The sequence below is a fragment of the Halomonas sp. B23F22_10 genome (genome assembly GCF_043496975.1).
GTDB lineage: Bacteria > Pseudomonadota > Gammaproteobacteria > Pseudomonadales > Halomonadaceae > Halomonas > Halomonas smyrnensis.
This window is the reverse complement of record NZ_JBIEKF010000008.1, coordinates 54,495-110,846: the sequence shown is the minus strand read 5'-3', so window position 1 is coordinate 110,846 and position 56,352 is coordinate 54,495. Positions and strand designations below refer to the sequence as shown.

Below are 56,352 nucleotides of genomic sequence, written 5' to 3'. Positions count from 1 at the left end.
GGCGTCGTCGCCGATCAGGTGGCTCATCACCTGGCCGCACAGCACCACCATCGGGATCGAGTCCATGTAGGCGGTGGCGATGCCGGTGACGGCGTTGGTCGCCCCGGGCCCGGAGGTCACCAGCACCGTGCCGGGCTTGCCGGAGGCCCGGGCGTAGCCGTCGGCGGCGTGGGTGGCGGCCTGTTCGTGGCGCACCAGGATGTGCTTGACCTTGTCCTGGCGGAACAGGGCGTCATAGATGTGTAGCGCAGCGCCGCCGGGATAGCCGTAGATGTATTCGACGCCCTCGTCTTGCAGGAAGCGGGCGATCATGTCCGCGCCGGAAAGCAGTTCCACAGATGTTTCTCCCCTGGAGGTCTCGAGTGCGATCCGCGCCCTCGTCGGGCACGGGGTCGAGTGCGGCGGTATGCCGCTGCCGGTCTCGCCGGCACCTGATGCCAAACCCTGGCGTATTGAGGCCCGGTTAGGGCCAGCACTCTAATCACGGCGGATCACCGCGTCGGGGCGTTGGCCAGGCCGGGCGGTTAGCCCGGACCCGGAAGTCCTTCGGCGGGTAGAGGCCCTTCGGCCTACCCTTCGCACGGAAATCGGGGATCGCCCGCTGGAGTCCGCGCCCGATAATCAGGAAGGGTCAAGATTCCAATAGCGTCCGAAAAGTGTCAACCGCCGCCCGCACCGGCAGGCGCCGATCGGCACATTTCGGCATTTTCGCGCCTCGCCCTCGCCAGAGCTTAAGACTAAAGTCTAAAATCCCCGGCTCGCGACCGCCTGGCGTTGCTGCTTTAATGACGCCAGCTGACACGATTCACCTTTGTCGAGCGCCCTTCCATTTTCTCGTCATGCCGACGGGCGGCGCCCCTAGAGATGAATCGCTTCATCCGCATTCAGAACACCGCTTCACCGAGGAGACGCACATGTCACGCATCGTGCAGTGGTCCATCACCGTGGCGCTGGCCGGCTTCCTGTTCGGCTTCGACACCGCGGTCATCTCGGGCGCCGACCAGCCCATCCAGACGCTCTGGGGGCTCAGCGACCTCAAGCACGGCCTGCTGATCATGTCCATGGCCCTGTGGGGCACAGTGATCGGCGCCATCGGCGGCAACTGGCCGACCGACCGCCTGGGCCGCCGCGCCACCCTGCTACTGATCGGGATACTCTACCTGGTGTCCGCGGTCGGCTCGGCGCTGGCCACCGATCCCTACTGGTTCTCGCTGTTCCGCCTGCTGGGCGGCATCGGCGTCGGCATCTCCTCGGTGGCCGCCCCGACCTACATCTCCGAGATCGCCCCGGCCAAGCATCGCGGCACCCTGGTCGCGCTATACCAGTTCAACGTGGTGTTCGGCATCCTGATGGCCTTCATTTCCAACTATGTGGTGGGCGGGCTGTTCGAGACCAACGCTTGGCGCTGGATGCTCGGTATCGAGATCGTGCCGGCGCTGCTCTACACCGTGCTGATCAGCCGGGTACCGCGCAGTCCGCGCTGGCTGATCCTGCATCGCGGCGACACCCAGGGCGCCCGCGAGGTGCTGCTGCGCCTCGATCCCGCCGCCGACGTCGACGCCCAGATCGCCGAGATCCAGGCCGCCGAGGACAGCGAGGAGCGCGCCCACGCCGGCTTCTTCTCCGGCCGCTACCGGCTGCCGATCCTGCTAGCCTTCCTGATCGCCTTCTTCAACCAGCTCTCGGGCATCAACTTCATCATCTACTATGCCCCGCGGGTACTCGAGGCCGCCGAGCTCGGCGCCAACACCGCCCTGCTCTCCACCGCAGGCATCGGCCTGGTCAACCTGGTGTTCACCATGCTCGGCATGGCGCTGATCGATCGCCTGGGGCGCCGCACCCTGCTCTACATCGGCTCGGCCGGCTACCTAGTCTCGCTGGTGCTGATCTCGCGCGCCTTCTTCAGCGGCGAGCTCGGCGGGCTGGACGTGCCGCTGCTGCTGGGCCTGTTCATCGCCGCCCACGCCATGAGCCAGGGCGCGATCATCTGGGTGTTCATCTCCGAGGTGTTCCCCAACCATGTGCGCGCCCGCGGCCAGTCCTTCGGCAGCTCGGTGCACTGGGTATGCGCGGCGCTGATCGCGCTACTGATGCCCTGGGTGCTCGGCAGCTTCAGCGGTGGCCCGGTGTTCGCCTTCTTCGCCGTGATGATGGCGCTGCAGTTGGTGTTCGTGATGTTCCTGATGCCGGAGACCAAGGGCGTCTCCCTCGAGGAGCTGCAGAAGCGCCTGGTGCGCGAACCTCAGGGCAAGCGCGAGGCCTCGAGTGCCACCGCCCAGCGCGGCTGACACGCCGCCGCCGCCGCCGTCGAACCGACGGCCCGGAAACGAAAACCGCCCGCGCCTCTCGGCGCGGGCGGTCTCGTTTCAGGGCGAGGAACGCCTCAACTCTGGAACACCAGGCGATCGCCCTCGGCCTCGACGCGAATGACATCGCCCGGCGAGAACGCGCCGGCCAGCAGATCCTGGGCCAGCGGGTTCTCGAGCCGGTTCTGGATCGCCCGCTTGAGCGGCCGCGCGCCGAACACCGGATCGAAGCCGACCTCGGCCAGCTGGGCCATGGCCGCGTCGGAGACCTCGAGCGACAGGTCATGCTCGGCCAGCCGCCCGCGCAGGCGCTCGAGCTGGATGGCGGCGATGGCCTGAATCTGCTCCTGGCGCAGGGCGTGGAACACCACCACCTCGTCGATGCGGTTGATCAGCTCGGGGCGGAAATGGGTGCCGACCACGTCCATCACCGCCGACTTCATCTGCTCGTAGCCGCCGTCGTCACCGCCCATGCCCTGGATGATCTCGGAGCCCAGGTTGGAGGTCATCACGATCACGGTGTTGCGGAAGTCCACCGTGCGGCCCTGGCCGTCGGTCAGGCGCCCGTCCTCGAGCACCTGCAGCAGGATGTTGAAGACGTCGGCGTGGGCCTTCTCGACCTCGTCGAGCAGCAGCACCGAGTAGGGCTTGCGGCGCACCGCCTCGGTCAGATAGCCGCCCTCCTCGTAGCCGACATAGCCGGGAGGCGCGCCGATCAGCCGGGCCACGGAGTGCTTCTCCATGAACTCGGACATGTCGATGCGCACCATGGCCTCCTCGGTGTCGAACAGGAAGCCGGCCAGCGACTTGCACAGCTCGGTCTTGCCCACCCCGGTCGGGCCGAGGAACAGGAAGGAGCCGTTGGGGCGGTTCGGATCGGCGAGCCCGGCCCGGGAGCGGCGCACGGCGTTGGCCACCGCGGTGACCGCCTCGTCCTGGCCGATGACCCGCTCGTGCAGCGCCTCCTCCATGCGCAGCAGCTTGTCGCGCTCGCCCTCGAGCATCTTGGACACCGGGATGCCGGTCCAGCGCGACACCACCTCGGCGATCTCCTCCTCGGTGACGTTGGAGCGCAGCAGCTGGTGCCTGGCGGTGTCGGCCTCGGCGTCGCTGGACTCGGCGATCTTCTGCTCGAGCTCGGGGATCACCCCGTACTGCAGCTCGGACATCCGCCCCAGGTCGCCCTGACGGCGGGCCTGCTCGAGGTCGATGCGGGCGCGGTCGAGCTCGTCCTTGAACTGGGCCGCGCCCTGGATGCTGGCCTTCTCGGCCTTCCAGATCTCGTCGAGGTCGGCGTACTCGCGCTCGAGCTCCTCGATCTGCTCCTCGAGGCCGTCGAGGCGCTTCCTGGAGGCCTCGTCGGTCTCCTTCTTGAGGTGCTCGCGCTCCATCTTGAGCTGGATCAGCCGGCGGTCGAGGCGGTCCATCTGCTCGGGCTTGGAGTCGAGCTCCATGCGGATCCGCGAGCAGGCCTCGTCGATCAGGTCGATGGCCTTGTCGGGCAGCTGGCGATCGGTGATGTAGCGGGTCGACAGCTTGGCCGCGGCGATGATGGCGCCGTCGGTGATGTCGACGCCGTGGTGCACCTCGTAGCGCTCCTTGAGGCCGCGCAGGATGGCCACGGTGTCTTCCTCGCTCGGCTCGTCGACCAGCACCTTCTGGAAGCGGCGCTCCAGGGCGGCGTCCTTCTCGATGTGCTGGCGATACTCGTCGAGGGTGGTGGCGCCCACGCAGTGCAGCTCGCCGCGCGCCAGCGCCGGCTTGAGCATGTTGCCGGCGTCCATGGCGCCCTCGGCCTTGCCGGCGCCGACCATGGTGTGCAGCTCGTCGATGAACAGGATGATCCGGCCCTCCTCCTGGGCCAGCTCCTTGAGCACCGACTTGAGGCGTTCCTCGAACTCGCCGCGGAACTTGGCCCCGGCCAGCAGCGCGCCCATGTCCAGCGACAGCACGCGCTTGTCCTTGAGGCCCTCGGGCACCTCGCCGTCGACGATGCGCTGGGCCAGCCCCTCGACGATGGCGGTCTTGCCCACGCCGGGCTCGCCGATCAGCACCGGGTTGTTCTTGGTCCGGCGCTGCAGCACCTGCACGGTGCGGCGGATCTCGTCGTCGCGGCCGATCACCGGATCGAGCTTGCCGCTGGCCGCCCGCTCGGTGAGGTCCAGGGTGTACTTCTCCAGCGCCTCGCGGCTCTCCTCGGCGTTGGGATTGCTGACCTTCTCGCCGCCGCGCACGTCGTCGATGGCGGTCGCAAGCGCCTGGCGGCTCAGTCCGGCCTGGCCGAGCAGCTTGCTCACCGCGTGGCGCATCTCCAGCGCGGCCAGCAGCACCAGTTCGCTGGCGATGTACTGGTCGCCACGCTTCTGGGCCTCGCGGTCAGTGAGGTTGAACAGCTTCATCAGGTCGCGGGACGGCTGCACCTCGCCGTCGAAGTCGCCGACCCTGGGCAGGTCGTCGAGGTGGCCGACCAGGCCGTCGCGCAACCGCGCGGCGTCGGCGCCGGCCTTCTGCACCAGCGCCTTGACGCCGGTGTCGGTGGCATCGAGCAGCGCCAGCAGCAGGTGCCCGGGCTCGAGCTGGTTATGGCCGTGGCCCACGGCCAGCGACTGGGCGTCGGCCACGGCGTTCTGCAGCTTGGCGGTGAACTTGTCGATTCGCATGGAATGTCCTCCGTCGGGGTAGCGACGCGATTCGGACGCGCCGCCTGTCCCAATGTCATGGGTCTTGACATCTTAAGTGGCGTCAGGACGGCCGGCTTTCAAGTCGGCCGCCGGAGGAAACGTCGGAGGGTTGATATGGGTCAAGCTCTCGCCCGGCGAGGCCGAGCTAGCGCAGCCAGATCATGCTGGCCATGCGGCCGGTGACGCCGTCGTCGCGGCGGTAGGAATAGAAGCGGGATTCGCAGGAGGTGCAGAAGTGGCCGCCGCTGATGTGGGCGAGCCCCAGGCGCTCCAGGCGCAGGCGCGCCAGCTTGTAAAGGTCGGCCATGTAGTGGCCCAGCCGATAGGGGCTCGGCACGAAGGCCTCGGCGGCATCGGGCTGCACGGCGACGAAGGCCTCACGCACCTCGCGGCCGACCTCGAACTGGGCGTTGGAGATCGCCGGCCCCAGCCACGCCATCAGCGACTCGGGCGGCACGCCCATGGCGGCCACCGTGGCCTCGAGCACGCCGCCGGCCAGGCCGCGCCAGCCGGCGTGGGCCACGCCGACCCGCTGGCCGTCGCGGTCGCAGAAGAACACCGGCAGGCAGTCGGCGGTCAGCACCACGCAGGCGTGGCCGCGGTCGAGGGCCACCGAGGCGTCGGCCTCGGGCGGGGTCTCGAGATATTCCGACTGCACCCGGGCGCCGTGGACCTGATCGAGCCACAGCAGCGGCCGGTCGTCGCCGACCTCCTTCTGCAGCTGGCGGCGGCACAGCGCCACGTGGGCGGAGTTGTCGCCGACGTGCTGGGCCGGATTGAAGGCGGCGAAGCGCCCCTGGCTGGGCCCGGTCTCGCGCGTGGTGACGCAGGCCGCCACCGAGGGCGGCGCCGGCCAGTCGGGGCGGATCAGGGTCGGGCGCAGGTCGAGGGCATCGCTCATCGCGGTTTCCTTAGCGGCGGGTCTCGCGGTCTTCGCGCAGGAAGTCCAGCAGCATCAGCATGTCATCCGGCAGGGCCGCGCGAAAGGTCAGCGTCTCGCCGCTGGTCGGATGCACGAAGGCCAGCTTGCGGGCGTGCAGCGCCTGACGCGGGAACTCGCGCAGCACCTCCTTGAGCGTCTCGCCGGCGCCGGCCGGCAGCTTGAGGCGCCCGCCGTAGACCGGATCGCCGATCAGCGGATAGCGCAGGTGCGCCAGGTGCACGCGGATCTGGTGGGTGCGGCCGGTTTCCAGCTTGCAGCGCACGTGGGTATGGGCGCGGAAGCGCTCGACCACCCGGTAATGCGTCACCGCCGGCTTGCCGGAGGCGGTCACCGCCTGGCGCTTGCGGTCCTTGGGGTGGCGACCGATGGCCGCGTCCACCTTGCCGCCGGAGGTCATCACCCCGACCGACACGGCGTCGTACTCGCGGGACACGGTGCGCGCCTGGAGCTGCTCCACCAGCGCGGTCTGGGCGCCCAGGGTCTTGGCCACCACCATCAGCCCGCTGGTGTCCTTGTCCAGGCGATGCACGATGCCGGCCCGCGGCACCGCGGCCAGCTCGGGGCAGTGATGCAGCAGGCCGTTGAGCAGGGTGCCGTCGGGATTGCCGGCGGCCGGGTGCACCACCAAGCCGGGCGGCTTGTCGATCACCATCACCTCGTCGTCCTCGTACACCACGTCGAGCGGGATGTCCTCGGGCTCGAAGCGGGAATCGTCCTCGACGGTGGCGGTCAGCGCCACGGCCTCGCCGCCGTAGACCTTGTCACGGGGCTTGGCGGGGCGGCCGTCCAGGGTCAGCGCGCCCTGCTTGATCCAGGCCTTGAGGCGTTCCCGGGAGAAGTCGGAGAAGAGGTCTGCGGCGGCCTGGTCGAGGCGCAGGCCGGCCATGTGCTCGGGGACGCGGTGCTGGGCTTCGAAGGTCTGGGACATGGACTCGATGATCATCCGTCTGGGCGGTGGAGCGCTCCGCGGCAGCGCGCTCGGCGCGGTGACTGCGTTTTGCCACGAGGTGCTTTATAGTGGGCGAATTCGGGCCGATTCTAGCACGGCCACCCAGGGTTGTTTGACACGAGGATCACGATGCGCGTTATCACGACCGGACCCCGCCTGGCCGTCATGCTGCTGGCGAGTGCCCTGCTGGCCGGCTGTGCCAGCACCGCCGACGAGCAGGAAGCGCCTGACCTGCAGGAACGCCAGCTGTACGACGAGGGTCGCTCGGCCCTGGAGGGCGGACGCTACACCACCGCCATCAACCGGCTCGAAGCCATCGACACCCGCTTCCCGTTCGGCGACACCGCCGAGCAGGCGCAGCTGGAACTGATCTACGCCTACTACCAGACCGACGACTGGGAGCAGGCCCGGGCCGCGGCCAGCCGCTTCATCCGCCTGCACCCGGATCATCCCCAGGTCGACTACGCCTACTACCTGCGCGGCCTCTCCGCCTGGCAGGCCGGGCGCTTCAGCCTCGAGGGGCTGCGCCTGATCGACATCTCCAAGCGCGACCTGGGCGCCAGCCGCGACGCCTACTCCGACTTCCGCGAGCTGGTCCAGCGCTTCCCCGACAGCCAGTACGCGCCGGACGCCCAGCAGCGCATCGTCTACCTGCGCAACCTGCTGGCCCGCCACGAGCTGCAGGTGGCCGACTTCTACCTGCGCAAGGGCGCCTACCTGGCGGCCGTCGAGCGTGGCCGCTGGGTCATCGAGCGCTATCCCGAGGCGCAGGCCACCCGCGACGCCCTGGCGACCATGGTCGAGGGCTATCTGGGCCTCGACATGACCGAGCGGGCCCGCGAGACCCTGCGCGTGCTGATCGACAACGCCCCGGATCACGAGCGCCTCGACGGCCGCACCTTCGATCCGCAGTACGTCGAGGCGGACCCGATCACCGCCTGACACGCGGCAAATCGGCAGCATGAGAGCCCCCGAAGCGAAAGAAACCCCCGAAGGCTGAACACCTCCGGGGGTTTCTTGTCGCTCGGCGCTGGTCGCTCGGCCCTTATTCGCCCGGCTGCCAGCCGTTGACGATCGGGTAGCGACGGTCGCGACCGAAGCCGCGGCGGGTGACGCGCACGCCCACCGGCGCCTGGCGACGCTTGTACTCGCAGCGGTCGACCAGCTTCACCACCCTGTAGACGTCGTCGCGCTCGAAGCCGGCGTCGATGATCGCCTCGGCGCTCATGTCGCCCTCGATGTAGCGCACCAGGATGGCGTCCAGGACATCGTAGTCCGGCAGCGAATCGCTGTCCTGCTGGTCAGGCGCCAGCTCGGCGGAGGGCGGACGCTCGATGACCCGCTCGGGGATCGCCGGCGCCTGGGTGTTGCGCCAGCGCGCCAGACGGTAGACCCAGGTCTTGTAGACGTCCTTGATGGCGTTGTAGCCGCCGACCATGTCGCCGTAGAGCGTGGCGTAGCCGACCGCCATCTCGCTCTTGTTGCCGGTGGTCAGCACCATCAGGCCCTTCTTGTTGGAGATCGCCATCAACAGCACGCCGCGGCAGCGCGACTGCAGGTTCTCCTCGGTGGTGTCCCGCTCGGTGCCGGCGAAGCTCTCGGCCAGGGTCGACATGAAGGACTCGACCATCGGCTCGATCGGCATCACCTCATAGTCGACGCCCAGCAGCTCGGCCTGCTCGGCGGCGTCCTGCTTGGAGATGTCGGCGGTGTAGTGGTACGGCATCATCACCGCATGCACGCGCTGCGGGCCCAGCGCGTCCACCGCGATGGCCAGCGACAGCGCCGAGTCGATGCCGCCGGAAAGACCCAGCACCACGCCCTTGAAGCCGCTCTTGTTGACGTAGTCGCGCAGCCCGGTGACCAGCGCGCAGTACAGGTCCTCCTCGGGCTCGACCGACTCGTCGATCTCGCCGGCCTGGGGCACCCAGCGCTCCTGCTCGCGCACGAACTGCACCGGCATCAGGCCGACCGCCCAGTGCGGCGCCTGAACGCGCAGCTGGCCGTCGGCGTCGACGCAGGCCGAACCACCGTCGAACACCAGCTCGTCCTGGCCGCCGATCTGGTTGACGTAGACCACCGGCAGCGACACCTCGCGGGCGCGCTGCTCGAGCAGCGCCAGGCGCTCGGCGGGCTTGTCCTGATGGAAGGGCGAGGCGTTGAGGGTGACCAGGATCTCGGCGCCGGCGTCCCGCGCCTGCTGCACCGGCGCCTCGGCCCAGATGTCCTCGCAGATCAGGATGCCGAGCCTGGCGCCCTTGTGCTCGATCACCAGCGGCCGGGTGCCGACCGCGAAGTAGCGCTGCTCGTCGAACACCTGATAGTTGGGCAGCGCCTGCTTGGCGTATTCGTCGAGCCACTCGCCGTTGTAGAGCACGCCGGCCAGGTTCCAGGTCTGCCCCTCGCGGCGCCCGGGATAGCCGACGATCACCATCACGTCGCGGGACATCTTCTCGGCCATGCGGGCGCGGGCCTCGCGCAGCCGCGTCTCCATGGAGGGGCGCAGCAGCAGATCCTCCGGCGGGTAACCGGTCAGGAACAGCTCGGGCAGCACCACGATGTCGGCACCATGCTCGATGCGCGCCTCGCGAACCGTCTCGATGGCCCGGTCGGTGTTGCCGGGAATGTCCCCGACCAGGGGGTCCAGCTGAGCCATCACCAGCGTCAGGTCTTGCATGGGCGTAGAAATCTCTCGAGAATCCTTGGATACCTGCATTGTCCCGCAAGGGCGGTCGAGTGGCAAAGGCGGCCGATACGCTACAGGGAGCGCTTAAGGATGAATCTCTTGCTGATCCGCCTGATCATCTTCGCCGTGCTGTTCTTCGCCGGCCTCAAGCTCTATCGCATGTACCGCGAATGGAAACTCGACCGCGAGGACGCCGAGCAGGCGAGCCATCAGGGCGGCCAGATGGTCCGCTGCGCCTGGTGCCAGGTGCACCTGCCGGAAAACGATGCCCTGCGCGAGAAGGGCGAATGGTTCTGCTCCGCCGACCACCGCGACAAGTATCTGGAAGAACGCCGGCGCGAGGACTGAGGCCAAAAGCGCCAAGCGCCAAGCGCCAAGCGCCAAGCGCCAAGCGCCAAGCGCCAAGCAGGATGCTGCCAGGCGCTCCGACCTAGCGGGCGATGTCGGCCACCCGGCCGGCCAGGCGATACGGCACCGGATCGAGGATCGGCTCGCGCCCCAGCAGCTCGTCGACCAGCAGGTGCGTCGAGGCCGGCGCCAGGACCAGGCCATTGCGATAGTGGCCGGCGTTGACGTAGAGCCCCTCCCGCCCCGGCACCGCCCCGATGAACGGCACGCCGTCCGGCGAGCCCGGGCGCAGCCCTGCCCAGTGATGCTCCACCTCGCACTCGGCCAGCGCCGGCACGATGCCGATCGCCGACGCGCGCAACGAGGCCTTGGCCTCGGCGTCCGTGGTCTTGTCGAAGCCGGCCTCCTCGAGGGTCGAGCCGGCCAGCACCCGGCCGTCGGCCCGCGGAATCACGTAGCGACCGTCCATCAGCACCACGCGATTCACCAGCCCCGGCGGCGCCTTGAACAGGATCATCTGTCCCTTCACCGGACGCACCGGCAGCGCCACCCCGACCCGCTCGAGCAGTGCCGCCGCCCAGGCGCCGCCGCAGACGATCGTGCGATCGCCCTCGACGGTGCCGTCCGCGGTCTCGACGCCCGTGACGCGCCCCGCCGACTGCCGAAAGCCCGTGACCTCGCTGCCTTCGCGCAGCGTGACGCGAGGCATCGCCTCGAGCCGGCAGCGCAGCGCCTGACCCAGGCGAGGATTGCGGATGCTGCCCAGGGTCGGCATCCACAGCGCGTCTTCGACCCCCGGGGCGGCCTGCGGCTCCTTGGCATAGAGGAAATCGGCCGACACCCGCTCCAGCGGCTTGCCCACCTCCCGCGCCCAGCGCTCGGCCTGGGCCTCGTCATCGACCCGCAGGTAGAGCAGCCCCCTCTGGCGATATTCCGGGTCGACGCCGGTTTCCTCGTAGAGCCGCAGGGCCAGCTCCGGATAGAAGCCCTCCGACCAGGTGGCGAGGCGCGAGACGGGCGCCGAATGGCGCCAGGGGTAGAGCGGCGAGACGATGCCGCCGCCGGCCCAGGAGGCCTCGCGGCCGCAGCGGCCTCGCTCGAGAAGGGTCACCGAATGGCCGGCATCGGCCAGTTGCAGGGTCGTCATCATGCCGATGACGCCACCGCCCACGACGAGAAAATCGCTCACGAGGCGTGTCCGTGTTGACTGACGGAGAGAATTCGGCGCCCGGCCGATAGTAAAGGGAGTTTCCAGGAACCATGGGAATGTCCCCGGGAGAACGACATGCAACCCGGCGCCGCCGAAGAGCAACACCTTACCGAGAAGCCAAGCGGCTTGGCAAAGCCCGTCGGCAAGGGCTTCACCCTGATCGAACTGCTGGTGACCCTCGCCGTGATCGTGATCATGGCCACCGTGGCCGTGCCCGGCTTTCAGCGCTTTTCCGCGCGCAACGAGGTCGCCGCCGAGGTGATGAGGATCAAGTCCGCACTCGCCATGACACGCAGCGCCGCCATCACCCGACGCACCACCATGACGCTCTGCCCCACCAACGACATGGTCCAGTGCCAGATCCAGGACAATGCCGACGGCGAAGCCTGGCTGGCCACGCTGGCCATCTTCGAGGGGCGCGGCGAGCCCGGTGATGATCTGCTTCGCAGCTTCGACGAGAGCCGCCTGCCGTCACTGACCTACCGCAACGATAACCGCCCGGTGCGCTACAAGTCGCTCGGCCGCTCGACAGGCTACAACGGCACCTTCCGGCTGTGCGGGCGGCATGAAGAGGGGGCCAGGGTCATCGTCAATAATACGGGTCGAGTACGCGTGACGTCATCTCGCCCCGCAGAGTGCTAAGGTGCCGTCACTCGCCATCGACGCTCAACGGAGAAACTCCGGATGATCGGCACGCTTTACGAGAAAGCTCCCATCAGGGCGTGGCTCGTCAAGCAGATCGACGACGACATCTTGCACTTGTGTGGTCAGGGCGCGCCGGCCCCGCAAGGAAAGCCAGAAAGGCCCTCGAGCTCTGGGAGTGTCAGGGCGGCGTGCGTATGGGCGATATTGGCATCGTGCTCAATGCGCGGTGCCTCGCGGCGGTGGTGCCTCACGATCACCTTCGCCTGCTGGAAGGTGGCGGCACGGCAGAATGGCGAGGCCGCCGCTGGGCCGTTTCTCAGTCTCAGGTGCCCCAGCGCTGCTGGACGCATGAAGGTCGCCTGATCGCTCAGGAAAAACACGCTGGCAGCCGCCCCGATACTGATCAACACGGAGGAAGTATCGGACGTCCATCAGCAGATCGATCCGGATGAAGCACCGATGAGAGAAACGACCTTCCGCCCCGTCAATTCTCCGAAAGACCCACCGCAGGACAAACCGACGGCGATCAAGGAAGTGCGAGAACGGCGCAAGCGAACCCACAAAAGCTGGCGGGAGGATGAAACATGGGGACCGCTAACAGAGTCGTTGGAAGAGTGATCTGCTGGATGCCTCAACTGAGTTAATGGGGGGCTGTATCTCATTGGCCCGCAAAGGCAGTAGGGGCTTGTCCCTCTTTCCTAGTAGTGTCGGTATTACTGCCAACTCTTTATACCCCAGCCACCTGCACCTCCAGCTCCATCAGCATTACCAAAAAACTCATCCAAAGTAACTCCTCCAGAAGAAAGCGCAGCTTTTACTACAGCACTATCAAACCACACAGTACCTTTATTTCCGCCCCCATTAAGCTTGACCAGCGTCACATCACCCAACTTATCCTTATCCCAAACTTCATCATTCAGACCATTATCACCCAAATTCAAAACAATCAAAACACCTTGTATATCAGAATTACCTCCGACTTGGACATCACCATTAAGAACAACATGCACACCTGTAAGCGTACCCCCTCCCGTAAACTTAAACCCATCCTTATAAAAACATAGGCCCGAGCAAGATGGCTTCTTGCTGTCAGCACCGCTCGACCCCGGGTGAGTGTCATACATTTCCTTGAGAAGATTCAGCCTGCTCTGAATATCATTAGAAAAATAGCCTGTATTACCTTCCGTTAAATCGGCTTTACTACCAAGACTAATGATACTTGCCTTATCATAGGTTGACAAACCTTCTTCCAACATAAAAGAAGCAACAGATACGCTTTCACCATCACTATTCACGTATTCGCCATCAGAAACCTCGCTGGGCGAGGAACTAGGGAACTGAAGCGCACCGTCTTCAATATTCCCAATGACACTAGTAGTACCGAAATTACCCATGCCGGGACCAAGCGAATAGACTTCCACAACTAAAGCATCACTGACTGCATCAGCATTTCCAATGGCACCCATCGCTGCAATATATCTACTACCGCCATCTTTAATATAATAATAATAACAACTTTCGGGAGTTTGACAGCCGCCACTTTCGGCATCCCCATAGAAATCATTCCATGCCAGGCCGTCAAAACCAGAATCAGTCAAATCAGAAAGACTGACCCACTCATCATCTTTAACTTCATCAATGTTTACCCAGCCCTCAGAAGCAGCTTTTTCAGCTGCCATCTGCGCATCAGCCAGAGCCCTATAATTCCCCGCCAGGCGCTCATCGATCATGGAAGACTGCATGCTTGACAGGCCGACCATCAGCGAGACAGTAAGCAGCGAGAGGACGACTATTAGCGCTGCGCCTTTTTGATGCTTCATCCTCATACCCTCACATCTTCCCGACACTGTTAAGATCACAGTTTTCACTTATGAAAAACAAATCATTTCTAGATATGACAGACTTCCTCTTCTCCACTTGAAGAGAAACTCTAACAACACTCCCAACTGCAGGACCAAACAAGAGACACTGATAATTACTGTTCCCATCAAAACCGCACACCCCTCTTTCCACGCCGTTTATGTGGTAAACAGGATTATCGTCTTGGTTTGCATTTTGGATCAGCTCTCCTTCCACGGTTATATTTTCACAAACTTTAACCGCCGGGGAATCAACCGGATCAACCGGATCAACCGGATCAACCGGATCAACCGGATCAACCGGATCAACCGGATCAACCGGATCAACCGGATCAACCGGATCAACCGGGTCAACCGGGTCAACCGGGTCAACCGGGTCAACCGGGTCAACCGGGTCAACCGGGTCAACCGGGTCAACCGGATTTGTCGCATCTACTGCGACACTGTTGTCACTAACAGCTACAGTGCGATTGATAGCAACGAATGTCAGAGATTCAGGCGCGCCCCCATCACCTGTTGGCACAAGCGAAAAAGAGATCAAGACACCATGATCACCCATTGGCTCAACTAAAAAACCGTTAGCAGCAAAACCGCCCACAATCTCTTGAGATGCCCCACCGCCGCAGCCCACTTCGAGAAAATACTTCGTCTCGCCACCCACAGATCGGTTAGCCAAGCCGTATACTTTCTCTACGTTCCCCCCACCCGAGCACTCTCCACGGTTTGGCACGGTCACTTTTAGAGTAGAAGTACTGTTGCCATCGGGTGCAGGTGACGTTTGTGACCAATCCGCTCGCCGAACATCTCTAAGCAATGTTTCAACAGCAAAATTTATCGCCGCCCGCTTTTCGCTAAGTGTCTCGACTTGGCGATTGGTCTGGAAAACCGTTAGAAAAAGCTGCCCTGCACCCAGAATGATAATTAGGCCAACCACCATGGCCACCATCAGCTCGACAAGGGAAAAACCACCATTGCGCTTCATCATCATTCCCCGGGCAGCCGCACGATATAGGAGAAGCCAGGCTCTGCTTCATCAGCGAAACGACTCTCGCTCCAGGAAACCGTGACATCAAACTCACAGTTAGTAGGGTCACCTACAGGAGAGTCGCCTAGTCCTGGGAGGAAATCCGACCATTGCCCATACCAACCTTGGTCATCGCCGTTAACATCCCCTGCGGCCGGGCAAGTCAAATCTCCTAACTCTGCCATGCGCGCCCACAGCCTTTCCTGAGCATCCTGCGCCGCGAGAGAAGCGATAGAACGCTGATAAGCGGCATGGGCACCCTGCAGGGCCTTGAGTTGCATGGCGGCTACACCCAGCATGCCGATGGTAAGCACCAGAAGGGCCACCAGCGCTTCGATCAAGGTAAAGCCGCGTTGCCTTTTAACCATCATGACCCACCTCGACTGACGCTACCAAAACTGCTTATCTCAATGGTCTTGCTATCAGCATTGCTGTAGCCAATCGTCAATGCACAGCCATCTTCGCAGTGAGAACCTTCAACAATCCGCCCCAGCTTGTTGAACTCAATCTCTATAGAACTCTCACCCTCACTTAGCGAAATAGTACTCAATAAGTCATTTCGACTTCTCAGCACGGCACCGTCAACATTTATGGAATAAGAGTCACTTTTCGCGCTCAAGGTGACATCTCCACGCCGTTTTATCGCTTCACTACGCGCAAAATACAGGCCTGAAAGCACCTCATTGTAGTCGCTGGCAAGTTGATTTCTCGCCATCATGCCCTGGAACCCTGGCACCGCAATCGTCGCCAAGATGATGACCACTGCGATCGTCACCAAAAGCTCAATAAGTGTAAAACCTCGCACCCGCGCCATATGTTTACCAACATCCTTCAGGGCCGCGAGCTCCATCACTGCTAAGCGTCAAGGTTGCGCATCCTGATGGCACTCGAGTTCCGCCCGAGGCCTCCAACTCGAAAGTCTCACCACTCTCTTCCAGACTGATGGTTGTGTACACGCCTTCTGGAGATTCAGTCGTCTGCAAACACGCCGCTTGATAAGTGTAATTCTGGGTATAACACCGTTCCATCTCCCCAGCTGCCTGCATAAGTCCCGCCTTTCCATCTGAAAGGCGTGAACGCTCCACATACCCCTGATAACTCGGATAGGCAATCGCCGCCAGAATGCCGATGATCGCCACAACGATCATCAGCTCGATCAGCGTGAAGCCGACCTGGTGCCGGGCATGGTGTTCAGGGCCCTTGGGCCGGCGGCGTTCTCGGATCATGGTCACGCAGCGCGTCTCCCCTGCTCACATCACGGTTTGTTTCAGTATGTATCAGCACCTTCGTTTCTGACAGTCGACAGTCGCAAAAAAACCGGGCGCTTGCCCGGTTTTCATGGCCCTACCAAAGACTGAGACGCCGGGTGAGCGATACGGTCAAGGTCGTGCAGGGCTATTCGCTGGCGATCACCCGCTCGCGCAGCTCGCGCGGCATGGAGAAGGTGATGGTCTCCTCGCGACCCGGGAGCTCCTCGGGCGCCGCGGCGCCGAGTTCCTGCAGCCGCTCGATCACGCCCTGCACCAGCACCTCGGGGGCGCTGGCGCCGGCGGTCACGCCCACCGCGTTCACGCCCTCGAGCCAGGCCGGGTCGACCTGCTCGGCGTTGTCGATCAGGTAGGCCGCGGTGCCCACCCGCTCGGAGAGCTCGCGCAGGCGATTGGAGTTGGAGCTGTTGGTGCTGCCGACGACCAGCAGCAGGTCGCAGCCGGCGGCCAGCTCGCGCACGGCGTCCTGGCGGTTCTGGGTCGCGTAGCAGATGTCGTCCTTGCGCGGCCCCTCGATCTCCGGGAACCTGGCGCGCAGGGCGTCGATCACCCGGGCGGTGTCGTCCATGGAGAGCGTGGTCTGGGTGACGAACGCCAGCCGGCTCGGGTCGTTGACCTCGAGATTGGCGACGTCCTGCTCGTCCTCGACCAGGTAGATGTGCCCGCCATGGGAGGTGTCGTAGCGGCCCATGGTGCCTTCCACCTCGGGATGCCCCTCGTGGCCGATCAGGATGCACTCCTGGCCGCGGCGCGCGTAGCGCAGCACCTCCATGTGCACCTTGGTCACCAGCGGGCAGGTGGCGTCGAAGACCTTGAGCCCGCGGCGCTCGGCCTCCTCCTGCACGGCGCGGGACACGCCGTGGGCGGAGAAGATGACGATGGTGTCATCGGGCACCTCGTCGAGCTCCTCGACGAACACCGCGCCGCGCTCGCGCAGGCTGTCGACCACGAAGCGGTTGTGCACCACCTCGTGGCGTACGTAGATGGGCGGATCGAAGACGTCCAGGGCCCCGTTGACGATCTCGATGGCCCGGTCGACGCCGGCGCAGAAGCCGCGCGGATTGGCCAGCTTGATCTGCACAGAGTTAGCTTGCATGGGTTGCCTTGCCTTGATGCGTCTGCATCGCTGAAGTGCCGGGTCAGTGCGTGGTGGCTGGCTTGATCTCCAGTACCTCGACCTCGAAGGTCAGGGTACGCCCCGCCAGGGGATGGTTGAAGTCCACTTCCACCCGCTCGTCGTCGACGCTCTTGATCACGCCGGGCAGCTCGCCGCCGGCCGGATCGGCGAAGGACATCACCATGCCCTCCTCCGGCTCGTCGGTGGAGAAGTCCTCGCGCTTGAGCACCTGGATGTTCTGCGGGTTGTGCTGGCCGAAGGCGTGCTCCGGGGAGATCTCGAAGCTGCCGGACTCGCCGGCGCTCATCCCCTTGAGCGGCTGCTCGAAGCCCGGCGGCAGGTTGCCGTCGCCCACCTGGAAGGTGGCCGGCGCCTTGTCGCGGGTGGAGTCCACCTGGGTGCCGTCCTCCAGCTTGAGGGTGAAGTGGAGGGTGACTTCCATGCCCTCGTCGATGCGCAGGCCTTGTGAATCGCTCATAGGTTCTCTCGAAACGGTCGTGAAGGTCGCGTCAGGCGCGCCGCGTCAGGCGCGCCGCGTCAGGCGCCGCTCGCCGATGGTCGACTCCCAGATCAGCCCGATGGCGCCCAGGGTGATGCCGATGTCGGCGACGTTGAAGGCCGGGTAGTACCAGCCGGCGGCGTGGAAGGAGAGGAAGTCCACCACGTAGCCGTGCACCAGGCGATCATAGAGATTGCCCAGCGCCCCGCCGATGATCAGCGCCAACGAGGCCGCCAGCAGGGTCTCGCCGACCCTGAGGCGCTTCATCCACAGCGTCAGGCCGATGCTCGCCGCCACCGCGATGGCGGCGAACAGCCAGCGCTGCCAGCCCGGATGCTCGGCCAGGAAGCTGAAGGCCGCGCCGGTGTTGTGCAGCAGCGTCAGGTTGAAGAACGGCAGCACCTCGAGCGGCCGGGCGTAGTCGAGCATCCCGGAGGCCAGGGCCTTGGTGCCGAGGTCCAGGATGATCCAGGCCACGGCCAGCCACAGCCAGCGCAGCGGCTTGTGCATGGGCGCCGCCTGGGCGCCCTGGTCGGTCTCGGGCATGCTGCCCACCTCACGCATAGTGACGGGTCTCGCCGGGGCCGTCCGGCAGGTTGCTCACGCAGCGGCCGCAGAGGTCGTCGTGGCCCTCGTGGGTGCCGACGTCCTCGCGATGGTGCCAGCAGCGCTCGCACTTGGCGTGGCCACTGGCGGCCACCGATACCTTGAGGCCCTCGAGCTCGGTGGCCTCGGCGCCCTCACCCTGTGCGAGCGGCGCCAGATGCACCTCGCTGGTCAGCATCACGAAGCGCAGCTCGTCGCCCAGCTTGTCGAGGGTCGCGCGCAGGGCGTCGTCGACGTAGAGGGTGACCTCGGCGGCCAGGCTGCCCTTGATGGTCTTGGCGTTGCGCGCGTCTTCCAGGCACTTGTTGACGGCCTGCTTGATCTCGAACACCCGCTCCCAGAACTCGCGGCCCATCTCGGCGTCGTCGCCCAGGGTCTCGAGCCCGGTGTAGTACTCCTGCAGCAGCACGCTCTCGCCGCGCTTGCCCGGGATGTGCTCGTAGATCTCCTCGGCGGTGAAGGAGAGGATCGGCGCCACCCAGCGCACCAGCGCCTGGACGACGTGATAGAGCGCGGTCTGGGCGCTGCGGCGCGCCACCGAGTCGGCCTGGGTGGTGTACTGGCGGTCCTTTATCACGTCCAGGTAGAAGCCGCCGAGCTCGCGGGCGCAGAAGCCGTGCACCTGCTGGTAGACGTCGAGGAAGCGGTATTCCTCGTAGGCGGTCTCGATGCGCGCCTGCAGCTGGGCGGCGCGGTCGACGACCCACTGGTCCAGGGCCAGCATGTCGCCGAAGGCCAGGGCGTCCTTGGCCGGGTCGAAGCCGTTGAGGTTCGCCAGCAGGAAGCGCGAGGTGTTGCGGATGCGCCGGTAGACGTCGGCGGTGCGCTTGAGGATCTCGTCGGAGACCGCCATCTCGCCGCCGTAGTCGGTGGAGGCGACCCACAGGCGCAGGATGTCGGCGCCGAGCTTGTCCATCACCTCCTGCGGCGCGACCACGTTGCCCATCGACTTGGACATCTTGCGGCCGTGGGCGTCCACGGTGAAGCCGTGGGTCAAGAGGCCGCGGTACGGCGGGTGGCCGTCGATGGCGCAGCCGGTCAGCAGCGAGGAGTGGAACCAGCCGCGGTGCTGGTCGGAGCCCTCCAGGTACAGGTCGGCACGCGGGCCGTATTCGTGGCCGTGCGGGTGCGAGCCGCGCAGCACGTGGCGGTGTGTGGTGCCGGAGTCGAACCACACGTCCAGGGTGTCGGAGACCTTCTCGTAGTCGCCGGCCTCGTCGCCCAAGAGCTCGGCGGGGTCCAGGCGGAACCAGGCGTCGATGCCCTCGGCCTCGACGCGCTGGGCGACGAGTTCCATCAGCACCACGGTGCGCGGGTGCAGCTCGCCGGTCTGCTTGTGCAGGAAGAACGGGATCGGCACGCCCCAGTTGCGCTGGCGCGAGATGCACCAGTCGGGGCGGTTGGCGATCATCGAGTGCAGGCGCGCCTTGCCCCAGGCCGGGGTGAAGGTGGTGGCCTCGATGCCCTCCAGCGCCTTCTCGCGCAGGGTGCGGCCGTCGCGGCCGATCAGGTCCATGCCGACGAACCACTGGGCGGTGGCGCGGTAGATCACCGGCGTCTTGTGGCGCCAGCAATGCATGTAGCTGTGGCTGATGGTCTTGTGGGCCATCAGCGCGCCGAGCTCGCGCAGCTTGTCGACGATATGCGGGTTGGCCTTCCAGATCAGCTGGCCGCCGAAGCACGGCAGGTCGTCGACGTAGACGCCGTCGCCCTTGACCACGCTGATGAAGTCGCTGAAGTCCATGCCGTAGCGGCGGCAGGAGTCGAAGTCGTCGACGCCGTGGACCGGGGCGGAGTGCACGATGCCGGTGCTGCCCTCGTCGATGGTGACGTAGTCGGCCAGGTAGATCGGCGCGCGGCGCTCGTAGATCGGGTGGGCGAACGCGATCAGCTCCAGGCGCTCGCCGGTGGCGGTGGCGATGATCTCGCCGTCCAGGCCGAAGCGCTCGAGGCAGGACTCCACCAGCTCCTCAGCCAGCAGCAGCAGGCGCTCGCCGGTGTCGACCAGCGCGTAGGTGAACTCCGGATGGACGTTCAGCGCCTGGTTGGCCGGGATGGTCCAGGGGGTGGTGGTCCAGATCACCACGGCGGCCGGCTTCGGCAGCGACTCGAGACCGAAGGCCGCGGCCAGCTTGTCGTCCTCGGCGCAGGCGAAGGCCACGTCGATGGCGTCGGACTTCTTGTCGGCGTACTCCACCTCGGCCTCGGCCAGCGCCGAGCCGCAGTCGAAGCACCAGTTGACCGGCTTCAGGCCCTTGAACACGAAGCCACCCTCGACCATGTCGGCCAGGGCACGGATCTCGCCGGCCTCGTTGGCGTAGTCCATGGAGCGATAGGGGTTGTCCCAGTCGCCGATCACGCCCAGGCGCACGAAGTCGGACAGCTGGCCCTGGACCTGCTCGGCGGCGTACTCGCGGCACAGCCCGCGGGCCTGCTCGGCCTCCAGGTGCTTGCCGTGGGTGGTCTCCACCTTGTGCTCGATCGGCAGACCGTGGCAGTCCCAGCCCGGCACGTAGGGGGCGTCGAAGCCGGCCAGGTTCTTCGACTTGACGATGATGTCCTTGAGGATCTTGTTGACGGCGTGACCGATGTGGATGCTGCCGTTGGCATAGGGAGGGCCATCGTGGAGCACGAAGGTCTCGCGGCCGCGACGCGCCTCGCGCAGGCGCCGGTAGAGGTCCATCTCCTGCCACTGGGCGACCCGCGCGGGCTCGCGCTTGGGCAGCATGCCGCGCATCGGGAAGTCGGTTTCTGGCAGGTTCAGAGTGTGCTTGTAGTCGCTCATATCCTGGGGGTCAGCCGTCGTCGTGGTCGGCGGGCTGGCCCGCCGAGGAATCGGAAGTCACGGCCTCGCGCGCCAACGGCGCCGATGCCAGAGGAAGAGAATCGTCCGCCGTGGCGAAGAAGCGCCGGGCACGCGCCTGGTCGAGGCCGATCTGCGTCTTGAGGGCGTCCAGGCCGTCGAATTTCACCTCGCCGCGCAGCTTGGCGCAGGGCACCACGCTCAGGGGCTGGTCGTAGAGGTCGCCGTCGAAGTCGAACAGGTGGACCTCGAGCACCGGCCGCTGGCTGCCCACCGTGGGCCGCCAGCCGACGTTGGCCACGCCCTCGGCGCGGCGGCCGTCGGGCAGCTCGGCGACCACCGCGTAGACGCCCTGCAGCGCCAGGGCGCGGACCGACTGCGGCAGGTTGGCGGTGGGCACGCCGATGGTGCGGCCGAGCTGGCGGTCGCGCACCACCCGGCCGGCGAGCCGATAGGGGCGGCCCAGCAGGCGCGCGGCCTGGGCGAAGTTGCCACAGGCCAGCAGGGTGCGCACCCGGGTGCTCGAGACCCGCTCGCCATCGAGCAGGAAGCTGCGGGTGTGCTCCACGCCGAAGCCGCGCTCGGCGCCCGCCGCCTCGAGCAGCGCGAAGTCGCCGCGGCGGTCGCAGCCGAAGCGGAAGTCATCGCCCACCACCAGATGGCGCACGCCGAGCCCCTCGACCAGCACCCGCTCGATGAAGGCCCGGGCGGTCAGCGAGCGCAGCGTGTCGTTGAACGGCAGGCACAGCACCCGGTCGGCGCCGTGCTCGGCCAGTAGCTCGACCTTGTCACGCAGCCGGGTCAGGCGCGTCGGCGCCTGGTCGCCGGCGAAGAACTCGCGCGGCTGGGGCTCGAAGACCACCACCGTGACCGGCAGCCCCAGCGCCCGCGCCCGTTCGCGCAGCTGATCGAGGATCGCCTGGTGGCCGCGGTGCACGCCATCGAAGTTGCCGATGGTCGCCACGCAGCCCCGGTGCTCGTCGCGCAGATTGTGCAGTCCTCGAATCACTTGCATGGGCGTCATCGCGCTGGAGGTGAAAGGGGATCGATTATAACGGACCAAGGCCCCCTTGACAGCCGGGCCGGCTTGACCATCAACCGTTGATCCGGAAATGCCGCGGTCGCACGCCGAACGCCGCCAGCCAGGCGAAGTAGGCCGACGCCCCCAGGATCACCAGCGCGGCCAGCCAGCCGACCCGGTGCCACAGCGACCAATCGAGCCAGGCGTGCCAGTCCGGCATCAGCCAGGCCAGCCCCAGCCCCATCACCGCGCAGCCGCCGAGCAGCTGCACCGCGTAGCGGCCCCAGCCCGGCTGGAAGCGCAGCACGCCCTCGCGGCGCAGCAGGAAGCCCAGCAGGCCGGCATTGAGGAAGGCCGACAGCGCCGTGGCCAGCGCCAGGCCAGCATGAGCCAGCGGCCAGATCAGGATCAGGTTGAACACCATGTTGGCGACCATCGCCACGATGCCCACCTTGACCGGCGTCTTGGTGTCCTGGCGGGCGAAGAAGCCCGGGGCCAGCACCTTGACCAGCATGAAGGCCACCAGGCCCAGCGCATAGGCGCGCAGGCTCATCGCCGCCATGGCGATGTCGTGGTCGGTCATGGCACCGTAGTGGAACAGCGTGATTAGCAGCGGCTCGGCCAGCACCGCCAGGGCCAGCGCCGCCGGCATGCCCAGCAGCAGCACCGCGCGGATCGCCCAGTCGAGCATCCGCGAGAAGTGCTCGCCGGACTGCTCGGCGTGGCGCTTGGACAGCGCCGGCAGGATCACCGTGCCGATGGCGATGCCGAACACCCCCAGCGGCAGCTCCACCAGGCGGTCCGAGTAGTAGAGCCAGGACACGCTGCCCGCGGCCAGCAGCGAGGCCAGCACGGTGTCCAGCAGCAGGTTGATCTGGGACACCGAGACCCCGAACAGCGCCGGCGCCATCAGCCGGAGGATGCGCCGCACGCCCTCGTGGGCGAAGCGCGGCCAGGGCCTGGGCATCAGCCCCAGCCGCGCCAGGAAGGGCACCTGGAACAGCAGCTGAGCGGCGCCGGCGATCAGCACGCCCCAGGCCAGCGCCAGCGACGGCTCGCTCATCAGCGGCGTCAGCAGCAGTGCCGCGCCGATCAGCGACAGGTTGAGCAGCACCGGCGTGAAGGCCGGCACCGCGAAGCGGTTCCAGGTGTTGAGCACGCTGCCGGCGAAGGCCGTGAGCGAGATCAGCAGCAGGTACGGGAAGGTCAGCCGCAGCATGTCGGCGGTCAACGCCAGCTTCTCCGGGTCCCGGGCGAAGCCGGGCGCGAACAGCCATACCAGCCAGGGGGCGGCCAGCATGGCCAGCGCGGTGATCAGCAGCAGCACCGCGGCGAGGCTGCCGGCCACCGCATCGAGCAGCTCGCGCACCTCCTCGCGGGTACGCTGGGTGGCGTACTCCGAGAGCACCGGCACGAAGGCCTGGTTGAAGGCGCCTTCGGCGAACAGCCGGCGCAGGAAGTTGGGCACCTTGAAGGCGACGAAGAAGGCATCCGCCCCCTGCCCCGCCCCCAGCAGCGCGGCGATCACCACGTCGCGGGCCAGGCCCAGCACCCGGGACAGCATGGTCATGGCGCTGACCACCATGCCCGAGCGCAGCAGGCCGCCACCCTTGGGGGCCGGGGCGGCGTCGGAGGCGGGCTGAGGAGGAGTATCGGTCACGGGGCGCTCCCTTGCCGGTGAGGTCCGGGTGAAGATCGTCAGGCACAAAAAAACCGGCCGAAGCCGGTTTTTCGATGGCGTGCCCGCACGCGGCGGGCACCCAGAGGCGTCCGGCGAGCTTACGCGGCCAGGGCCTTGATGCGCTTGTTCAGACGGCTCTTGAGGCGAGCGGCCTTCTTCTTGGACAGCACGTCCTTGTCGGCGATGCGGTCGATGACCGGCTGGGCCGCCTTGAAGGCGTCCATGGCCTGGGCGTGGTCGCCGCCGTTGATGGCCTTGATCACGTTCTTGATGTAGGTGCGAACCATGCTGCGCTGGCTCGCCTTCAGAACACGACGGCCTTCTGCCTGACGGGCGCGCTTGCGGGCTTGCTTGCTGTTAGCCACTGACTGTCTCCTTGGAGAAAGTTGTCACCGCCTGCGAGGGCGGCTTTGATAACGTTTTGATCCAACAGGGAAAAAAATTTCCCCGCCGGCCTGGCCATCTGGCCGACCGCGCGACGTGGCGCAGTCGATTACGGGCCGTGTCTGAGAGGATGGCGCATACTATCACGCAGCGACATCGCTGGCCAGCCTGTCAAGGCGGGACGCCCCGCCACGCCTGTCTCAGAGCACCACCAGGTTGTCGCGATGGATCAGCTCCGGCGCTTCCATGTAGCCGAGAATCGCCTCGATGCGATGGCTCGGCTGACCGATCAGGCGCTGCGCCTCGTCGATGCCGTAGTTGACCAGCCCCTTGGCCACCCGACGCCCCTCCTCGTCGACGCACAGCACCATCTCGCCGCGCACGAAGCGCCCGGAGATCGCCTTGACGCCCACCGGCAACAGGCTGGAGCCGCTGTCGCGCAGCACCTTGACCGCCCCGGCATCCAGGGTCAGGGTGCCGCGCACCTGGAGCTGACCGGCCAGCCAGCGCTTGCGCGCGGCGATCGGCGCCTGGTCGGGGGTCAGCAGGGTGCCGAGCCGCTCGCCGTCGACCAGCCGGGACAGCACCTCGGGCTGGCGCCCGCTGGCGATCACGGTCAGCGCGCCGGAACGCGCCGCCAGCCGGGCGGCGCGCACCTTGGTGGTCATGCCGCCGCGCCCCAGGGCGCCGCCGTCGCCGGCCACCGCGGCCAGCCGCGGATCGTCGGCACGACCCTCGGCAATCAGGCTGGCCGTCGGGTCGTGGCGCGGGTCGGCGTCGAACAACCCTTCCTGATCGGTGAGGATGACCAGGGCATCGGCCTCGAGCAGGTTGGCCACCAGGGCGCCGAGGGTGTCGTTGTCGCCGAAGCGGATCTCGTCGGTGACCACGGTGTCGTTCTCGTTGACCACCGGCACCACGCCCAGCTCGACCAGGGTGCGCAGGGCCGAGCGAGCATTGAGATAGCGCTTGCGGTTGGAGAGATCGTCGTGGGTCAGCAACACCTGGGCGGTGGTCAGCTGGTGACGCCCGAAGTGGCCCTCGTAGCACTCGGTGAGGCCGTTCTGGCCCACCGCGGCGGCGGCCTGCAGGGCATGCACCTCGGCGGGCCGCGCCTGCCAGCCCAGCCGCGCCATGCCGGCGGCCACAGCGCCAGAGGACACCAGCACCACCTCGATGCCGCGCCGATGCAGGGCGGCGATCTGATCGACCCAGCCGCCGATGGCGGCCTCGTCGAGGGCACGACCGTCATTGGTCAGCAGGGCACTGCCGATCTTCACCACCACCCGCCGCATGCCCTTCAGGGCATCGCGACCGGGGACCTCTTCACCTTTCGCCATCTTCGCCGTCCTTGATACGACTCGCTTTCACCGGGCTCGCGCCTGCCGCAGGGGCAGGCGCGATGGCGCCGCCCGCTGCACCTTCAGCCTACTACGCCGGCCCTCAGGGGGCGTATTCGATCTCGACGTCGTAGTCGTCGTCATCGAAATCGTCGTCATCGTCCTCGTCATCGCGGGAACGCTTGCGACCCAGCCGCGCCTCGGTGCGGGCCACGGCCTCTTCTTCCATGCGACGACGCATCTCGCGCTCGTGCTCGGCGACTTCCTCGTCCTCGTGCTCGAGGCGACGCCGCTCGGTGAGCCAGCGGTGGGCGGCCTGGACCAGGGCATCGGTGCCGTCGCCGCTGATCGCCGAGACGCGGAACACCGGGCCGTCCCAGTCGAGGCGCTTGACGATCTCCTCGGCCACCGCCTCGCGCTCGTCCTCGGGCAGCAGGTCGAGCTTGTTGAGCACCAGCCAGCGCGGCAGCTCGGCCAGCGTCGGCGAGAACTCGCCCAGCTCGCGGACGATCGCCTCGGCGGCCTCCACCGGGTCGGACTCGTCGAAGGGCGCCACGTCGACCACGTGGAACAGCAGCCGCGAGCGGGTCAGGTGCTTGAGGAAGCGCAGCCCCAGGCCGGCACCGTCGGAGGCACCCTCGATCAGCCCCGGAATGTCGGCCATCACGAAGTGCTCGTGCTGGCCGAGCTTCACCACGCCGAGGTTCGGCACCAGGGTGGTGAAGGGATAGTTGGCCACCTTGGGCTTGGCCGCCGAGACCGCACGGATCAGCGTCGACTTGCCGGCATTGGGCAGCCCCAGCAGGCCGACGTCGGCCATCACCTTCATTTCCAGGCGCAGGTTGCGCCGCTCGCCCTCGGTGCCCGGCGTGGTCCGCCGCGGCGCCCGGTTGGTGGACGACTTGAAGTGGATGTTGCCGAGCCCGCGGCGACCACCCTGGCCCACCAGCACCACCTGACCGACCTCGGTGACGTCGGCGATCACCTCGAGGGTGTCCTCGTCGATCACCGTGGTGCCCACCGGGACCTTGACCAGCAGGTCCTCGCCGGCGCGGCCGCTCATCTGCCGACCCTGGCCGGGCTGGCCGTTCTGGGCCTTGTAGAAGCGCTGGTACTTGAAGTCGATAAGGGTGTTGAGAGCATCGTCACCGACCAGGTGAACGCTGCCGCCATGGCCGCCATCGCCCCCGTCCGGGCCGCCCTTGGGCACGTACTTCTCGCGACGGAAGCTCAGGCAGCCATTGCCGCCCTTGCCGGCTTCCACGATGATCGAGGCTTCGTCGACGAACTGCATCTGTCATTCTCCCGGCGGTGCATACCGCCATGATACAAGAAGGCCCCGCCATGGCGGGGCCTTCTCGCTACAGGTCCGGGCGGTCTCAGGCGGAGACGATGCTCACGAACTTGCGATTCTTCGGACCCTTGGTCTCGAACTTGACCACGCCTTCGTCCAGGGCGAACAGGGTGTGATCCTTGCCGATGCCCACGCCGGTGCCGGCGTGGAACTTGGTGCCGCGCTGACGGACGATGATGTTGCCCGGTGCCACGGACTGGCCGCCGAACAGCTTCACGCCAAGGCGCTTGGATTCGGAATCGCGACCGTTACGGGTAGAGCCCGCTGCCTTCTTATGAGCCATTGCAAATACCTCGCTCGTTCAGGGGAGTGACCGCTTACGCGGAGATCCCGGTGATCTTGACTTCGGTGAACCACTGACGGTGGCCCTGACGCTTCATGCTGTGCTTGCGGCGACGGAACTTGATGATGTTCACCTTGTCGCCACGGCCATGAGCGACGACCTCGGCAGACACCTTGGCACCGTCGACGGTCGGCGCGCCGACCTTGACGTCTTCGTCGCCACCCACCAGCAGGACTTCATCGAACTCGATGGTGTCGCCGGTCGGCACTTCCAGCTTCTCGAGCTTGAGAGTCTGGCCTTCCTGAACGCGGTACTGCTTGCCGCCGCTCTTGATAACTGCGTACATGCTTGTCTCTCCAGTACTCATCGGGGTTGGCTCTTCATCGACCTGCTTCGAGTGGCGCCCCTTCCGGCAACCATCTGACAGGGAGCGAGATGAGTGGGTCGCGGATTATAACCGCACGCGCGCAGGACGACAACCCGGCCATCGCCCCGAACGCCGCGCCCGGCGCGGCCCGGGCGCCGGCGCGGGCGCGCGCCTTGACGCCCCAAGGGGGGCCCCATAGCATGACCCTCACTCCCAGGCCGGCGCCAAGGGCATTGCGCCACGGATGCCGCCCGCCGCCCCCACCACTTCGTCGATACCGCCTTCATGTCAGCCAAGCCTTCGTCGCCACAGCTCGAGAACGCCGTCCCCGCCTCGCCCATCCACGCCGTCGTCGCCGAGGACTTTGCCGCCGTCAACCGCACCATCCTCGAACAGCTCGCCTCCAGGGTGCCGCTGGTGGAGACCATCGGGCAGTACATCATCGACAGCGGCGGCAAGCGCCTGCGGCCGCTGCTGGTGCTGCTGGCCGCCCGCTCGCTGGGCGTCGAGGGCGATCGCCACATCACCCTGGCCACGCTGATCGAGTTCATGCACACCTCGACCCTGCTGCATGACGACGTGGTGGACGAATCCCACATGCGCCGCGGCAAGGCCACCGCCAACGATGCCTGGGGCAACGCGCCCTCGGTGCTGGTCGGCGACTTCCTCTATTCACGCTCGTTCCAGATGATGGTCGACGTGGGCTCGATGCGGATCATGGAAGTGCTCTCCGCCGCCACCTGCACCATCGCCGAGGGCGAGGTCCAGCAGCTGACCAACGTCGGCAACCCCGACGTGGACGAGGCCGCCTACTTCGAGACCATCCAGGGCAAGACCGCCATGCTGTTCGAGGCGGCCTCCCACAGCGGCGCCCTGCTCTCCGGGGCCACCCCCGAGCAGGAAGACGCGCTGCGCCTCTACGGCCGCTACCTGGGCCTGGCCTTCCAGCTGGTCGACGACCTGCTCGACTACCAGGGCGACGCCGAGGCGATGGGCAAGAACGTCGGCGACGACCTGGCCGAGGGCAAGCCGACCCTGCCGCTGATCCAGGCCATGGCCGCCGGCACCGCCGAACAGGCCAAGGTGGTCCGCCAGGCCATCCGCCAGGGCGGCCTCGAGCGCCTCGACGAGGTGCTGGCCATCGTCGGCGAGACCGGCGCCCTGGAGTACACCCGCGCCAAGGCCGAGGAGATGTCCGCTAGGGCCCTGGCCCAGCTGGACGCCCTGCCCGACTCCCCCTACCGCGAGAGCATGGCCGAACTGGCCCGCCTGGCGGTGGAACGCCGCAACTGATCCCGAGGCCGGAGGGCGACGAAGACGGATAAGCAGAAGAGGGGCTTGCATTCCATCTTCGCCTGCGTATAATTCCTCTCCGTCGCCGAGAGACACGGCAGACATCGGAGTATAGCTCAGCTTGGTAGAGCGCTGCCTTCGGGAGGCAGAGGTCGTAGGTTCGAATCCTGCTACTCCGACCACAGAATTCAGTAAAAACGGCCACTTAGCTCACACGAGCGGTGGCCGTTTTTCGTTGCATTCCTTCTACAGTTTCGCGCTATCGCCTTCACCACCGACGGCGCGCCTCAGCCGATCCGCAGCCCATGCCGACGCAGCTTGCGCACCACGCTGGGCTGACTGATCCCGAGCCGTTCGGCCATCGCATAGGTGGAAGACAGCTCGCCGCACAGCTCGGCGAGGACGGCGCGCTCGGTGCGCGCCAGCATGGCCTTGAGCGACTCCCCTTCGAGCAGCGCGGCGCCGGCCTTCCCCTCGGTGCTCCGCTCCGGCTCCGTCTCGGGCAGCGCCGCCGGCCATTCCGCGGCCGCCCGCTCGCCACGAATGATATCCTCCCCGGCCGACAGCCAGGCCCGCTCCAGCCAGTTCTCGAGCTCTCGCACGTTGCCCGGCCAGTCCCGCCCCATCAGCTCCTGCCAGACGTCACGCCCGATCAGCTTGTCACGCCCATAGCGGGCGTTGAGACGCTTCAGCTGGCGCTCGACCAGGCCGGGGATGTCCTCGCGGCGCTCGCGCAGCGGCGGCAGGGTGACGGGGATGACGTTGAGGCGATAGTAGAGATCGAGGCGGAACGCCCCTTCCTCGACGCGCCGGGCCAGGTCCTGGTTGGTCGCCACCACCAGCCGGAAGTCGATGCGCCTGGCCCGCGTATCGCCCAGCCGGGTCACGCTGCCGTCCTGGATGGTCTTGAGCAGCTTGGTCTGCATCGCCAGCGGCAGTTCGCCGATCTCATCGAGAAACAGGGTCCCGCCCTCGGCCTGCTCCAGGAGGCCCGCCTTGCCCCCCGGGGCGGCCCCGCTGAAGGCACCATGCCGATAGCCGAACATCTCCGACTCGAACAGGCTCTCCGGAATGGCGCCGCAGTTGACGTCGATGAAGGGCCCATCGCCGCGGGCGCTCCAGCGATGCAGCTGGCGGGCGAAGGCGGTCTTGCCGACGCCCGACTCACCGAGCATCAGCACCGTGGCGTCGGTCGGCGCCACCCGCTGCAGCAGCAACGCCACCTCGCGCATCACCCGGCTACGCACCTCGAGCCCGCCCAGGTCGACGTCCAGACCGGGCTCCTCGGCGACGTCGCCACGCATGAGATGCTCGCTGAAGCGGCGCTGCAGCAGTGCATACTCTTCCTGAAGCATCTGCAGGTCGGTCAGATCCATCGACCGGCTGACCACCGCCACCAGCTGGCCACCCTGAAACACCGGATGCGCCTGGGCGATCACCCGCCTTCCGGTACCGGTCTCCTGCATCAGCTGGGCCGGCTTGCCGGTGCGGATGACCTCCAGGCTGATCGAGGGCTTCAGTACGCCCGCGGCCTCGAGCTGCTGCACGGTCGTGGCGCACAGCTCCTCGCGGGACATGCCATAGACCGCCGCCGCGGCCGGACTGACCTCGCAGACCCGCCCCTCGGCATCCACCACGAAGAAGTGATCGTGGGCGGTATCGATGATGGTCTGCAGGATGCAGCTGTCGAGTTCGCTCATGGGAGAGACGCCGTAATGCATTAATGAATCATTTGATCCATTAATGTATCACGCCGTCGCTCCGGCGATTCAAAAATGAATCGCCTCTTCCAAAAACCCATTCAAGATCAATGAGATAAAAGATGGCACGCTTCATGCTTGCTATAGCAATGAATACCCCCAATGACACGGAGCCCTAGATGAGCGACTTCAATCAGCCCCTCGGCGGCAACGAGATGCCACGCTTCGGCGGCCCCGCCACCATGATGCGCCTGCCCACCCAGGACAGCGCCGCCGGGCTCGATGCCGCCTTCATCGGCGTGCCCATGGACATCGGCGCCTCCAACCGCCCCGGCACGCGCCTGGGGCCGCGTCAGATCCGCGACGAGTCACGCATGCTTCGCCCCTACAACATGGCCACCCGCGCCGCGCCCTTCGACAGCCTGCAGGTCGCCGACATCGGCGACGTGGCGATCAACACCTTCAACCTGCCCAAGAACCTCGACATCATCACCGACTTCTACGACGAGGTGCTGTCTCACGACTGCGTGCCGCTGACGATGGGCGGCGACCACACCCTGACCTGGCCGCTGCTGCGTGCCATCGCCAAGAAGCACGGCCCGGTCGGCCTGATCCATGTCGATGCCCACGCCGACGTCAACGAGCACATGTTCGGCGAGGAAATCGCCCACGGCTGCCCCTTCCGCCGCGCCCAGGAAGAGGGCCTGCTGGACAGCAACCGCGTGGTGCAGATCGGCCTGCGCGGCACCGGCTACGCCGCCGACGACTTCGACTGGTGCCGCGACCAGGGTTTCCGCGTCGTGACCGCCGAGCAGTGCTGGTACAAGTCGCTGGCGCCGCTGATGGACGAAGTGCGCGAGCAGATGGGCGACGGCCCGGTGTACATCTCCTTCGACATCGACGGCCTGGACCCCTCGGTCGCCCCCGGCACCGGCACCGTCGAGATGGGCGGCCTCACCGCCCAGCAGGGGCTGGAGATCGTGCGCGGCGCGGCGGGCCTCAAGGTCGTGGGCGGCGACCTGGTCGAGGTCTCGCCCCCCTATGACACCAGCGGCAACACCGCGCTGATGGGCGCCACCCTGCTCTACGAGATGCTCTGCGTGCTGCCCGGCGTGAAACACCGCGACTGAGCCGACCCGACCCGGCACCCCGGAGCCGGGTTCTACCCATTACAAGATCAATAGGGAAACCCCATGGCCAACTCCTTCGACACCCAACTGGCCAGTCGCGCGGCTCCGCTGAGCCGCGCCGGACTGCTGAAGTTCCTGATCCCCTCGCTGCTGGGCATCGGCCTGTTCCTGGTGCCATTCTCCACCGGCGACACCATCAACATCGGCATGGGCCTGATGGCCGACGGCCTCAAGGCGCTGCTCGGCGATGCCCTGCCGACCATCGCCACGGTCGTGCTGTGCCTGTCTGTGGCGCTGACGCTGACGGTCAAGCTGGCTCGGCCCGCCTGGGCCCGCGAGGGTGCCCTGCACGAGCTGTTCGACGTGGCGCCGCTGTGGGTGATCATGCGCGTGCTGGGCGCGGCGTTCGCACTGATGACCTACTTCCAGGTCGGCCCGGAGGCGGTCACCGCCTCCTTCACCGGGGGCGTGATGCTCAACGACCTGGCCCCGGTGCTGCTGACCTTCTTCTTCTTCGCCGCCATCCTGCTGCCCTTCCTGGTCGACTTCGGCTTCATGGAGTTCATCGGCAGCCTGGTGCGCACGCCCTTCCGCAAGATCTTCGGCCTGCCCGGGCGCAGCGCCATCGATGCCACCGCCTCCTGGATGGGGTCCGGCACCGTGGGCGTGCTGATCACCACCCAGCAGTACGAGCAGGGCTATTACAACGCCCGCGAGGCCTCGGCGATCGCCACCAACTTCTCCATCGTCTCCATCGCCTTCGCCCTGCTGGTGACCAGCTTCATCGGCATCAACCACCTGTTCGTGCCCTTCTACCTGACCGTGGTGGTCGCCGGCCTGGTCGCCGCCGTCATCGTGCCGCGCCTGCCGCCGCTGTCGCGCAAGTCGAACGCCTACCACGAGCCGGCAGGCTGCCAGATCCAGGAAGAAAACACCGGCGACCAGAGCCTGCTGCGCTATAGCCTGGGCATGGCCGTGGCACGTGCCGAGACCGCCCCGGGTCCGCTCAAGCTGGCACGCATCGCGCTGTTCAACGTCGCCGACATCTTCCTCGGCCTGCTGCCGCTGGTGATCGCCATCGGCACCGTGGCGCTGGTGCTGGCCGAGTTCACGCCGCTGTTCACCTGGCTCTCCGCGCCCATGGTGCCGGTGCTGGAATGGATGCGGATCCCCGAGGCCGAGGCCGCCGCCCCCGCCACCCTGGTGGGCTTCGCCGACATGTTCCTGCCGGCGGTGCTGGCCAGCGACATCGAGAGCGAGCTGACCCGCTTCGTGATCGCCTGCCTGTCGCTGACCCAGCTGATCTACATGTCCGAGATCGGCGCCCTGCTGCTGAAATCGAAGATCCCGCTCAAGCTGTGGGAGCTGGTGGTGATCTTCCTGCTGCGCACCGCCATCACCCTGCCGATCATCGTGGTCATGGGCCACTGGCTGGTGGGCTGAGACGATCCCCATGAACCGCGAGAGCCTGAACCCTGAGAGAGAAACGCCCATGACCTGCGCCGACCTGCTGATTCGCCTGCTGCGCGACACCTACGGGGTGGACACCGTGTTCGGGATCCCCGGCGTGCACACCGTCGAGCTCTACCGCGGCCTCGCCGGCGGCGAGGGCAGCGGCATCCGCCATGTCACGCCGCGCCACGAGCAGGGCGCCGGCTTCATGGCCGACGGCTACGCCCGCGCCACCGGCAAGCCCGGGGTGTGCTTCATCATCACCGGGCCCGGCATGACCAACATCGCCACCGCCATGGGTCAGGCGCTGGCCGACTCGGTACCGATGCTGGTGATCTCCAGCGTCAATCGCCGCGACACCCTGGGTCGCGGCCAGGGCCGGCTCCACGAGCTGCCCGGCCAGCAACAGCTGATGGCCGGGGTCGCCCGCTTCAGCCATACCCTGCTCGACCCCGACGGCCTGCCCGAGGTCCTGGCGCGCGCCTTCGCGGTGTTCGAGGGCGCCCGCCCCGGTCCGGTGCATATCGAGGTTCCCATCGACCTGTTCGATGCCCCGGTCCGCACGCCGCGGCACTGGCAGCGAACGGCACTGGCCAAGGCCGCGCCGGATCCCGTGGCCATCGCCGAGGCAGGCGCCTGGCTGGCAGATGCCGCACGCCCGCTGGTGCTGCTCGGCGGCGGCACTGTCGCTGCCCCCGAGGCCGCTCGCGCGCTGGTCGAGGCGCTCGATGCCCCCGCCGTCACCACCATCAACGCCAAGGGGCTGCTCGGCCGCGACCATCCCCTGGACCTGGGCGCCAACGCCTCGCTGCCGGCGGTGCGCGAGCTGGCACGGGACGCCGACGTGGTGCTGGCCATCGGCACCGAGCTCGGCGAGACCGACTACGACGTGGTGTTCGACGACGGCTTCACGCTCCAGGGACGACTGATCCGCATCGACGTGGACCCCCAGCAGCTGGCCCGCAACCAGGCCGCCGACCTGGCCCTGGTGGCCGACGCCGGCCAGGCCCTCATAGCCCTGGCGGCGCACTTCGAAGGCAGCCGGCTGAACCGCGGCGGCGCCGAGCGCACCCGGGCCGCCCATGAGGCGATGGGGCTCGCCGAGGAGCCGGCCTTCGCCGCCTACGTGCCGCTGTTCGACACCCTGCGCGAGGCCCTGCCCGAGGCGATCCTGGTCGGCGATTCCTGTGCCACCACCTACGCGGCCAACCATCTGGTCGCCCAGCCGGCCCCGCGGCGCTTCTTCAACGCCTCCACCGGCTACGGCACCCTCGGCTACGGCCTGCCGGCGGCGCTCGGCGCCAGCCTCGCCCGCCCCGATCTGCCGGTGGTGGCCCTGGTCGGCGACGGCGGGGTGATGTTCACCCTGCCGGAGCTGGCCTGCGCGGTGGAGGAGCGCCTGCCGGTGGTGATCCTGCTGTGGCACAACCAGGGCTACGAGGAGATCCGCCGCTTCATGGACGACGCCGGCGTCACCCGCCTCGGCGTCGACCTCCAGGCCCCGGACTTCCTCACCGTGGCCCGCGGCTTCGGCTGCCTGGCCACCCGCGTCGCCACCGCCACCGAACTGGCCCATGCCCTGGCCAGCCGTCCCGTCGACGGCCCGCTTTTGATCGAGATCGACGCCGCGGCCTGGGCTCGCGCCGCCTCGCCTGACACCGGACCCGGAGCCTGACATGCAACGACTCACCCAGCAGTTCATCGACAACCACTGGATCGCGAGCCGCGGCGAACGCCGCCTGCCGGTGACCGATCCCTATCGCCAGGAGACGATCGCCGAGGTCACCGCCGGCGACCCGGCCGACGTCGACGCCGCGGTGGACGCCGCGCGTCGCGCCCTGCCCGCCTGGCAGGCGCTGGGCGGCGAGCGTCGGGCGGCCTATCTCGAGGCCTTCGCCGACGCCCTCGCCGAGCGCCGCGAGGCGTTGATGCGGCTGTCTTCGACCAACAACGGCAAGGCCCTGGCCGAGACCGCCATCGATCTCGACGATGCCATCGCCTGCTATCGCTACTACGCCGGCCAGGCCCGCGCCCTGGAGGCCCGCCAGGGGCGCCTGGTCGAGCATGGCATGGACGGCATCGAGGCCCGCACCTACGAGGACCCGGCCGGCGTGGTCGGGCTGATCACGCCCTGGAACTTCCCGCTGGTCACCAGCGCCTGGAAGATCGCCCCGGCGCTGGCCGCCGGCTGCACGGTGGTGTTCAAGCCCTCCGAGGTCACCCCGCTGCCCGAACAGGCCGTGGCCGAGATCGCCCTCGAGATCGGCCTCCCGGCCGGGGTGCTCAACCTGGTGCACGGCGACGGCGAGGGCATCGGCGCGCCGCTCAGCGCCCATCCCGGCGTCGACAAGCTGTCCTTCACCGGCAGCAACGCCGTGGGCGAGCAAGTCATGCGCGCCGCCGCCGCGGGCACCCGCGGCGTGTCGCTGGAGCTCGGCGGCAAGTCGCCGATCCTGGTGCTGGACGACGCCGAGGTCGAGGCCGCCGCCGACTGGGTGATGGCCGGCATCTACTTCAACAGCGGGCAGATCTGCTCGGCCACCTCGCGGCTGATCGTGCACGCCTCGCTGGCCGACGCGCTCTATGCGGCGCTGGCCACGCGCATCGACGCCATCCGCCTGGGCGACCCGCTCGCCGACGACACCGACATGGGCCCGATGACCAGCGCGCGGCAGCGCGCGGCCGTGGAGGGCTACCTGGCCATCGCCGCCGAGGAGGGTCTCACCGCGGTGCGCGACGCCCGACACCGCGAGCTGCCCGCCCAGGGCGAGTTCGTCGCACCGACCCTGTATCGCGATGTGCCGGTCGACAGCCCACTGTGGCGGGAGGAGGTCTTCGGCCCGGTGCTGTGCGCCCGCAGCGTCGACAGCGACGCCGAGGCCATCGCGCTGGCCAACGACTCCGCCTTCGGCCTCGCCGCCACGGTGATCTCGGGCGACGCCGACCGCGCCCGCCGCGTCGGCCGCGCGCTGCGGGCCGGCAGCATCTGGTTCAACAGCGAGCAGCTGGTGCTGCCGGAGGCGAGCTGGGGCGGCTTCGGCATCAGCGGCATCGGCCGCGAGTTGGGCCCCTGGGGGCTGGCGGGCTACCTGGAGGTCAAGCACCTGATCGGGCCGGCGGACTGACGACCCCCGGCGCGCAAGACACGCCGCCCCGGCCCTCCGGCCGGGGCGGCGTCGTTTCCCCCTAGTCGCGGCTCTGCGGCGCGGCGCTGAGCGTCAGCTCGATGGCGTCGTGGCGCCAGTATTCGTCGTCGCAGTCCACGGCGCGGCCGTTCTGGTCGTGGTTGATGCGGGTGATGCGCTGCGCCGGGCTGCCGGGCGCGGCACGCAGCGCCTCGGCGGCCCGCCCGCCGAGCACGGTGGAGCCCAGCTCGAAGCCGACCCGACTGACCCGAATGGCGTACTCGCGGCGATAGAGGTCGGTGAGCGAGCGGGCCGCCAGGTCGAAGGCGAGGATCCCCGGGAAGCACTCGGGCCTCAGATGGTGCTCCACGTAGAGCACCGGCCGACCGTCGATCCGCCGCGCCCGGACGATCCGCTGCACCGGCGCGCCCTGCGCCAGTCCCAGCCGCCTCGCCACCACCGCCGGTGCCGGCACCTCGCCGGCCTCGAGCAGCGTCGTCTCGGCGCGGCGCTGCTGTGACTCGACCATCTCGCGAAACGGCAGGCACGCCAGCAGGTCGTAGCGCAGCCGCGGCGGCGAGACGAACCAGCCACGCCGATTCTCCCGATAGATGCGCCCCTCGGCCTCCAGCTGGGCCAGCGCCTCGCGCAGGGTGATCCGGGTGGTGGCGAAGCGCGCCATCATCTGACGCTCGGAGGGCAGGCGCCCCCCGGCCGCCGGCTGCCCCTCCTCGAGCAGGGAGAGCAGGGCCTGGTGCAGGCCGTGCGCCTGGGGCGTCAGCGCGGCATCCGGCGCGGAGGGGCGAAACTCGGCGGAAGAGGGCATGGCAAGGACTCGCTGACTGGTCTAGATCAATATTGCCACGACAAGGGAGATGGCAAAACGGCGTCAGTCTAGCGAAGGCCGGATGTCAGCCTGATGACAGCCGCCACATGACGAAATCATCGGGGAAAAGGGCGAGCATGGCCGGACATGGTACCGCCATCGAACTGACACCGGATCGTCATTTCTGGCGCCTAGAGTGCATCCTGTCGGCCGAACTGAACTAGACCAGATGATCGGCCACACGCGTATCGCCACATCCGTTCACCGCATGGAGCCTCGCCGTGAAACCGTCTCGTCCGCTGTTTACCCGTCTCGCCCTGGGCTGCGCCCTGGGCACCCTCGTCGCCGGCCCGGCCCAGGCCGATGACCATGACCTGTCCGCCCTGATCGAGGCCGCCCAGGCGGAAGGTCGCGTCGACAGCGTCGGCATGCCCGACACCTGGGCCAACTGGCAGGACACCTGGGCCGACCTGGAGGCCGAGTACGGCCTCGCCCACATGGACACCGACATGAGCTCCGCCGAAGAGGTCGCCAAGTTCAAGGCCGAGGGCGAGAACGCCACCGCCGACATCGGCGACGTGGGCTTCGCCTTCGGCCCGATCGCGGTCCAGCAGGGCGTCACCCAGCCCTACAAGCCCACCACCTGGGACGAGATCCCCGACTGGGCGAAGGACGAGGACGGCCACTGGATGCTGGGCTACACCGGCACCATCGCGCTGATGATCAACAAGGACCTGGTGCCCGAGGGAGAGCGCCCCGCCGCCTTCGCCGACCTGAGCGAGGGCGACTACGCGGTCGCGGTGGGCGCCGTGGGCCAGGCCTCCCAGGCCAACAACGCCGTGCTGGCCGCCGCCTACGCCAATGGCGGCGACGAGGGCGACCTGGCCCCGGGCCTGGCGGTGTTCGCCGAGCTGGCCGAGCAGGGGCGCCTCTCGCTGGCCGAGCCGAGCATCGCCAACCTGGAGAAGGGCGAGGTCGAGGTGGCCCTGCTGTGGGACTTCAACGCCCTGAACTACCGTGACCGGATCGATCGCGACACCTTCGAGGTGGTGATCCCCGCCGACGCCTCGGTGACCTCCGGCTACGCCACCATCATCAACCGGCACGCGCCGCATCCCCATGCCGCCAAGCTGGCCCGGGAATACATCCTCTCCGACGAGGGCCAGTTCAACCTGGCCGAGGGCTATGCCCGGCCGATCCGCGCCGAGCACCTGACCCTGCCCGAGGCGATCGCCGCCAAGCTGCTGCCCAACGCACAGTACGCCAATGCTCGGCCGATCCAGGACTTCGCCGCCTGGGAACAGAGCGCCCGCGAGCTGCCGCGCCAGTGGCAGTCCCAGGTGCTGATCCACCAGCAGTAACCCCGCGCCCCATCCACCATCGCCGCTTCCCGCTCAGGGAAGCGGCCTGGAGCCCGTCATGTCACACCGTGTGATCCTGGTCGTCCTCGACGGCCTCAACCATGCCGTCGGCCAGCATGCCATGGGGCACCTGCACGCCCTGTGCGAGGCCGGCCGCGGCAGCTACCACAGCCTGGACTGCGAGCTACCGGCCATGTCGCGGCCGCTCTACGAGTGCCTGCTCACCGGCGACCGGCCGGTGGATTCCGGGGTGGTCCATAATCAGGTCGTGCGTCGCTCCCACGGCACGAGCCTGTTCGACCTGGCGGTGCGCCAGGGCCGGCGCACCGCGGCGGCGGCCTACCACTGGATCAGCGAGCTCTACCTGGTCGCCCCCTTCGATCGCACCCGGCACCGCTTCCACGAGGACCCCGAGAGCGCCATCCAGGCGGGGCTCTTCTACTGGCAGGACCACTACCCCGACGATCATCTGTTCAGCGACGCCGAGATCCTGCGCCGGCGCCAGGATCCCGACTTCCTGCTGGTCCACAGCATGAACATCGACGACGCCGGCCACCATCACGGCGGCGACACGCCCCAGTACCGCAACGCCGCCCGCCACGCCGACATCGCCCTGGCCGACTACCTGCCCCGCTGGCTGGCCGAGGGCTACCAGGTGATGGTCACCGCCGATCACGGCATGAATGCCGATCGCTCCCACTCCGGCATCCTCGAGGAGGAGCGCCGGGTGCCGCTGTGGACCTTCGGCGATGCCTTCGCCCACCGCCCGGTGGAGCGCCTGGAGCAGACCCGCCTGTGCGGCACCCTGGCCTGCCTGCTGGGCCTGGTCCACGACAAGCCTCGTCACGACGAGCTGCTGGTCGACGGGAGCGCGTCGCCATGAGTCGCCTCTCCCCCGCGCTGTTGTGGCTCGCCCCCTTCGCGGTGGTCTTCGCGGCCTTCCAGCTGGCGCCGCTGGCCTGGGTCGCCGTCAGCGCCTTCCGGGTCGGCGAGGGCTGGGGCCTGGATCACTTCCGGGAGATCGCGAGCTCGCCCTTCTTCCGTCAGGCGATCTGGCGCAGCCTGGAGATCTCGCTGGTCTCGAGCCTGATGGGGCTGGTCATCGCCACCCTCACCTGCCACAGCCTGAGCCGCACCGACGGTCGGCTGCGGCGGCTGATGGTGGCCTTCACCAACATGACCAGCAACTTCGCCGGTGTTCCCCTGGCCTTCGCCTTCATCATCCTGCTGGGCGCCAACGGGGTGCTGACCCTGGCCCTGCAGCGCCTGGGGGTGATCGACGACTTCAACCTCTATTCGAAGGCCGGGCTGATCGTCATCTACACCTGGTTCCAGATCCCGCTGGGCATCCTGCTGCTGTTTCCCGCCTTCGGCGGCCTGCGCCCGGACTGGCGGGAGGCGGCCAGCCTGCTGGGCGCGGGTCGCCTGGGGTACTGGCGGCACGTGGGGCTGCCGGTGCTGTGGCCGGCGTTGGCCGGCACCCTGACCATCCTGCTGGCCAACGCCATGGGCGCCTATGCCACCGTCTACGCCCTGGTCAACACCAGCTACAACCTGATGACCATACGCATCGCCAACCTGGTGTCGGGCGACCTCTTCCTGCAGCCGAACCTGGCCAGCGCCCTGGCGCTGGTACTGGTGGCGCTGCTGGCGGTGGTCACCCTGATCCAGCAGTGGCTGCTGCGCAGGAGCTACCATGTCGCCGAACGCTGATCTCGCCCTGCCGCGACCCGCCCCCCGCCGCCTGGCGCTGCCCTCCTCCCACGGCCTGGTGGTGATCGCGGTGTTCACCCTGCTGGCGCTGCCGCTGGTAGCCACCCTGGGCTATGCCCTGGCGGCGAGCTGGGGCGCCAGCCTGCTGCCCGACGGCCTGACCCTGAAGTGGTTCGCCGAGCTGTGGACCACGCCGCGCTTCCTGGCCGCCTTCGCCCGCTCGCTGCTGGTGGCCGCCGGCGCCCTGGCGCTGTCGCTGGTCCTGGTGGTGCCGGTGGCCCTGCTGGCCCATACCCGCTATCCGCGCCTGGATGCCTGGATGAACGGCCTGATCCTGATGCCCTTCGCCGTGCCGCCGGTGGTCTCCTCGGTGGGCCTGCTGCAGCTCTATGCCGGCGGGCCGCTGCCGCTGGTGGGCACGCCCTGGATCCTGATCCCGACCTACTTCACCATCGTGCTGCCCTTCATGTACCGGGCCATCGCCAACAGCCTGCGTGCCATCGACGTGGTGGCGCTTCAGGACGCCGCCCGCCTGCTGGGCGCCGGGCCGCTGCAGGCCTTCTTCCTGGTGGTGCTGCCCAATATCCGGGTCGGGGTACAGATCGCCATCTTCCTGTCGTTTTCCTTCCTCGCCGGCGAGTTCGTGTTCGCCAACATGCTGGTGGGCACCCGCTTCGAGACCCTGCAGGTCTACCTCAACAACATGCGCGGCGAGAGCGGCCATTTCACCAGCGCCCTGGTCATCACCCTGTTCGCCTTCACCCTCCTGCTGACCTGGCTGGGCAACCGCCAGGCCGACCACGCCAAGGACACCGCCCCATGACGCCTTCCATGACCACCGGCGCCCCCGTGTCGATGCCCTTCACCCGCGACGCGGCGCACGACGCGCCGGACGGCCTGATGCAGGGCCTGCTGCGCGACCAGCAGGCCGCCCGGGGCTACCTGCGCCTCGAGGGGCTGGCCAAGCGTTTCGGCACCACCCGGGTCTTCGAGGGCATCGACGCCGAGATCGCTCGGGGGGAGTTCATCACCCTGCTCGGCCCCTCCGGCTGCGGCAAGTCGACCCTGCTGCGCGCCCTCGCCGGCCTCACGCCGCTGGATCGCGGACGGCTGGTGGTGGACGACCAGGACATCACGGCGCTGCCCCCCCAGCAGCGCGGCATCGGCATGGTCTTCCAGCACTATGCCCTCTTCCCCAACCTACGGGTCGAGGACAACGTGGCCTTCGGGCTGCGCATGAAGCGGGTGCGCCGCGAGGAGCGCCAGCGCCGGGTCGAGGAGGCCCTGCGCCTGGTGGAGCTCGGCGATCAGGCACGCAAGTACCCCCACCAGCTCTCCGGCGGCCAGTGCCAGCGCGTCGCCCTGGCCCGCGCCCTGGTGGTCGAGCCACGCATCCTGCTGATGGACGAGCCGCTGTCGGCGCTGGACGCGCGCATCCGCCGTCACCTGCGCGACCAGCTCCGCGACATCCAGCAGAGCCTGGGCCTGACCACCCTGTTCGTCACCCACGACCAGGAGGAGGCCCTGCTGATGTCCGACCGGATCCTGCTGATGCACGAGGGGCGCATCCTCCAGCAGGGCGACGCCGAGGCCCTCTACACCCGGCCGGCCGATCGCCACGCGGCGGGCTTCATGGGACACTACAACCTGCTCGAGGCCGAGCGGGCCCGCCCCCTGCTGGGCCGCCCGAGCCCCGCGTCACGGATCGCCCTGCGCCCGGAGGCGCTCTACCTGGTGCCCGACGAGGACGACGGCCCGGCCCGCGGGGACCTCCCCGACCGCCCGGGACCGGGCTGCCCGGGCATCGTCCGTCGCCGCCGGCTGCTGGGCAGCATCGTGCGCTACGAGGTCGAGTGCCAGGGGATGCGCCTGAACGTGGACGAACTCAACCGCAGCACGCGCCACCTGCTGGCCGAGCAGGCCGGGGTGACGGTGCATGCCGATCTGGACGAGGTACAGGAGCTGGACGCATGAGCGCGACACCCGAAGGACCGAGCCTGGCCCTGTTCGACCTGGACGATACCCTGCTCGACGGCGACATCACCGGCCTATGGAACGAGTGGCTGATCGAGCGCGGCTGGATCGTCGACGCCGCGAGCCACCGCGCGACCTGGGACGCCCACATGGCCGACTACGTCGCCGGCACCCTGGACTTCGAGGCGCACCTGGCCTTCCTGCTGGCGCCCCTGGCCGGCCGCCCGGTCGGCGAGGTGACCCGGGAGGTGGACGCCTGCCTGGAGGCCCGGGTGCTGCCGCGGCTGTTCCCCGGCGGGCGGGCGCGGCTCGAGTGGCATCGCCGCCAGGGCCACCGGACGCTGATCATCTCCGCCTCGACGGCCCAGCTGGTCGCCCCCCTGGCCCGCCGGCTGGGCTGCGACGCCGCCCTGGCCACCGAGCTGGAGGTGGTCGACGGCCGCTATACGGGCCGGGCGCAGGGGACCCGCACCTTCCGCGACGGCAAGCTGCGCGCCCTCGGCGAATGGCTGGAGGGCGCCGCGGTGCGCGAGTCCTGGGGCTATTCGGATTCCCGCAACGACCTGCCGCTGCTCGAGGCCGTGGACCGCCCCCATGCCATTCACCCGGACGCCACCCTGGCGGCGGTGGCCAGGCAACGGGGCTGGCCGATGCCCTGCTGGCGTGAAGCGGCCACCGCCGACGGGGCCTGAACGCGCGCCGCGGCCTCGCCCGGGGCGGGGCCGCGGTGAGGTGAGGCCGCGCTCAATCGTCGTGGTCGACCTGCAGGGTCGACTTCTTGGCCTTGGCATCGCTGGCCTGCCAGGAGAGGCGGATGTCCAGGCGGTGGTAGTCGTCTTCCTTGCGCGCGGTGATCTTGAGATTGATCAGCCCCTTGGGGGCGAGGCGGATCTCGCCTTCGTCATCCGAGAACGACAGCACGCCCTTGGCCAGCCCCTTGGTGATCGCCTTGAGGATCTCCTGGGCGCCCTTGAGGCTCTGCAGCGATTCGTGCCGGAAGAGGCTCTTCTCGGTCTTCATGATGGTCTTGCCTTCTTCTGGGTGGCCGCACGCCGCCTCTCGAGGTAGCGCTCCGGTTCGAAGACCTTGGCATGCGGATAGTCGTTGCTGATGCCGATCACCCGGCCCGCCGGGTCGATGATGGTCACGCCCATGCCATGCCCCTCTAGCCCTTCCTTGCGACGCGAGTTGCGGTCCAGGGTGATGTCGCCCTCGATGTGCAGCATGCCGCGGCGGATCATCAGGCGCTGCCCGGCGGTGAGGTTGATATGGCCGTGCACCACCGCGTGGATGCCCTGGCGATAGACGCGGTCGACGCCGTGCTCGGTCAGGGGAAAGTCGACCTTGCGATACTTGGTGCGCAGGGGGTTGGCCAGCGGCCCATAGTAGAACCCGAAGGGATCCTCGAGCACCTGCTCGGCGAAGCGCCGGTTCAACGCCTCGACGCCCTCGTCCTCGATCAGGCGGGCGGTGCTGTCGTCCAGCCCCGCGTGCACGAACAGGAAGGAGCCCTCCCGGTGGGCGAGTCGCATGGCCTCGAAGAACCAGGCGAACTCGCCCCCCGGGCGCAGGAACAGCGCGCACAGCACCTGCGACGCGGCATAGACCTGGCGCAGCGTCAGGCCGGCCTTCTCGCAGGCGGCCTCGAAGTTCGCCACCTTCTTGCGCAGCCGGGCGAGCTCCCGCTCGATGGCCTTGTCGCTCATCTGCTCACGCGCCATGGCCGGGAAGGCCTCGAACCAGTGCTCGTCGGGAAACAGCCGCCGCCGGCAGCCCTTCCGACCCGGCACGCCGGCCAGCGGCTTCTTCTTGCCGGCCAGGTACTCGGCGTACACCTCCTTGAGCAGCGGGATGGCCTTGCCGCCCATGCGCACGAAGAGGTGCACGGTGCGCGGCGAGCGCTCGTGTTCCAGGGCCATCAGCCCCATCAGCAGGCGCATGTCATGGTTGCCCGCCAGCAGCGTCACCCGGGCGCCGCTGTCCATCAGCCGGCGCAGGCTGCGCAGCAGCGCCAGGTTGCTGGGCCCCTTGTCCAGGCAGTCGCCGCCGATCACGAAGACGCCCTTGCGACCGCGCTGGGTCAGGCGGATCTCGTCGAGGCCCGACCCGGTCTGCTTCACGCCGCCCGAGGCCACCAGCGAGCCCACGAAGGCCTGGGCATCGGCGTGCGGGTCGGAGATGAAGAAGACCCGACGCTCGGGCCAGGCCCAGGGGCGATGCGACACCGCGCGGCGCAGCAGGCGGGTGACCACCGCCGGCGAACTGCCGCCCCGCGCCTGGGCGTTGCGCCCGCCCGGCACCCAGGGCTCCACGGTGGTCGGCAGCGACTCGGTCAGCCACGACGGCCCCTTATAGCGAGGAAAGCCGCGGGGAAGGCCGTGGCCCTCGTCGCCGACATTCGTACCGGTTGTCTCGGAACGGGCCTGACCACTCGCCATGCGCGGGCTCCTGGAGGAAGAAGAAAAGGAGAAAGCGGGAACGAGCCAGCCTATGACCTCGAGGTGACGGTTCGATGACGGCCCGCCGCGCCGGACCTAGTCGTGATAGCCATCGCCGTCCCTCACCTTCCAGCGCCCGCCGACATGATGCCAGCGGCCGTGGGCGTCGCGCTCCAGGTAGACCGGCGCGGCGTGATACATGCTCAGCCGGGCGATGTCGTCGAAGGCCAGCACGCCGAGCCGATGGGCGGCGTGGCGGAAGGACGCCCCGTGGCCGACGAAGACCTTGAGCGTGTCCTGCCCGGCCTGCGCCGACAGCGCGGCCATGCGCGACTCGAGATGCTCGGCAACGCGCTCGCCGGCCTCCATCAGCGACTCCGCCCCGGGCAGCGGAAGCCGGAAGTGGCTGTTCGACTTCCAGTCCGCCGGCAGCTCGCCGCAGCGCGGATCCGCCGCGACCACCTCGGCGATCTGCGCCGCGCTCAGGTTCGCCGCGCAGCCCAGCCCGCGCTCGGCCAGGGCGGAGAAGCTCTCGACCCGCGGCGCCGCCGCACACGGCACGCCGGCCGAGGAAAGCGCCGCCTTCAGGCCCTCGGCGGTCTGCCAGGCCCGCAGCAGGCGCGAGGCATCGATGGTCTCGGCCAGGCGCCAGCCTTCGGCGGCCAGGGTCTGGGCCAGCGTGCGGCCGGCCTCGGCGGCCTGGGCCTCGCCGCGTTCGGTCAGCGGGAAGGGCTGGTGGGCGCTCGGCGTATCCGCCAGCTGGTGATAGTCGCCGTGGCGGATCAGCGCCGCGATGGTGCGGGGCGAGCGCGTCATGACGCACCGCCCGACCGGAGACGCGCCGCCAGCGCACGCAGCTCGCGCGCCAGCGCCTCGCCCCTGACCGCCGCGGCGGCCTCCTCGGGCGCGAACCAGCGCCGGGTGCGGTGCGGCTCCTCGCGGTCATGCTGCGGCTGCTCGGCGTCGACGCGCATGGCGAACAGCGCCACCTCGCAGGCCGCGCCCCACTTGGCCTGGCGATAGTGGCCCGGCGCCACGGCGGCGATCGCGCCGCCGATGCCGGCCTCCTCGCCCGCCTCCTTGAGCGCCGAGGCCTCGGGGGAAAGCCCCGGCTCGACGATGCCCTTGGGCAGGCTCCAGTGGCGGTTGCTGCTCGAGCCGATCAGCAGCACCTCGAGCGCGCCGTCGCGCCAGCGATAGGGCAGCACCGCGGACTGGGTGTAGTAGTAGGCCGGCCGCTCGCGCCGCTCGGCGCCGTCGGGAAACGGGAAGGGAAAGCCCTCGGGCAGCGCCTTCGGGCGCTTTAGCTCGAGCAGCCGCGCCCCGCCGGCGGCGAGCGACGCCCAGGCGCCGTCCAGGCCGAGGCGCGCCAGCGCCGCGGTGGGCAGGCGCTTGCCGCTCTCCGGCTCGGGAAGCGGCTCGGGCGAGAGCCAGTCGAGGAATTCCTCCAGGCCGGGGTTGTGGCCGACCACCATCAGCCGCGAGATATCGTCCGGGCAGCGCGCCACCACGTGCGCCAGCGCCTCGGGGTCGCCCTCGTAGAGGTCCGGCTCCACCGTCACGGCCTCAACGGTCAGGCCCATGGCCTTGGCGCACTTCTCGGCGGTGGCCCGGGCGCGCTCGGCGGGCGAGGTCAGGATGCGCTGCGGCACCCGCCCCTGTTCGGCCAGCCAGGCGCCCATGCGCTGGGCACCGAGCTTGCCGCGCTTCTTCAGCGGGCGCGCGAGATCGTCGACCGGCACCGACCCGTCGGACTTGCCGTGGCGCAGCAGCAGCAGCTCGCGAGACATGGCTAGCCCTCCAGCAGGGGAATGAGATGCCCCTCGACCAGGGCGTCGAAGTCGACGCCGCCGCTGACCTCGAACACCGGCACACCGGCCAGCACATCGAGGTAGGCGGCCTCGTCGAGGGGCTCGTCGTCGGTCAGGAAGCTGCCGTCCGCGCGCTGATAGAAGGGCCCCGCCGACTTCATGATCGCCGCCAGCAGGTCGCGGCGCCGCGTCGGATCCACGGCGGCGACCCGCGGAGGGCTCGCGTCGTCGCGGCGCCAGTTGAGGACCACGAAGCCTCCCAGGGCCGCCTCGTCGATGAGGCGATCGGGGCCGTAGCACGCGGCGACGGGCACGTCGTGCTTCTCTTCCAGCTCCCAGAGCTCGTCGGCCGGCAACGCCCGCAGCGCCGCCCGGCGCGCGGCCGGGATCAACGCCTCGAGGCGGGGATTGTGGAGCGCGGTGCCGGGATTGATGCGCGGCTGCTTGGGCACGCCGGCGGCCCGCACCTCGCCGCCCTCGCGCTTGAGGAACAGCCGGTCGTTGGTCAGGAAGACGCTCCCGGGATGCTCCAGGGCATGCAGCATGGCGGTGGACTTGCCGCCGCCGGAGAAGCCGGCGATGGCCAGGGCCCGGCCGCCGCGCACCAGCGCCGCGGCGTGGCAGACCTGCCAGTCCGCCCGCTGCAGCTGGTTCATGTATTGGGCGATGACGAAGTTCACCACCTGGTTGTCGTGGGCCAGGCAGGGGCCGGCCGCGACGCAGTGCGCCGCGCTCTGCAGGAACACCATGCCGGTGCGCACCTTGCGCACCAGCCGGCCGCCGGGCAGGTCGTGGACGCTGTCCTTGCGGCCGGTCTTGCCGGGCTCGCGGGCCCAGTCGACGAAGGCGGTGTCCAGCGCGGGCGCCTCGCGCTCGATGGCGATCACCTCGAGCGTCGCCGCCGCCTGGGGCGCCAGGCAGTGGGCGAAGTAGTCGCCGAGGCGCTCGAGCAGCGCGGCCGAGTTGGAACGGATCGCCAGCGTCGCCCGCCCCATGTCGAGCACCAGCGCGCGCTCGAGCAGTTCGGCCTCGCCGATCAGCGTCTCGGCCAAGGCCGCCGGCGATTCCTTCACCGCACTCATAGTTCGCTCAGCACGTGGTCGAGGTAGGCGCCGGCGGCGTCGATGCCCGCGCCCTCCAGGGCGCCGCGAAAGCCGCCGAAGGCGGACACCTCGAAGACGATCGGGCCGTCCGGGGTCTCGGCCACGTCCACGGTGGTGAAGTCCAGGCCGAAGGGCGCCTGGGCCCGAGTGGCCAGGTCGATCAGTGCCTCCGAGGGCGCATAGGCCTCGTAGCGGCCGCCGCTGTGGATGGTGGTGTTCCAGCTGTCGCCGCTCTGGGGCACCCGGGCATAGGTGCCGAGGTAGCGCCCGCCGGCGAACACCATGCCCAGATCGCGGCCGGGCAGCTCGACCCTGCGCTGCAGGTACATCATCGGGTTGTCGCGGCGGAAGGCCTCGACCTCGGCGCGCAGCGCCTGCGGCGACCGGTCGGCGGAGATCACGCACATGCCCCGGGCCTTGGTCGAGAACAGCGGCTTGAAGACCGCCTCGCCGAAGCGCCGGACGGCCTCGCAGGCGCTGTCGACGTCCTCGGTGACGACCGTCTCCGGCATCGGGATGCCGGCGTGGCGCAGGGTGAGGGTGCAGCTGAGGCGATTGATCAGCCGCAGCATCTTCTCGGCACCGCTGAATACCCGCACGCCCCGGGCCTCCGCCGCCCGCAGCAGCTCCAGGCGATCCAGGCTGTCGGGGCTGTACTCGGCGCTGATCTTCTTCACGACCAGGGCGTCCAGCTCGCCGAGATCCAGGCCCCGGTGGTCGAGGCGGCCGGTGGTCAGGTCGAGGCTGACGTGCTGAAGGTCGATCACCGCACGAAACCCGGTCCGCGCCTCGATGGCGTCGGCCAGCACCTCGGTGGACCACTTGCCGGGAATGCCCACCACGCCGATCCTGGGATTGGGGTCAGTCAACGAAAATCTCCTTCATGGGAATACGAAAACGGTCGGCCTTCTCCAGATCGGCCGCCAGGACCCGCTCGAGCAGATAGCGCGCGCGCAGGAACATGCGGCTGGCCAGCGACTGGTCGAGGATGAAACGGGTCGAGGTGGCGAAGGAGCGCGCCAGCCCCAGCGCCAGCCTCAGCTCGAAGGTGGTGTCGCCCCGGGACATCGCATAGCGCCGCGCCGTGCGATAGAAGTCCTGGGCCAGGCCCATGATGCGCCGACGCAGCGGGGCGTCCATGATCTGCAGCCGATAGTTGGAGACCATGAACACCGAGACGTCCTGCACGTAGTCCATGTAGCTGGAGCGGTGCAGATCGATGAAGTTGATCCGCCGCTCGAGCGGGTCGTAGATGATGTTGTCGACGTTGAAGTCGCCGTGGATGTACACCGAGAACGGCGCGTCCAGCTCGGCCTCCCGGGCCCTGGCGCGCTCGACCAGCGCATCGAAGCCGAGCAGGTCGACGCCGCACACCGTCGCGCCGCCGCTTCGGAACTCGGGATGGATCTTGTAGACCTCGCCGAGGCGCTTCTCGAGCTGCTGCATGTAGCCGGCGGCGACCGGGGTGTCGGTATGGGTCTCTCGCCACACCGACCTCAGCGTGCGGGTGAGCCGCTTGAGGGCCTCGTCGAGCAGCTCGGGCGGCTCGTTGAGCAGGATGTGCTCGAAGGTGAGGCCGGGCAGGTGCTCGATCAGCAGCGCCGCCGACTGGCCGCGCTTCTTGTAGGACAGGATCCTGGGCGCCAGACCGGGATAGATCTCGTGCCAGCTCTCGACCCCCTGGCGCTCTTCCTTGACCTTGCGCTTGAGGCCGTCCTTGAAGATCGCCACGTAGTCGTCGTCATCGCCGGTGGAGATGCCCGAGATGCTGCTGCCCGAGCGGGTCTCGGCGATCGGCGCCATGTTGAAGGCCTCGTCCTCGCCGTCGGCCAGCTCCTCGACCAGCGAGTGCAGCGAGCGGTAGCGCTCGAAGTTCATCGACTGCCCCAGGTTGGCCGAGATGATCACCTCGCCGAGATGCAGCAACACGTCGCCCATCTGGCGGATCGTCTGGGCCACGAACAGCGCCCGGGTCAGGTCCTCGGTGCTGTTGTCACGCTGCTTGAGGGCGGCGACGCCGTCGTTCACCCGCTGCTGGACGCGCTTGTGCAGCGTCTGCTGGAGGCGGCCGATCTGCAGCGCCTGCTGGGTGTCGCTGTCGGCGACCGCACCCTCGACCCGGGCCACGCCGGAGCGCACCAGCGCCAGCATCGGCGGGAAGTCCTCCGGCGACAGCACCGCGGGATCGTCGACGTCGACCAGCTGGCGCACGCCCTCGCGGGCCAGCTCGGTGAGCCGGTCCAGGTCCGTCGCCACCAGCTCCAGGCTGCGCAGGATGCGCCGCCGCGCCTGGCCGGTCTTCTTGCGCGACAGCCGCCGGACGCAGTCGGCATGGATGCGCATCTTGAGGTTGCGGGCGTAGCCGTCGCGCTCCGAGACGCGCCGGGCGATGGCCGCGGTCGGGGTGGCGAAGAAGGCCTGGAGATTGGCCAGCTGGGAGTCCACCTCGACGCACAGGAAGCGCAGATTGTCCCGAATGCTCTCAGGAATCCGGTGAGTCATGGAACACGCCTGTGTAGAGGGGCCCGGCCGCGGCGCTTCCGGCGCGGATCAGGCGGGGCAGCAGCGAAGCCAGGTAGAAGGGGGAGAACGCCAGCCCCGCGAGGGCATCGGCCTCGACCCACTGCACCTCGAGCTGGCGCTTGTCGGGGCGGATGCCGTTGCGCGGCGTGTAGTCGTCGGGCACGGTCGCGAGAAACAGGAAGTCGACCTGATGACGGCGCGCCGGCGGCTCGGTCCGCTTGAGCTTGAAGTAGTCGCAGACCCGCACCAGCGACGGCGACAGCACCTCGGTGTCGATCTCCTCGCGGCACTCGCGCTGCAGCGCGGCCTCCAGGGATTCGCCGGTGTCCTGCCCGCCGCCGGGCAGGGCATAGACGTCGCCCTCCTTCCTCAGAAGGAGCAGGCGGTCGTCGCGCAGGATCAGCGCTCTGGCCGAATTGCGCACACCGGGAATCAGCTCGGCCATGTTGGAGTCACTCGAATGTTACTTGAGATCAAGGATGCCACACTTGATATGACATTCTTGTGACAACGCGCCCGAGCGCCGGCCAGGCGACAAGTCCGCGGAAAACAGGCACTCTGAGCGCGGAAAACTCCAGCACAGGGAAGATCGAAGGCATGGTCGACGTCCGCGTCACCCGCACCGCCCGGGTACCCGACCCGCTGCGGGTCCAGCGCTATCAGAAGGCCCCGGAACTGGGCCCGCGGCTGCTGTTCTTCAGCGGCGGCTCGGCCCTCAACGGCATGTCGCGGCGGCTGCAGCACTACACCCACAACTCCATCCACCTGGTGACGCCCTTCGACTCCGGCGGCAGCTCCGCCAAGCTGCGCGAGGCCTTCGACATGCCCGCCATCGGCGACCTGCGCAGCCGGCTGATGGCGCTGGCCGACGACTCCATCCTCGGCCATCCCGAGGTCTACCGGCTGTTCACCCATCGGCTGCCGAAGGACGGCGAGCCGGCGGCCCTGCGCGCGACCCTCGACGAGCTGGTGAGCGGGCGCCACCCGCTGACCGACGACATCTCCAACCCCATGCGCCGGCTGATCTGCCACCAGCTCGGCTTCTTCCGCGAGGCCATGCCCGCGGACTTCGACCTGCGCGGCGCCAGCATCGGCAACCTGATCCTCGCCGGCGGCTACCTGAACAACCATCAGCAGCTCGACCCGATCATCTTCCTGTTCTCCAAGCTGGTGCACGTGCGCGGCACGGTGCGCGCCGTGGTCAACAAGGACTACCACCTGGCGGTCACCCTGGAAGACGGCCGCCGGGTGCTGGGCCAGCACCGCATCACCGGCAAGGAGGTCGCGCCGCTGACCTCGCCCATCGCCGGCATCGAGCTCTCGGCCAGTCGCGACCGCGACGAGCCCATCACCGCCAGGCTGCGCAAGAAGAACCGCCGGCTGATCGCCTCCGCCGAGCTGATCTGCTACCCGCCGGGCAGCTTCTACTCCAGCCTGCTGGCCAACCTGCTGCCGGAAGGTGTCGGCCGGGCGATCCATGCCAACCGCTGCCCCAAGGTGTTCATCCCCAACTCGAGCCCCGACCCCGAGCAGGCCGGCCTGGGCCTGGAGCAGCAGATCACCGTGCTGCTCGACACCCTGCGCCGCGACATCGGCGAGGCCTGTCCGGCCCATGAGCTGGTGAACTTCGTGCTGCTCGACCGGGCGCGCGGCGACTATCCCGGCGAGCTGTCCGACGCCTTCCTGGCCGACCTCGGCATCACCCTGATCGAGACCCGGCTGATCGGCGAGAGCGGCACGCCCCACTACGATCCCGACCTGCTGGCCACGGCCCTGCTGTCGCTGGTGTAGGCGGGCATCAGGCCACGGTAATGACCGAGCACTCGGCGACATGGCTGACCTTGTGCGAGGTGCTGCCGAAGATCATGCCGTGCATGTCGCTGATCCCGCGGCTGCCCATCACGATGGCATCGACGCCGCGCCGCGACGCCTCATGGAGAATCGTCTCGGCCGGCGTGCCCTGACGCACCACCGACTCGACCTCGAGGCCGCTCAGGTCGACGGCGGCGTGGACCTTCTGCAGGGCATCGTCGGCGTCGGCCTTCAGCGCATCGGCGATCTCGTTCCAGTTGTCCGTGGTGAAGGGCTCGGGCATGCCCCCGGTGAACAGCCCCATGTTGCCGGGCGGATACTCGGCCACGGTCAGCAGGATCAGCGACGCGGAGGAGCCCCGCGCCAGCTGCGCCGCGACGCCCAGCGCCTTGGCGGAGTGTTCGGAGCCGTCGACGGGCACGAGGATGGACTGATACATGGTGGCCTCCTGCGGGCGGGTCGCGGGAAGCGCACCGCTTCCCGCTATCTATCCAGCCTAGTCGCTGGCGCCGCAGGCGGCCGGGGATCGCCCGCGCGCTTGACGGACATCAAGCCGCGGGCCGGGCTCAGTCGTCGTCGGCCAGGCGACGCGCCATGGCCTTGCGCGCCCGATTGCGCCGATAGAGCCGCACCAGGGCGATCCACAGCGCGGCCGCCACCATGGCGGCCAGGGTCCAGCCCTGCCACACGCGCGCCGCGTCGCCGAGCACGGTCTCCAGGGTGATGATGAGGATGAAGCCCAGGGCCTGGCTGGCGATGGCCAGGGCCCGCAGGGTGTCGAAGGCCTGACGTGCCATGAGTGCTCCCGCTGGATGACAGCCCCGCCCGCCGACAGTAGGCTTGGCGAGAATAATCCGCCCAGTGTACCCGGTCCGGCCCCACGCGCCGACCCTGCCTCGAGAGAGCCCCCATGGATGCCATCGCCCTCGGGCCCGTGCTGCTTCCCCTGCCCCGCCTCTACGCCCTGGCCTGCGCCCTGCTGCTGCTCGTCGCGGCCGCCCTGACGCTGCGCCTGCCGCGCGCCCGCCGGGCGCGCTGGTTCAACGGCCTGATCATCGCCTGGCTGGTCGGCGCGCGGCTCGGCCACGTGGCGCTGAACCTGCCCGCCTACGAGGCCTCCCCGCTGGACGCGCTGAAGCTGTGGTTGCCGGGCTACCATGCCCTGACCGGCCTGATCGCCGCCCTGGCCTGGAGCGCCTGGGCGCTGCGCGACCGCCTGGCCGCCATGCTCGGGGCCCAGGGCCTGACGATCGGCGCCGTCCTGGCCTGGCTGGCGCTGATGAGCTGGGCGCCGCTGGGCAGCGGTGTCACCCCGCGCGCCCTGCCCGAGCTGACGCTCGAGAACCTCGAGGGCGAGCCGGTCAACCTGGCCGAGCTCTCGGGCCAGCCGGTCATCGTCAACCTGTGGGCGACCTGGTGCCCGCCCTGCCGCCGCGAGCTGCCGCTGCTCGCCGAGACCGACGCCCGGGACGACGTCACCGTGGTGGTGGTCAACCAGGGCGAGGACCTGCTGCCGGTGGCGCGCTATCTCGATGCCCAGGGGCTCACCTTCGAGCACGCCCTGCTCGACCCGCGCCAGTCGCTGATGGTGGAAAGCGACGCCCCGGGGCTGCCCACCACCCTGCTGTTCGACGCCGAGGGCCGCACCCGGGAGCGCCACGTCGGCGAGCTGACCCGGGCGACCCTCGACGGCTGGCTGGACGCGGAATAGGCACCAGTTCCGACCACGTCGGCAAGCCGTAGAAGAACTCCTGCGCCATGGGTGAGGAGGATTCCTCCGAACGGGCTGGCCATGGAGGGCCAGCACCGGTCCTGCAAGCGTAGCGGGACGCGAGAGCGCCGCAGGGCGCCGCAGGGCGCCGGGAGCTACAGGGAAGTATTCATGCGTTTCCGGAAGGTCGGCCCCGCTCGCAGGCTTGCCGACGATTGAGACATCACCCGAGGCGCACCGAGATTGCCAGGGGAAACGCCGGGAAGCCTCTTAAGCCACGCCGGGGATTGCTGTAAGATACCGCGCCCTGTCGCCGAGGGTCGGGTGTGGCCCGCGGCACGAGACCAGATCCCTAGCATCCCCCGAGGCATCATGAGCGACTTCTCTCCCGGTCAGCGCTGGATCAGCGATGGCGAGGCCGAACTCGGCCTGGGCACCATCCTCAACTGCGACGCCCGCAGCATCACCGTGCTCTTCGGCGCCAGCCAGGAAACCCGGACCTACAGCACCCAGCATGCCCCCCTGACCCGGGTGATCTTCGGCAGCGGCGACCGCATCCAGAGCGCCGAAGGCTGGGAGATGACCGTCGACGACAGCAAGGAATCCCGCGGCCTGATCGTCTACATCGGCGAGGACGACCAGGGCGAGACCCGCGAGCTGCCCGAGGCGCGGCTGGCCGACTCCATGCGGTTCGACCAGGCCCGCGACCGCCTGCTGACCGGCCAGGTCGACCGCAACGACTGGTTCGACCTGCGCTTTCGCACCCTGCACCACCACCATCGCACCGAGCAGAACCCGGCGCTGGGCCTGGCCGGTCCGCGCATCGACCTGATCCCGCACCAGCTCTACATCGCCGACGAGATCTCCCGGCGCCAGGCGCCGCGCGTGCTGCTGGCCGACGAGGTCGGACTCGGCAAGACCATCGAGGCCGGCCTGATCCTGCACCGCCTGCTGCTCAGCGGCCGCGCCGAGCGCGCCCTGATCCTGGTGCCGGCGAGCCTCACTCACCAGTGGCTGGTGGAGCTGCTGCGCCGCTTCTCGCTGGAAGTCACCCTGCTCGACGAGCAACAGAGCCTGGCCCAGGGCGACGGCAACCCCTTCGAGTCCGGCCAGCTGGTGCTGGCCAGCCAGGACTGGCTGTTCGCCAACCCGCACCGCCAGGCCCAGGCCGAGGCCGTCGACTGGGATCTGCTGATCGCCGACGAGGCCCACCACCTGGAGTGGAGCGAGAGCGCCGACGAGGTCGGCCCCGGCTACGCCTGCGTGGAGCGCCTGGCCGCCAGCGTTCCCGGCGTGCTGCTGCTGACTGCCACCCCCGAACAGATGGGCCAGGCCAGCCACTTCGCCCGGCTGCGCCTGCTCGACCCGGATCGCTACCACAGCCTGGAGGCCTTCCAGGAGGAAGAGCACCACTACGCCGAGGTGGCCGCCGCCATCGACGCCCTGGAGCGCCTGCCCGGCGAAGCCGCCGACCGCGAGACCGTGGCCGCCGTCAGCGACGATCCCGACAGCGCCGCGCTGCTCGCCACCCTGGCCGATGCCGAGAGCAGCGACGACCAGCAGGCCGCCGCCCGCGGCCAGCTGCGCGAGCAGCTGCTCGACCGGCACGGCACCGGCCGGGTGATGTTCCGCAACAGCCGCCGCCACGTCGGCGGCTTCCCCGAGCGTCGCCTGCACGTCGACCGTCTCGAGCTGCCCTCCGCCTACCGCCGGGTGCTGCGCCGCCTGGGCCGCGACGAGGACTACCTCGACGAGCTGCTGATCGAGACCGGCCTCGACCACCCCGAGGTGCTGGTCTATCTCGACACCATGTACCAGGCACTGGCCAACGACCCGCTCAACGCCGAGCCCTGGTGGCAGTTCGACCCACGCGTGACCTGGCTGCTGGAGCGGATCACCGAGCTCGGCGACGACAAGATCCTGGTCATCGCCCACGACCGCGAGACCGCCCAGGGCCTGGCCGACGGCCTGCGCGTGCTGGGCGGCGTGCAGGCGCCGGTGTTCCACGAGGACCTGACCCTGGTCGAGCGCGACCGCGCCGCCGCGGCCTTCGCCGACGACGAGGACGGCTGCCAGGTGCTGGTGTGCTCGGAGATCGGCTCCGAGGGCCGCAACTTCCAGTTCTGCCGCCACCTGGTGATGTTCGACCTGCCCCTGCACCCGGACCAGCTCGAGCAGCGCATCGGCCGCCTCGACCGCATCGGCCAGCGCCACGCTATCGAGCTGCACGTGCCGGTGTTCGCCGCCAGCCCCGGCGAGCAGCTGCTGCGCTGGTACCAGGACGGCATGGACGCCTTCAGCGCGCCCCACGGCCTGGGCGGCGAGCTGTTCGACGCCTTCGGCGATGCCCTGGCCGACGCCCTGCTCGACGAGGAGAGCCTCGACGAGGTGATCACGGACACCCGCGAACTGTTCGACCGCCGCATGGCCGAGCGCGACGCCGGCCGCAACCGCCTGCTCGAGCTCAACGCCTGCCGTCCGGAGCGCGCCGAGCAGACCATCGAGGCGATCCGCGAGCTCGACGAGGACCGCGCCCTGCGCCGCTACATCGACCAGGCGCTGGACATCTTCGGCGTGGATGCCAAGGACATCGGCAACGACATCCAGCACCTCAAGCCCGGCCCGCAGATGCTCGACGGCCTGCCGGGGCTGGTGAAGGGCGAGGACGGCTTCTCGGCCACCTTCTCCCGCGAGCGCGCCCTGGGCCGCGACGACGTTCAGCGCCTGTCCTGGGAGCACCCGCTGACCCGCGAGATGATGGGCCGCATCCTCGACGGCACCATGGGCAACACCGCCCTGGCGCTGCTCAAGCATCCGTCGATCCCCGGCGGCCGGCTGATGGCCGAGCTGGTGTTCCGCACCCACTGCCCGGCGCCCAAGCGGCTGCACCTCAACCGCTTCCTGCCGCCCACCGCGGTGCGCGTGCTGCTCGACGAGTCCGGGGCCAACCTGACCGCCAAGGTCTCCTTCACCGGGCTCTCCAAGAACCTGCAGAAGGTCAAGAAG

General features: G+C 68.4%; 52 protein-coding genes and 1 tRNA gene (2 of these 53 running past the window's edge). 19 read left to right on the top strand and 34 right to left on the bottom strand.

All coding sequences use genetic code 11. From position 1 onward, the window contains the following. Nucleotides 1–336 carry the start of an acetolactate synthase 3 large subunit gene (locus tag ACGTNF_RS15685; protein ID WP_394602446.1) on the bottom strand. 1,389 nt of this gene lie to the left of the window's left edge, so 336 of the gene's 1,725 nt are visible here — the first part of the coding sequence; its start codon is at nt 334–336; its stop codon lies beyond the left edge, outside the window. 578 nt (nt 337–914) lie between these two features. Between ACGTNF_RS15685 and ACGTNF_RS15680 the strand changes: the two genes are divergently transcribed. Then, nucleotides 915–2,288 (top strand): sugar porter family MFS transporter, encoded by a 1,374-nt coding sequence (locus tag ACGTNF_RS15680; protein ID WP_394602445.1) that lies wholly within the window; start codon nt 915–917, stop codon nt 2,286–2,288. 95 nt (nt 2,289–2,383) lie between these two features. On the opposite strand, the gene clpB is transcribed toward ACGTNF_RS15680, so the two are convergent. The 3 genes from clpB to rluD all read right to left on the bottom strand — a co-directional run bounded on the left by clpB (nt 2,384) and on the right by rluD (nt 6,858). Continuing rightward, nucleotides 2,384–4,966 (bottom strand): ATP-dependent chaperone ClpB, encoded by a 2,583-nt coding sequence (clpB, locus tag ACGTNF_RS15675; RefSeq protein WP_394602444.1) that lies wholly within the window; start codon nt 4,964–4,966, stop codon nt 2,384–2,386. 166 nt (nt 4,967–5,132) lie between these two features. After that, on the bottom strand, nt 5,133–5,888 hold the full coding sequence (gene pgeF / locus ACGTNF_RS15670) for a peptidoglycan editing factor PgeF (RefSeq protein WP_394602443.1): 756 nt from the start codon (nt 5,886–5,888) through the stop codon (nt 5,133–5,135). Nucleotides 5,889–5,898: 10 nt separating this feature from the next. Beyond that, complete coding sequence (gene rluD, locus ACGTNF_RS15665; protein WP_394602442.1) at nt 5,899–6,858, bottom strand: 23S rRNA pseudouridine(1911/1915/1917) synthase RluD; 960 nt, start codon at nt 6,856–6,858, stop codon at nt 5,899–5,901. Between the two features lie 150 nt (nt 6,859–7,008). On the opposite strand from rluD, the gene ACGTNF_RS15660 reads away from it, so the two are divergent. Next, nucleotides 7,009–7,821 (top strand): outer membrane protein assembly factor BamD, encoded by an 813-nt coding sequence (locus ACGTNF_RS15660; RefSeq protein WP_394602441.1) that lies wholly within the window; start codon nt 7,009–7,011, stop codon nt 7,819–7,821. Nucleotides 7,822–7,924: 103 nt separating this feature from the next. On the opposite strand, the gene ACGTNF_RS15655 is transcribed toward ACGTNF_RS15660, so the two are convergent. Next, entirely contained in the window at nt 7,925–9,556 is a 1,632-nt protein-coding gene (locus ACGTNF_RS15655; protein WP_152479802.1) for an NAD+ synthase, read from the bottom strand. Between the two features lie 99 nt (nt 9,557–9,655). Here ACGTNF_RS15655 and ACGTNF_RS15650 point away from each other — a divergent pair, with 99 nt between their 5' ends. Then, on the top strand, nt 9,656–9,913 hold the full coding sequence (locus tag ACGTNF_RS15650) for a PP0621 family protein (RefSeq protein ID WP_152479803.1): 258 nt from the start codon (nt 9,656–9,658) through the stop codon (nt 9,911–9,913). Between the two features lie 82 nt (nt 9,914–9,995). Here the strand turns inward: ACGTNF_RS15650 and thiO are convergent, their stop codons facing one another. After that, entirely contained in the window at nt 9,996–11,102 is a 1,107-nt protein-coding gene (gene thiO / locus ACGTNF_RS15645) for a glycine oxidase ThiO (RefSeq protein ID WP_394602440.1), read from the bottom strand. 96 nt (nt 11,103–11,198) lie between these two features. Here thiO and ACGTNF_RS15640 point away from each other — a divergent pair, with 96 nt between their 5' ends. Then, nucleotides 11,199–11,765, top strand: coding sequence for a GspH/FimT family pseudopilin (locus ACGTNF_RS15640; protein ID WP_394602439.1), 567 nt, complete (start codon nt 11,199–11,201; stop codon nt 11,763–11,765). Nucleotides 11,766–12,481: 716 nt separating this feature from the next. On the opposite strand, the gene ACGTNF_RS15635 is transcribed toward ACGTNF_RS15640, so the two are convergent. From ACGTNF_RS15635 to rplU, 16 genes are all read right to left on the bottom strand, one after another. Continuing rightward, entirely contained in the window at nt 12,482–13,588 is a 1,107-nt protein-coding gene (locus ACGTNF_RS15635) for a pilus assembly PilX family protein (protein ID WP_394602438.1), read from the bottom strand. Between the two features lie 10 nt (nt 13,589–13,598). Continuing rightward, complete coding sequence (locus ACGTNF_RS15630) at nt 13,599–14,609, bottom strand: PilW family protein (protein ID WP_394602437.1); 1,011 nt, start codon at nt 14,607–14,609, stop codon at nt 13,599–13,601. 2 nt (nt 14,610–14,611) lie between these two features. Next, nucleotides 14,612–15,022 (bottom strand): type IV pilus modification protein PilV, encoded by a 411-nt coding sequence (gene pilV, locus ACGTNF_RS15625; RefSeq protein ID WP_394602436.1) that lies wholly within the window; start codon nt 15,020–15,022, stop codon nt 14,612–14,614. Then, nucleotides 15,019–15,501 (bottom strand): pilus assembly FimT family protein, encoded by a 483-nt coding sequence (locus tag ACGTNF_RS15620; RefSeq protein ID WP_394602435.1) that lies wholly within the window; start codon nt 15,499–15,501, stop codon nt 15,019–15,021. Before ACGTNF_RS15620 ends, pilV begins: the two co-directional genes overlap by 4 nt. Next, nucleotides 15,470–15,877, bottom strand: a complete 408-nt coding sequence (locus ACGTNF_RS15615) for a type IV pilin protein (RefSeq protein WP_394602448.1) — start codon at nt 15,875–15,877, stop codon at nt 15,470–15,472. The genes ACGTNF_RS15620 and ACGTNF_RS15615 overlap by 32 nt, the downstream gene beginning before the upstream one ends. Before the next feature lie 169 nt (nt 15,878–16,046). Continuing rightward, complete coding sequence (ispH, locus tag ACGTNF_RS15610; RefSeq protein WP_152479809.1) at nt 16,047–17,015, bottom strand: 4-hydroxy-3-methylbut-2-enyl diphosphate reductase; 969 nt, start codon at nt 17,013–17,015, stop codon at nt 16,047–16,049. 43 nt (nt 17,016–17,058) lie between these two features. Then, entirely contained in the window at nt 17,059–17,514 is a 456-nt protein-coding gene (gene fkpB, locus ACGTNF_RS15605) for an FKBP-type peptidyl-prolyl cis-trans isomerase (RefSeq protein WP_035592834.1), read from the bottom strand. Nucleotides 17,515–17,559: 45 nt separating this feature from the next. Then, nucleotides 17,560–18,081, bottom strand: a complete 522-nt coding sequence (gene lspA, locus ACGTNF_RS15600; protein WP_394602434.1) for a signal peptidase II — start codon at nt 18,079–18,081, stop codon at nt 17,560–17,562. 10 nt (nt 18,082–18,091) lie between these two features. After that, on the bottom strand, nt 18,092–20,926 hold the full coding sequence (gene ileS, locus ACGTNF_RS15595; RefSeq protein WP_394602433.1) for an isoleucine--tRNA ligase: 2,835 nt from the start codon (nt 20,924–20,926) through the stop codon (nt 18,092–18,094). 10 nt (nt 20,927–20,936) lie between these two features. Beyond that, the gene (gene ribF / locus ACGTNF_RS15590) at nt 20,937–21,959 is read right to left on the bottom strand and encodes a bifunctional riboflavin kinase/FAD synthetase (protein WP_394602432.1); all 1,023 of its coding nucleotides are present in this window, start codon (nt 21,957–21,959) and stop codon (nt 20,937–20,939) included. A gap of 79 nt (nt 21,960–22,038) precedes the next feature. Then, on the bottom strand, nt 22,039–23,550 hold the full coding sequence (murJ, locus tag ACGTNF_RS15585; RefSeq protein WP_444875014.1) for a murein biosynthesis integral membrane protein MurJ: 1,512 nt from the start codon (nt 23,548–23,550) through the stop codon (nt 22,039–22,041). A gap of 194 nt (nt 23,551–23,744) precedes the next feature. After that, nucleotides 23,745–24,011, bottom strand: coding sequence for a 30S ribosomal protein S20 (rpsT, locus tag ACGTNF_RS15580; RefSeq protein ID WP_152479814.1), 267 nt, complete (start codon nt 24,009–24,011; stop codon nt 23,745–23,747). A gap of 219 nt (nt 24,012–24,230) precedes the next feature. Next, nucleotides 24,231–25,370, bottom strand: coding sequence for a glutamate 5-kinase (gene proB / locus ACGTNF_RS15575; protein WP_152479815.1), 1,140 nt, complete (start codon nt 25,368–25,370; stop codon nt 24,231–24,233). 103 nt (nt 25,371–25,473) lie between these two features. Then, the gene (gene cgtA / locus ACGTNF_RS15570) at nt 25,474–26,664 is read right to left on the bottom strand and encodes an Obg family GTPase CgtA (protein ID WP_394602430.1); all 1,191 of its coding nucleotides are present in this window, start codon (nt 26,662–26,664) and stop codon (nt 25,474–25,476) included. Between the two features lie 85 nt (nt 26,665–26,749). Further along, entirely contained in the window at nt 26,750–27,007 is a 258-nt protein-coding gene (rpmA, locus tag ACGTNF_RS15565; RefSeq protein ID WP_394602429.1) for a 50S ribosomal protein L27, read from the bottom strand. 34 nt (nt 27,008–27,041) lie between these two features. Then, complete coding sequence (gene rplU / locus ACGTNF_RS15560; protein ID WP_152479817.1) at nt 27,042–27,353, bottom strand: 50S ribosomal protein L21; 312 nt, start codon at nt 27,351–27,353, stop codon at nt 27,042–27,044. Between the two features lie 306 nt (nt 27,354–27,659). Here rplU and ispB point away from each other — a divergent pair, with 306 nt between their 5' ends. Together ispB and ACGTNF_RS15550 are read left to right on the top strand one after the other, a co-directional pair. Further along, nucleotides 27,660–28,667, top strand: coding sequence for an octaprenyl diphosphate synthase (ispB, locus tag ACGTNF_RS15555; protein WP_394602428.1), 1,008 nt, complete (start codon nt 27,660–27,662; stop codon nt 28,665–28,667). A 105-nt stretch (nt 28,668–28,772) separates the two neighbouring features. Beyond that, nucleotides 28,773–28,849, top strand: a tRNA-Pro gene (locus tag ACGTNF_RS15550). Nucleotides 28,850–28,954: 105 nt separating this feature from the next. On the opposite strand, the gene ACGTNF_RS15545 is transcribed toward ACGTNF_RS15550, so the two are convergent. Then, nucleotides 28,955–30,367 (bottom strand): sigma-54 interaction domain-containing protein, encoded by a 1,413-nt coding sequence (locus tag ACGTNF_RS15545; RefSeq protein ID WP_394602427.1) that lies wholly within the window; start codon nt 30,365–30,367, stop codon nt 28,955–28,957. Nucleotides 30,368–30,546: 179 nt separating this feature from the next. Between ACGTNF_RS15545 and speB the strand changes: the two genes are divergently transcribed. The 4 genes from speB to ACGTNF_RS15525 all read left to right on the top strand — a co-directional run bounded on the left by speB (nt 30,547) and on the right by ACGTNF_RS15525 (nt 36,074). Further along, entirely contained in the window at nt 30,547–31,497 is a 951-nt protein-coding gene (speB, locus tag ACGTNF_RS15540) for an agmatinase (protein ID WP_394602426.1), read from the top strand. Nucleotides 31,498–31,560: 63 nt separating this feature from the next. Continuing rightward, nucleotides 31,561–32,940, top strand: a complete 1,380-nt coding sequence (locus tag ACGTNF_RS15535; RefSeq protein WP_394602425.1) for a YjiH family protein — start codon at nt 31,561–31,563, stop codon at nt 32,938–32,940. A gap of 49 nt (nt 32,941–32,989) precedes the next feature. Continuing rightward, nucleotides 32,990–34,624: a 5-guanidino-2-oxopentanoate decarboxylase gene (locus ACGTNF_RS15530; RefSeq protein ID WP_394602424.1), complete on the top strand. Its 1,635-nt coding sequence runs from the start codon at nt 32,990–32,992 to the stop codon at nt 34,622–34,624. A 1-nt stretch (nt 34,625) separates the two neighbouring features. Beyond that, nucleotides 34,626–36,074, top strand: coding sequence for an aldehyde dehydrogenase family protein (locus tag ACGTNF_RS15525; protein WP_394602423.1), 1,449 nt, complete (start codon nt 34,626–34,628; stop codon nt 36,072–36,074). A gap of 61 nt (nt 36,075–36,135) precedes the next feature. Here the strand turns inward: ACGTNF_RS15525 and ACGTNF_RS15520 are convergent, their stop codons facing one another. Continuing rightward, nucleotides 36,136–36,900 carry a UTRA domain-containing protein gene (locus tag ACGTNF_RS15520; RefSeq protein ID WP_394602422.1) on the bottom strand — a complete coding sequence of 255 codons (765 nt, stop codon included), beginning with the start codon at nt 36,898–36,900 and terminating at the stop codon, nt 36,136–36,138. A gap of 281 nt (nt 36,901–37,181) precedes the next feature. Between ACGTNF_RS15520 and ACGTNF_RS15515 the strand changes: the two genes are divergently transcribed. Genes ACGTNF_RS15515 through ACGTNF_RS15490 form a run of 6 tightly spaced genes read left to right on the top strand, consistent with a single transcriptional unit; the run spans nt 37,182 to nt 42,640 of the window. Further along, nucleotides 37,182–38,261 (top strand): ABC transporter substrate-binding protein, encoded by a 1,080-nt coding sequence (locus ACGTNF_RS15515; protein ID WP_394602421.1) that lies wholly within the window; start codon nt 37,182–37,184, stop codon nt 38,259–38,261. 58 nt (nt 38,262–38,319) lie between these two features. Continuing rightward, a complete protein-coding gene (locus ACGTNF_RS15510; protein WP_394602420.1) occupies nt 38,320–39,144 on the top strand; it encodes an alkaline phosphatase family protein in 825 nt (274 codons plus the stop codon). Next, nucleotides 39,141–39,974, top strand: coding sequence for an ABC transporter permease (locus tag ACGTNF_RS15505; protein WP_394602419.1), 834 nt, complete (start codon nt 39,141–39,143; stop codon nt 39,972–39,974). Before ACGTNF_RS15510 ends, ACGTNF_RS15505 begins: the two co-directional genes overlap by 4 nt. After that, nucleotides 39,958–40,797 (top strand): ABC transporter permease, encoded by an 840-nt coding sequence (locus tag ACGTNF_RS15500; RefSeq protein WP_394602418.1) that lies wholly within the window; start codon nt 39,958–39,960, stop codon nt 40,795–40,797. Before ACGTNF_RS15505 ends, ACGTNF_RS15500 begins: the two co-directional genes overlap by 17 nt. Next, entirely contained in the window at nt 40,794–41,948 is a 1,155-nt protein-coding gene (locus ACGTNF_RS15495) for an ABC transporter ATP-binding protein (protein WP_394602417.1), read from the top strand. Before ACGTNF_RS15500 ends, ACGTNF_RS15495 begins: the two co-directional genes overlap by 4 nt. Next, complete coding sequence (locus ACGTNF_RS15490) at nt 41,945–42,640, top strand: HAD family hydrolase (protein WP_394602416.1); 696 nt, start codon at nt 41,945–41,947, stop codon at nt 42,638–42,640. Before ACGTNF_RS15495 ends, ACGTNF_RS15490 begins: the two co-directional genes overlap by 4 nt. Before the next feature lie 52 nt (nt 42,641–42,692). Here ACGTNF_RS15490 and ACGTNF_RS15485 read toward each other — a convergent pair whose 3' ends face one another. From ACGTNF_RS15485 to ACGTNF_RS15450, 8 genes are all read right to left on the bottom strand, one after another. Continuing rightward, complete coding sequence (locus ACGTNF_RS15485; protein ID WP_394602415.1) at nt 42,693–42,968, bottom strand: amphi-Trp domain-containing protein; 276 nt, start codon at nt 42,966–42,968, stop codon at nt 42,693–42,695. Next, complete coding sequence (locus ACGTNF_RS15480) at nt 42,965–44,386, bottom strand: metallophosphoesterase (RefSeq protein WP_394602414.1); 1,422 nt, start codon at nt 44,384–44,386, stop codon at nt 42,965–42,967. The genes ACGTNF_RS15485 and ACGTNF_RS15480 overlap by 4 nt, the downstream gene beginning before the upstream one ends. Nucleotides 44,387–44,482: 96 nt before the next feature. Beyond that, on the bottom strand, nt 44,483–45,202 hold the full coding sequence (locus tag ACGTNF_RS15475) for a histidine phosphatase family protein (protein ID WP_394602413.1): 720 nt from the start codon (nt 45,200–45,202) through the stop codon (nt 44,483–44,485). Beyond that, nucleotides 45,199–46,176 (bottom strand): NUDIX domain-containing protein, encoded by a 978-nt coding sequence (locus ACGTNF_RS15470; RefSeq protein ID WP_152479837.1) that lies wholly within the window; start codon nt 46,174–46,176, stop codon nt 45,199–45,201. Before ACGTNF_RS15470 ends, ACGTNF_RS15475 begins: the two co-directional genes overlap by 4 nt. A gap of 2 nt (nt 46,177–46,178) precedes the next feature. Beyond that, nucleotides 46,179–47,279 carry an HprK-related kinase B gene (locus ACGTNF_RS15465; protein WP_394602412.1) on the bottom strand — a complete coding sequence of 367 codons (1,101 nt, stop codon included), beginning with the start codon at nt 47,277–47,279 and terminating at the stop codon, nt 46,179–46,181. Further along, complete coding sequence (locus tag ACGTNF_RS15460; protein ID WP_394602411.1) at nt 47,276–48,169, bottom strand: GAK system ATP-grasp enzyme; 894 nt, start codon at nt 48,167–48,169, stop codon at nt 47,276–47,278. Before ACGTNF_RS15460 ends, ACGTNF_RS15465 begins: the two co-directional genes overlap by 4 nt. After that, entirely contained in the window at nt 48,162–49,802 is a 1,641-nt protein-coding gene (locus tag ACGTNF_RS15455) for a phosphotransferase (RefSeq protein ID WP_394602410.1), read from the bottom strand. The genes ACGTNF_RS15460 and ACGTNF_RS15455 overlap by 8 nt, the downstream gene beginning before the upstream one ends. Further along, the gene (locus tag ACGTNF_RS15450) at nt 49,783–50,268 is read right to left on the bottom strand and encodes an NUDIX domain-containing protein (protein WP_394602409.1); all 486 of its coding nucleotides are present in this window, start codon (nt 50,266–50,268) and stop codon (nt 49,783–49,785) included. Before ACGTNF_RS15450 ends, ACGTNF_RS15455 begins: the two co-directional genes overlap by 20 nt. A 152-nt stretch (nt 50,269–50,420) precedes the next feature. On the opposite strand from ACGTNF_RS15450, the gene ACGTNF_RS15445 reads away from it, so the two are divergent. Then, on the top strand, nt 50,421–51,614 hold the full coding sequence (locus ACGTNF_RS15445; protein ID WP_394602408.1) for a GAK system CofD-like protein: 1,194 nt from the start codon (nt 50,421–50,423) through the stop codon (nt 51,612–51,614). 7 nt (nt 51,615–51,621) lie between these two features. Here ACGTNF_RS15445 and ACGTNF_RS15440 read toward each other — a convergent pair whose 3' ends face one another. Both ACGTNF_RS15440 and ACGTNF_RS15435 read right to left on the bottom strand, forming a co-directional pair. Further along, entirely contained in the window at nt 51,622–52,074 is a 453-nt protein-coding gene (locus ACGTNF_RS15440; protein ID WP_394602407.1) for a universal stress protein, read from the bottom strand. Between the two features lie 127 nt (nt 52,075–52,201). Then, on the bottom strand, nt 52,202–52,432 hold the full coding sequence (locus ACGTNF_RS15435; protein WP_394602406.1) for a hypothetical protein: 231 nt from the start codon (nt 52,430–52,432) through the stop codon (nt 52,202–52,204). 113 nt (nt 52,433–52,545) lie between these two features. Here ACGTNF_RS15435 and ACGTNF_RS15430 point away from each other — a divergent pair, with 113 nt between their 5' ends. Together ACGTNF_RS15430 and rapA are read left to right on the top strand one after the other, a co-directional pair. Then, nucleotides 52,546–53,346 (top strand): TlpA family protein disulfide reductase, encoded by an 801-nt coding sequence (locus ACGTNF_RS15430; protein WP_394602405.1) that lies wholly within the window; start codon nt 52,546–52,548, stop codon nt 53,344–53,346. Nucleotides 53,347–53,718: 372 nt separating this feature from the next. Beyond that, nucleotides 53,719–56,352, top strand: the 5' portion of a protein-coding gene (gene rapA, locus ACGTNF_RS15425; protein WP_394602404.1) for an RNA polymerase-associated protein RapA. The gene runs 306 nt beyond the window's last position; 2,634 of the gene's 2,940 nt are visible here — the first part of the coding sequence; it begins with the start codon at nt 53,719–53,721; the stop codon falls past the right edge of the window.

Coding starts and splice junctions, on each gene's coding strand:
- ribF (WP_394602432.1), bottom strand. CDS start 21,959: ATGCAAGTGATTCGAGGACTGCACAATCTGCGCGACGAGCACCGGGGC.
- ACGTNF_RS15465 (WP_394602412.1), bottom strand. CDS start 47,279: ATGAGTGCGGTGAAGGAATCGCCGGCGGCCTTGGCCGAGACGCTGATC.
- ACGTNF_RS15525 (WP_394602423.1), top strand. CDS start 34,626: ATGCAACGACTCACCCAGCAGTTCATCGACAACCACTGGATCGCGAGC.
- ACGTNF_RS15680 (WP_394602445.1), top strand. CDS start 915: ATGTCACGCATCGTGCAGTGGTCCATCACCGTGGCGCTGGCCGGCTTC.
- murJ (WP_444875014.1), bottom strand. CDS start 23,550: ATGGTGGTCAGCGCCATGACCATGCTGTCCCGGGTGCTGGGCCTGGCC.
- ACGTNF_RS15480 (WP_394602414.1), bottom strand. CDS start 44,386: ATGGCGAGTGGTCAGGCCCGTTCCGAGACAACCGGTACGAATGTCGGC.
- rpmA (WP_394602429.1), bottom strand. CDS start 27,007: ATGGCTCATAAGAAGGCAGCGGGCTCTACCCGTAACGGTCGCGATTCC.
- ACGTNF_RS15430 (WP_394602405.1), top strand. CDS start 52,546: ATGGATGCCATCGCCCTCGGGCCCGTGCTGCTTCCCCTGCCCCGCCTC.
- rluD (WP_394602442.1), bottom strand. CDS start 6,858: ATGTCCCAGACCTTCGAAGCCCAGCACCGCGTCCCCGAGCACATGGCC.
- ispH (WP_152479809.1), bottom strand. CDS start 17,015: ATGCAAGCTAACTCTGTGCAGATCAAGCTGGCCAATCCGCGCGGCTTC.
- rplU (WP_152479817.1), bottom strand. CDS start 27,353: ATGTACGCAGTTATCAAGAGCGGCGGCAAGCAGTACCGCGTTCAGGAA.
- speB (WP_394602426.1), top strand. CDS start 30,547: ATGAGCGACTTCAATCAGCCCCTCGGCGGCAACGAGATGCCACGCTTC.
- ACGTNF_RS15435 (WP_394602406.1), bottom strand. CDS start 52,432: ATGGCACGTCAGGCCTTCGACACCCTGCGGGCCCTGGCCATCGCCAGC.
- cgtA (WP_394602430.1), bottom strand. CDS start 26,664: ATGCAGTTCGTCGACGAAGCCTCGATCATCGTGGAAGCCGGCAAGGGC.
- pgeF (WP_394602443.1), bottom strand. CDS start 5,888: ATGAGCGATGCCCTCGACCTGCGCCCGACCCTGATCCGCCCCGACTGG.
- ACGTNF_RS15440 (WP_394602407.1), bottom strand. CDS start 52,074: ATGTATCAGTCCATCCTCGTGCCCGTCGACGGCTCCGAACACTCCGCC.
- fkpB (WP_035592834.1), bottom strand. CDS start 17,514: ATGAGCGATTCACAAGGCCTGCGCATCGACGAGGGCATGGAAGTCACC.
- ACGTNF_RS15445 (WP_394602408.1), top strand. CDS start 50,421: ATGGTCGACGTCCGCGTCACCCGCACCGCCCGGGTACCCGACCCGCTG.
- ACGTNF_RS15455 (WP_394602410.1), bottom strand. CDS start 49,802: ATGACTCACCGGATTCCTGAGAGCATTCGGGACAATCTGCGCTTCCTG.
- ACGTNF_RS15495 (WP_394602417.1), top strand. CDS start 40,794: ATGACGCCTTCCATGACCACCGGCGCCCCCGTGTCGATGCCCTTCACC.
- ACGTNF_RS15640 (WP_394602439.1), top strand. CDS start 11,199: ATGCAACCCGGCGCCGCCGAAGAGCAACACCTTACCGAGAAGCCAAGC.
- ACGTNF_RS15655 (WP_152479802.1), bottom strand. CDS start 9,556: ATGCAAGACCTGACGCTGGTGATGGCTCAGCTGGACCCCCTGGTCGGG.
- ACGTNF_RS15630 (WP_394602437.1), bottom strand. CDS start 14,609: ATGAAGCGCAATGGTGGTTTTTCCCTTGTCGAGCTGATGGTGGCCATG.
- proB (WP_152479815.1), bottom strand. CDS start 25,370: ATGGCGAAAGGTGAAGAGGTCCCCGGTCGCGATGCCCTGAAGGGCATG.
- ACGTNF_RS15615 (WP_394602448.1), bottom strand. CDS start 15,877: ATGATCCGAGAACGCCGCCGGCCCAAGGGCCCTGAACACCATGCCCGG.
- ACGTNF_RS15450 (WP_394602409.1), bottom strand. CDS start 50,268: ATGGCCGAGCTGATTCCCGGTGTGCGCAATTCGGCCAGAGCGCTGATC.
- ACGTNF_RS15490 (WP_394602416.1), top strand. CDS start 41,945: ATGAGCGCGACACCCGAAGGACCGAGCCTGGCCCTGTTCGACCTGGAC.
- ACGTNF_RS15505 (WP_394602419.1), top strand. CDS start 39,141: ATGAGTCGCCTCTCCCCCGCGCTGTTGTGGCTCGCCCCCTTCGCGGTG.
- ispB (WP_394602428.1), top strand. CDS start 27,660: ATGTCAGCCAAGCCTTCGTCGCCACAGCTCGAGAACGCCGTCCCCGCC.
- ACGTNF_RS15635 (WP_394602438.1), bottom strand. CDS start 13,588: ATGAAGCATCAAAAAGGCGCAGCGCTAATAGTCGTCCTCTCGCTGCTT.
- ACGTNF_RS15545 (WP_394602427.1), bottom strand. CDS start 30,367: ATGAGCGAACTCGACAGCTGCATCCTGCAGACCATCATCGATACCGCC.
- ileS (WP_394602433.1), bottom strand. CDS start 20,926: ATGAGCGACTACAAGCACACTCTGAACCTGCCAGAAACCGACTTCCCG.
- ACGTNF_RS15650 (WP_152479803.1), top strand. CDS start 9,656: ATGAATCTCTTGCTGATCCGCCTGATCATCTTCGCCGTGCTGTTCTTC.
- ACGTNF_RS15485 (WP_394602415.1), bottom strand. CDS start 42,968: ATGAAGACCGAGAAGAGCCTCTTCCGGCACGAATCGCTGCAGAGCCTC.
- ACGTNF_RS15535 (WP_394602425.1), top strand. CDS start 31,561: ATGGCCAACTCCTTCGACACCCAACTGGCCAGTCGCGCGGCTCCGCTG.
- pilV (WP_394602436.1), bottom strand. CDS start 15,022: ATGATGGTTAAAAGGCAACGCGGCTTTACCTTGATCGAAGCGCTGGTG.
- ACGTNF_RS15470 (WP_152479837.1), bottom strand. CDS start 46,176: ATGTCTCGCGAGCTGCTGCTGCTGCGCCACGGCAAGTCCGACGGGTCG.
- ACGTNF_RS15620 (WP_394602435.1), bottom strand. CDS start 15,501: ATGGAGCTCGCGGCCCTGAAGGATGTTGGTAAACATATGGCGCGGGTG.
- ACGTNF_RS15660 (WP_394602441.1), top strand. CDS start 7,009: ATGCGCGTTATCACGACCGGACCCCGCCTGGCCGTCATGCTGCTGGCG.
- ACGTNF_RS15520 (WP_394602422.1), bottom strand. CDS start 36,900: ATGCCCTCTTCCGCCGAGTTTCGCCCCTCCGCGCCGGATGCCGCGCTG.
- ACGTNF_RS15500 (WP_394602418.1), top strand. CDS start 39,958: ATGTCGCCGAACGCTGATCTCGCCCTGCCGCGACCCGCCCCCCGCCGC.
- ACGTNF_RS15530 (WP_394602424.1), top strand. CDS start 32,990: ATGACCTGCGCCGACCTGCTGATTCGCCTGCTGCGCGACACCTACGGG.
- ACGTNF_RS15510 (WP_394602420.1), top strand. CDS start 38,320: ATGTCACACCGTGTGATCCTGGTCGTCCTCGACGGCCTCAACCATGCC.
- ACGTNF_RS15475 (WP_394602413.1), bottom strand. CDS start 45,202: ATGACGCGCTCGCCCCGCACCATCGCGGCGCTGATCCGCCACGGCGAC.
- clpB (WP_394602444.1), bottom strand. CDS start 4,966: ATGCGAATCGACAAGTTCACCGCCAAGCTGCAGAACGCCGTGGCCGAC.
- lspA (WP_394602434.1), bottom strand. CDS start 18,081: ATGCCCGAGACCGACCAGGGCGCCCAGGCGGCGCCCATGCACAAGCCG.